This window comes from Kitasatospora sp. NPDC087314, assembly GCF_044744365.1.
In the GTDB taxonomy this organism is placed as follows: Bacteria; Actinomycetota; Actinomycetes; order Streptomycetales; family Streptomycetaceae; genus Kitasatospora.
Map to the genome: position 1 here is coordinate 111485 of NZ_JBIUYE010000013.1, position 55533 is coordinate 167017.

The 55533-nt window shown below is 73.8% G+C and carries 54 protein-coding genes and 1 riboswitch (1 of these 55 running past the window's edge); of the genes, 23 read left to right on the top strand and 31 right to left on the bottom strand.

Annotated elements, in window-relative coordinates; all coding sequences use genetic code 11:
• The 3 genes in view from ACIO5E_RS27270 to ACIO5E_RS27280 are tightly spaced (at most 48 nt apart) and all read right to left on the bottom strand, a layout consistent with a single transcriptional unit that may run on beyond the window.
• Positions 1-952, bottom strand: partial view of a serine hydrolase domain-containing protein gene (locus tag ACIO5E_RS27270; RefSeq protein WP_400672583.1) — the 5' portion only. It extends 122 nt beyond the left edge of the window; 952 of the gene's 1074 nt are visible here — the first part of the coding sequence; the start codon lies at positions 950-952; its stop codon lies beyond the left edge, outside the window.
• Positions 953-1000: 48 nt separating this feature from the next.
• Positions 1001-1513 carry a GNAT family N-acetyltransferase gene (locus ACIO5E_RS27275; protein WP_400672585.1) on the bottom strand — a complete coding sequence of 171 codons (513 nt, stop codon included), beginning with the start codon at positions 1511-1513 and terminating at the stop codon, positions 1001-1003.
• Positions 1514-1537: 24 nt separating this feature from the next.
• Positions 1538-1954 (bottom strand): ankyrin repeat domain-containing protein, encoded by a 417-nt coding sequence (locus tag ACIO5E_RS27280; RefSeq protein ID WP_400672588.1) that lies wholly within the window; start codon positions 1952-1954, stop codon positions 1538-1540.
• A 418-nt stretch (positions 1955-2372) separates the two neighbouring features.
• Here ACIO5E_RS27280 and ACIO5E_RS27285 point away from each other — a divergent pair, with 418 nt between their 5' ends.
• The 3 genes from ACIO5E_RS27285 to ACIO5E_RS27295 all read left to right on the top strand — a co-directional run bounded on the left by ACIO5E_RS27285 (position 2373) and on the right by ACIO5E_RS27295 (position 4947).
• Complete coding sequence (locus tag ACIO5E_RS27285) at positions 2373-2567, top strand: hypothetical protein (RefSeq protein WP_280685072.1); 195 nt, start codon at positions 2373-2375, stop codon at positions 2565-2567.
• Between the two features lie 114 nt (positions 2568-2681).
• Positions 2682-4298 carry a hypothetical protein gene (locus tag ACIO5E_RS27290; RefSeq protein ID WP_400672591.1) on the top strand — a complete coding sequence of 539 codons (1617 nt, stop codon included), beginning with the start codon at positions 2682-2684 and terminating at the stop codon, positions 4296-4298.
• 274 nt (positions 4299-4572) lie between these two features.
• On the top strand, positions 4573-4947 hold the full coding sequence (locus ACIO5E_RS27295) for an RNA polymerase-binding protein RbpA (protein WP_031071348.1): 375 nt from the start codon (positions 4573-4575) through the stop codon (positions 4945-4947).
• A gap of 191 nt (positions 4948-5138) precedes the next feature.
• On the opposite strand, the gene fxsA is transcribed toward ACIO5E_RS27295, so the two are convergent.
• The 5 genes from fxsA to ACIO5E_RS27320 all read right to left on the bottom strand — a co-directional run bounded on the left by fxsA (position 5139) and on the right by ACIO5E_RS27320 (position 10134).
• The gene (gene fxsA, locus ACIO5E_RS27300) at positions 5139-5717 is read right to left on the bottom strand and encodes an FxsA family membrane protein (RefSeq protein WP_400672593.1); all 579 of its coding nucleotides are present in this window, start codon (positions 5715-5717) and stop codon (positions 5139-5141) included.
• Positions 5718-5772: 55 nt separating this feature from the next.
• Positions 5773-7413, bottom strand: coding sequence for an apolipoprotein N-acyltransferase (lnt, locus tag ACIO5E_RS27305; RefSeq protein WP_400672595.1), 1641 nt, complete (start codon positions 7411-7413; stop codon positions 5773-5775).
• A 135-nt stretch (positions 7414-7548) separates the two neighbouring features.
• On the bottom strand, positions 7549-8007 hold the full coding sequence (locus ACIO5E_RS27310; protein WP_400672598.1) for a GNAT family N-acetyltransferase: 459 nt from the start codon (positions 8005-8007) through the stop codon (positions 7549-7551).
• Positions 8008-8048: 41 nt separating this feature from the next.
• Complete coding sequence (locus tag ACIO5E_RS27315; protein WP_400672600.1) at positions 8049-9662, bottom strand: amidohydrolase; 1614 nt, start codon at positions 9660-9662, stop codon at positions 8049-8051.
• 31 nt (positions 9663-9693) lie between these two features.
• Positions 9694-10134, bottom strand: a complete 441-nt coding sequence (locus tag ACIO5E_RS27320) for an Lrp/AsnC family transcriptional regulator (protein WP_400672603.1) — start codon at positions 10132-10134, stop codon at positions 9694-9696.
• 229 nt (positions 10135-10363) lie between these two features.
• Between ACIO5E_RS27320 and ACIO5E_RS27325 the strand changes: the two genes are divergently transcribed.
• A complete protein-coding gene (locus tag ACIO5E_RS27325) occupies positions 10364-10816 on the top strand; it encodes a hypothetical protein (protein ID WP_400672606.1) in 453 nt (150 codons plus the stop codon).
• Between the two features lie 171 nt (positions 10817-10987).
• Here ACIO5E_RS27325 and ACIO5E_RS27330 read toward each other — a convergent pair whose 3' ends face one another.
• Positions 10988-12151 (bottom strand): acyl-CoA dehydrogenase family protein, encoded by a 1164-nt coding sequence (locus ACIO5E_RS27330; RefSeq protein WP_400672609.1) that lies wholly within the window; start codon positions 12149-12151, stop codon positions 10988-10990.
• A 209-nt stretch (positions 12152-12360) separates the two neighbouring features.
• Here ACIO5E_RS27330 and ACIO5E_RS27335 point away from each other — a divergent pair, with 209 nt between their 5' ends.
• Positions 12361-12993 carry a uridine kinase gene (locus ACIO5E_RS27335; protein ID WP_400672612.1) on the top strand — a complete coding sequence of 211 codons (633 nt, stop codon included), beginning with the start codon at positions 12361-12363 and terminating at the stop codon, positions 12991-12993.
• Between the two features lie 409 nt (positions 12994-13402).
• Positions 13403-15415 (top strand): AAA family ATPase, encoded by a 2013-nt coding sequence (locus ACIO5E_RS27340; RefSeq protein WP_400672974.1) that lies wholly within the window; start codon positions 13403-13405, stop codon positions 15413-15415.
• A gap of 96 nt (positions 15416-15511) precedes the next feature.
• Here the strand turns inward: ACIO5E_RS27340 and ACIO5E_RS27345 are convergent, their stop codons facing one another.
• From ACIO5E_RS27345 to ACIO5E_RS27395, 11 genes are all read right to left on the bottom strand, one after another.
• The gene (locus ACIO5E_RS27345) at positions 15512-16498 is read right to left on the bottom strand and encodes an NAD-dependent epimerase/dehydratase family protein (protein ID WP_400672614.1); all 987 of its coding nucleotides are present in this window, start codon (positions 16496-16498) and stop codon (positions 15512-15514) included.
• Positions 16499-16596: 98 nt separating this feature from the next.
• Entirely contained in the window at positions 16597-17643 is a 1047-nt protein-coding gene (locus ACIO5E_RS27350) for a hemolysin family protein (RefSeq protein WP_400672617.1), read from the bottom strand.
• Positions 17640-18983, bottom strand: coding sequence for a hemolysin family protein (locus ACIO5E_RS27355; protein WP_400672620.1), 1344 nt, complete (start codon positions 18981-18983; stop codon positions 17640-17642). Before ACIO5E_RS27355 ends, ACIO5E_RS27350 begins: the two co-directional genes overlap by 4 nt.
• A 274-nt stretch (positions 18984-19257) precedes the next feature.
• Positions 19258-19698: a PH domain-containing protein gene (locus ACIO5E_RS27360; protein ID WP_400672622.1), complete on the bottom strand. Its 441-nt coding sequence runs from the start codon at positions 19696-19698 to the stop codon at positions 19258-19260.
• A 209-nt stretch (positions 19699-19907) separates the two neighbouring features.
• The gene (gene hisG / locus ACIO5E_RS27365) at positions 19908-20756 is read right to left on the bottom strand and encodes an ATP phosphoribosyltransferase (RefSeq protein WP_400672624.1); all 849 of its coding nucleotides are present in this window, start codon (positions 20754-20756) and stop codon (positions 19908-19910) included.
• 91 nt (positions 20757-20847) lie between these two features.
• Positions 20848-21120 (bottom strand): phosphoribosyl-ATP diphosphatase, encoded by a 273-nt coding sequence (locus ACIO5E_RS27370; RefSeq protein ID WP_280685086.1) that lies wholly within the window; start codon positions 21118-21120, stop codon positions 20848-20850.
• Positions 21121-21219: 99 nt separating this feature from the next.
• Positions 21220-21693, bottom strand: coding sequence for a 6,7-dimethyl-8-ribityllumazine synthase (ribH, locus tag ACIO5E_RS27375; RefSeq protein WP_400672628.1), 474 nt, complete (start codon positions 21691-21693; stop codon positions 21220-21222).
• Between the two features lie 68 nt (positions 21694-21761).
• Complete coding sequence (locus ACIO5E_RS27380) at positions 21762-23021, bottom strand: bifunctional 3,4-dihydroxy-2-butanone-4-phosphate synthase/GTP cyclohydrolase II (RefSeq protein ID WP_400672631.1); 1260 nt, start codon at positions 23019-23021, stop codon at positions 21762-21764.
• Positions 23018-23605 (bottom strand): nicotinamide riboside transporter PnuC, encoded by a 588-nt coding sequence (locus ACIO5E_RS27385; protein WP_400672977.1) that lies wholly within the window; start codon positions 23603-23605, stop codon positions 23018-23020. Before ACIO5E_RS27385 ends, ACIO5E_RS27380 begins: the two co-directional genes overlap by 4 nt.
• Before the next feature lie 56 nt (positions 23606-23661).
• Positions 23662-24324, bottom strand: coding sequence for a riboflavin synthase (locus ACIO5E_RS27390; RefSeq protein WP_400672633.1), 663 nt, complete (start codon positions 24322-24324; stop codon positions 23662-23664).
• Positions 24325-24531: 207 nt separating this feature from the next.
• Positions 24532-24659: riboswitch (FMN riboswitch) on the bottom strand.
• 147 nt (positions 24660-24806) lie between these two features.
• Positions 24807-25121, bottom strand: coding sequence for an antibiotic biosynthesis monooxygenase family protein (locus ACIO5E_RS27395; protein WP_400672635.1), 315 nt, complete (start codon positions 25119-25121; stop codon positions 24807-24809).
• A gap of 142 nt (positions 25122-25263) precedes the next feature.
• Here ACIO5E_RS27395 and ACIO5E_RS27400 point away from each other — a divergent pair, with 142 nt between their 5' ends.
• Complete coding sequence (locus tag ACIO5E_RS27400) at positions 25264-25959, top strand: MSMEG_1061 family FMN-dependent PPOX-type flavoprotein (RefSeq protein WP_400672638.1); 696 nt, start codon at positions 25264-25266, stop codon at positions 25957-25959.
• Positions 25960-26081: 122 nt separating this feature from the next.
• Here the strand turns inward: ACIO5E_RS27400 and ACIO5E_RS27405 are convergent, their stop codons facing one another.
• Positions 26082-26270 (bottom strand): YegP family protein, encoded by a 189-nt coding sequence (locus tag ACIO5E_RS27405; RefSeq protein ID WP_400672640.1) that lies wholly within the window; start codon positions 26268-26270, stop codon positions 26082-26084.
• Between the two features lie 169 nt (positions 26271-26439).
• Here ACIO5E_RS27405 and ACIO5E_RS27410 point away from each other — a divergent pair, with 169 nt between their 5' ends.
• From ACIO5E_RS27410 to ACIO5E_RS27435, 6 genes are all read left to right on the top strand, one after another.
• Positions 26440-26853: an HIT family protein gene (locus ACIO5E_RS27410; RefSeq protein ID WP_400672643.1), complete on the top strand. Its 414-nt coding sequence runs from the start codon at positions 26440-26442 to the stop codon at positions 26851-26853.
• Positions 26854-27173: 320 nt separating this feature from the next.
• Complete coding sequence (locus ACIO5E_RS27415) at positions 27174-28235, top strand: glycoside hydrolase family 19 protein (RefSeq protein ID WP_400672980.1); 1062 nt, start codon at positions 27174-27176, stop codon at positions 28233-28235.
• 201 nt (positions 28236-28436) lie between these two features.
• The gene (locus ACIO5E_RS27420; RefSeq protein WP_400672645.1) at positions 28437-29549 is read left to right on the top strand and encodes a serine hydrolase domain-containing protein; all 1113 of its coding nucleotides are present in this window, start codon (positions 28437-28439) and stop codon (positions 29547-29549) included.
• 203 nt (positions 29550-29752) lie between these two features.
• Complete coding sequence (locus tag ACIO5E_RS27425) at positions 29753-30547, top strand: hypothetical protein (RefSeq protein WP_400672647.1); 795 nt, start codon at positions 29753-29755, stop codon at positions 30545-30547.
• A 100-nt stretch (positions 30548-30647) separates the two neighbouring features.
• A complete protein-coding gene (locus tag ACIO5E_RS27430) occupies positions 30648-31835 on the top strand; it encodes a thiolase family protein (RefSeq protein WP_400672650.1) in 1188 nt (395 codons plus the stop codon).
• Between the two features lie 154 nt (positions 31836-31989).
• Positions 31990-33174, top strand: a complete 1185-nt coding sequence (locus tag ACIO5E_RS27435) for an alpha/beta hydrolase family protein (protein WP_400672653.1) — start codon at positions 31990-31992, stop codon at positions 33172-33174.
• A 128-nt stretch (positions 33175-33302) separates the two neighbouring features.
• Here the strand turns inward: ACIO5E_RS27435 and ACIO5E_RS27440 are convergent, their stop codons facing one another.
• Entirely contained in the window at positions 33303-33845 is a 543-nt protein-coding gene (locus tag ACIO5E_RS27440; RefSeq protein WP_400672655.1) for a winged helix-turn-helix transcriptional regulator, read from the bottom strand.
• Between the two features lie 121 nt (positions 33846-33966).
• Between ACIO5E_RS27440 and ACIO5E_RS27445 the strand changes: the two genes are divergently transcribed.
• From ACIO5E_RS27445 to ACIO5E_RS27460, 4 genes are all read left to right on the top strand, one after another.
• On the top strand, positions 33967-35451 hold the full coding sequence (locus ACIO5E_RS27445) for an MFS transporter (protein WP_400672657.1): 1485 nt from the start codon (positions 33967-33969) through the stop codon (positions 35449-35451).
• Positions 35448-35675: a hypothetical protein gene (locus tag ACIO5E_RS27450; protein ID WP_400672660.1), complete on the top strand. Its 228-nt coding sequence runs from the start codon at positions 35448-35450 to the stop codon at positions 35673-35675. Before ACIO5E_RS27445 ends, ACIO5E_RS27450 begins: the two co-directional genes overlap by 4 nt.
• A gap of 69 nt (positions 35676-35744) precedes the next feature.
• On the top strand, positions 35745-39425 hold the full coding sequence (locus ACIO5E_RS27455) for a SpoIIE family protein phosphatase (RefSeq protein WP_400672663.1): 3681 nt from the start codon (positions 35745-35747) through the stop codon (positions 39423-39425).
• A 167-nt stretch (positions 39426-39592) separates the two neighbouring features.
• A complete protein-coding gene (locus ACIO5E_RS27460) occupies positions 39593-39997 on the top strand; it encodes a nuclear transport factor 2 family protein (RefSeq protein ID WP_400672665.1) in 405 nt (134 codons plus the stop codon).
• Between the two features lie 15 nt (positions 39998-40012).
• On the opposite strand, the gene ACIO5E_RS27465 is transcribed toward ACIO5E_RS27460, so the two are convergent.
• From ACIO5E_RS27465 to ACIO5E_RS27475, 3 genes are all read right to left on the bottom strand, one after another.
• Positions 40013-41080 (bottom strand): S-adenosylmethionine:tRNA ribosyltransferase-isomerase, encoded by a 1068-nt coding sequence (locus ACIO5E_RS27465; protein WP_400672667.1) that lies wholly within the window; start codon positions 41078-41080, stop codon positions 40013-40015.
• Positions 41077-41844, bottom strand: coding sequence for an SDR family NAD(P)-dependent oxidoreductase (locus tag ACIO5E_RS27470; protein WP_400672669.1), 768 nt, complete (start codon positions 41842-41844; stop codon positions 41077-41079). The genes ACIO5E_RS27465 and ACIO5E_RS27470 overlap by 4 nt, the downstream gene beginning before the upstream one ends.
• Positions 41845-41938: 94 nt before the next feature.
• Complete coding sequence (locus tag ACIO5E_RS27475) at positions 41939-42886, bottom strand: pseudouridine synthase (RefSeq protein WP_400672671.1); 948 nt, start codon at positions 42884-42886, stop codon at positions 41939-41941.
• Positions 42887-43016: 130 nt separating this feature from the next.
• Here ACIO5E_RS27475 and ACIO5E_RS27480 point away from each other — a divergent pair, with 130 nt between their 5' ends.
• The 3 genes from ACIO5E_RS27480 (at position 43017) to ACIO5E_RS27490 (ending at position 45706) form a co-directional block, all read left to right on the top strand.
• Positions 43017-44105 (top strand): PP2C family protein-serine/threonine phosphatase, encoded by a 1089-nt coding sequence (locus ACIO5E_RS27480; protein WP_400672674.1) that lies wholly within the window; start codon positions 43017-43019, stop codon positions 44103-44105.
• Between the two features lie 125 nt (positions 44106-44230).
• Entirely contained in the window at positions 44231-44620 is a 390-nt protein-coding gene (locus tag ACIO5E_RS27485; RefSeq protein ID WP_400672677.1) for a DUF3224 domain-containing protein, read from the top strand.
• A gap of 156 nt (positions 44621-44776) precedes the next feature.
• Positions 44777-45706: a DUF5995 family protein gene (locus tag ACIO5E_RS27490; RefSeq protein ID WP_400672678.1), complete on the top strand. Its 930-nt coding sequence runs from the start codon at positions 44777-44779 to the stop codon at positions 45704-45706.
• Here ACIO5E_RS27490 and ACIO5E_RS27495 read toward each other — a convergent pair.
• Entirely contained in the window at positions 45667-47106 is a 1440-nt protein-coding gene (locus tag ACIO5E_RS27495) for a GuaB1 family IMP dehydrogenase-related protein (protein ID WP_400672681.1), read from the bottom strand. The genes ACIO5E_RS27490 and ACIO5E_RS27495 overlap by 40 nt on opposite strands.
• A 278-nt stretch (positions 47107-47384) precedes the next feature.
• On the opposite strand from ACIO5E_RS27495, the gene ACIO5E_RS27500 reads away from it, so the two are divergent.
• Together ACIO5E_RS27500 and ACIO5E_RS27505 are read left to right on the top strand one after the other, a co-directional pair.
• Positions 47385-48893: an SDR family NAD(P)-dependent oxidoreductase gene (locus tag ACIO5E_RS27500; protein WP_400672684.1), complete on the top strand. Its 1509-nt coding sequence runs from the start codon at positions 47385-47387 to the stop codon at positions 48891-48893.
• Between the two features lie 30 nt (positions 48894-48923).
• Positions 48924-49400, top strand: coding sequence for an NUDIX hydrolase (locus ACIO5E_RS27505; RefSeq protein WP_400672687.1), 477 nt, complete (start codon positions 48924-48926; stop codon positions 49398-49400).
• A 43-nt stretch (positions 49401-49443) separates the two neighbouring features.
• On the opposite strand, the gene ACIO5E_RS27510 is transcribed toward ACIO5E_RS27505, so the two are convergent.
• Genes ACIO5E_RS27510 through ACIO5E_RS27520 form a run of 3 tightly spaced genes read right to left on the bottom strand, consistent with a single transcriptional unit; the run spans position 49444 to position 52882 of the window.
• The gene (locus ACIO5E_RS27510) at positions 49444-51678 is read right to left on the bottom strand and encodes an FtsX-like permease family protein (protein ID WP_400672690.1); all 2235 of its coding nucleotides are present in this window, start codon (positions 51676-51678) and stop codon (positions 49444-49446) included.
• The gene (locus ACIO5E_RS27515) at positions 51675-52361 is read right to left on the bottom strand and encodes an ABC transporter ATP-binding protein (RefSeq protein WP_400672693.1); all 687 of its coding nucleotides are present in this window, start codon (positions 52359-52361) and stop codon (positions 51675-51677) included. Before ACIO5E_RS27515 ends, ACIO5E_RS27510 begins: the two co-directional genes overlap by 4 nt.
• Positions 52358-52882: a PadR family transcriptional regulator gene (locus ACIO5E_RS27520; protein WP_400672696.1), complete on the bottom strand. Its 525-nt coding sequence runs from the start codon at positions 52880-52882 to the stop codon at positions 52358-52360. Before ACIO5E_RS27520 ends, ACIO5E_RS27515 begins: the two co-directional genes overlap by 4 nt.
• Before the next feature lie 462 nt (positions 52883-53344).
• On the opposite strand from ACIO5E_RS27520, the gene ACIO5E_RS27525 reads away from it, so the two are divergent.
• The gene (locus ACIO5E_RS27525; protein WP_400672699.1) at positions 53345-53992 is read left to right on the top strand and encodes a hypothetical protein; all 648 of its coding nucleotides are present in this window, start codon (positions 53345-53347) and stop codon (positions 53990-53992) included.
• 69 nt (positions 53993-54061) lie between these two features.
• Here the strand turns inward: ACIO5E_RS27525 and ACIO5E_RS27530 are convergent, their stop codons facing one another.
• Both ACIO5E_RS27530 and ACIO5E_RS27535 read right to left on the bottom strand, forming a co-directional pair.
• Positions 54062-54742: a YoaK family protein gene (locus ACIO5E_RS27530; protein ID WP_400672701.1), complete on the bottom strand. Its 681-nt coding sequence runs from the start codon at positions 54740-54742 to the stop codon at positions 54062-54064.
• Between the two features lie 46 nt (positions 54743-54788).
• Positions 54789-55523, bottom strand: a complete 735-nt coding sequence (locus ACIO5E_RS27535) for an MgtC/SapB family protein (protein ID WP_400672704.1) — start codon at positions 55521-55523, stop codon at positions 54789-54791.
• Positions 55524-55533: the final 10 nt, after the last annotated feature.

Consider the following 55533-nt stretch of genomic DNA (forward strand, 5'->3'; position numbering starts at 1 on the left):
TGCCGGTGCCGGTGAAGCCGTAGTGGACGAAGGTGCCCTCGGCGGGGTCGGTGCCGGGGGCGTGCTGCCAGGACAGGCCGCGGGCGGGGGCGAGGCCGCCGGTCTGTTCGCGCAGTGACTCGGCGATCCAGTCCTCGCCCCAGGGCAGTCGGGGCGGCGGCGCGAGCAGCGCGGTGAGGAATCGGGCGAGGTCGCGGGCGGTGGAGAAGGCCCCGGCGTGGCCGGAGACGCCGCCGAGCAGCCGGGCCGAGGGGTCGTGGACGACGCCACGCAGGTGGCCACCGGCCCGCCGGTCGTACTCGGTGGGTGCGGTGCGGGCGGTGTCGGCGGGGCCGAGCGGTCCGTACCGGGTGTCGGTCATGGCGAGCGGCCGCCACGCCCAGCGGGCGGCGAGTTCGTCCAGCGGTGCGCCGCCGAGGTCCTCGACGAGGTAGCCGAGCAGGACGGCGGCGCGGTCGGTGTACTCGACGGCCGTCCCGGGGGTGCGGTGCAGCGGGGCGGAGATCACCCCGGCCCGGATCGCGCCGAGGTCGCGTCCGTAGAGCTTCTCGAAGCCGGTGTGCGGGAGCATTCCGGCGGTGTGGGTGAGGAGTTGACGGGCGGTCACCTCACCGGCCGGGTGCCCGCCGGCGGGCGGCCACCAGCGGCCGAGCGGTTCGTCGAGCGGCAGCCGACCGGCCTGCCGGAGCACCCCCGCGCAGGGCCAGAGCGCGACGATCTTGGTGAGGCTGGCGAGGTCGTACCGGGTGTCCGGCCCCGGGGCGAGCCGCGCGTACGGGCCCTGCCCGAGCACTCCGTGACAGCCTTCGCCGAGCGTCCCCCGGGCGTCGCCGACGGCCCAGACGGCGCCCGCCCCGACCGTGCGCACACCGCCCTGGACCAGCCGGTCCAGCTCCCCGCAGGGTGCGGCCAGGGCGGGGAGCCGATCAGCTCCTGGCGGTCGGTGGCTCATCCGTCCCCCCTCCGAGGCGTCGGCGAGCCTACCCGGCGGGCGGTCGGATCAGGCCGACGCCGACAGGTCCTTGCCGAGGCAGATGCTCTGCGGGTCATCGCGGTAGATGCCGAACTTCGGAATCGCGCCGTACCCCTCGGACCCGTACAACGCCACGGCCTCGGGCTGCTCGGTGCCGGTCTCGAGTATGACCCGGGTGCGCCCGGCCTCGGCGGCGCTCTGCTCCAGGCGGCGCAGCACCGCCCGGGCCAGACCGCGGCCGCGGGCGGCGGGGACCACGAACATCCGCTTCAGCTCGGCGTCACCGTCGCGCACCCCGTCGAACCCGGCCCGCTTGGCCCGCCAGCCCCCGCAGGCGACCGGCCGCTCGTCGAGGTAGGCGATCAGGAACAGGCCGGCCGGCGACTCGAAGTCGTCGGCGTGCAGCACGGTGTCGTCGGGGTCGCCGTAGCGGCGAACGTACTCCTGCTGCACTTCCGCCGACAGGGCCTGGGCATCGGGGTGGGCGTAGCCGGTGACGCGGAACTCGACGGTTCCGGCCACCGCGGTGGTGCTCTCCATGGTTGGAGAGCCTACGACCTGGATTCAGCGGGCCTCGAACCGGGCGACCAGGTCGTCCTTGCCGAACATCCGGGCGGTGTCGACGGCGTTCGGGGCGCCGGCGGCGGGGTCGGCGCCGCCGGACAGCAGGACGGCGAGTACGTCCTCGGCGCCCTTGAAGACAGCGCCGGCGAGCGGGGTCTGGCCGCGGTCGTTGGCCCGGTTCGGGTCGGCGCCGCGCGCCAGCAGGGCCTCGACGGTCGCGGCGTGGCCGTGGTAGGCGGCGAGCATGAGCAGGGTGTCGCCGCGGTCGTTGGTGAGGTCGGCGGGGGCGCCCGCGTCCACGTAGGCGGCCAGCGTGTCGGTCTCGCCGACCCGGGCGGCGTCGAAGAGCTTTCCGGCCAGGGCGATCACCTCCGCGTCGGGGGCGTCGGCGGGCTGCTGGTGGGCGGCGTCGGTCATGGCGGGCGGCCTTTCCGGTCTGCGGGTGGAGGGAGCTGCGCGTACCGCACCGTAGCGGCCGGGCGCCCGACCGGGCCAGCGCGCGTCCGGATGGCGGAAGGCGTCATTCGAGCGATCCGGCACCGGCGCGACGGGTGCGCCGACGGACAACACACGGGTGCGCGGGCTCCGGGGCCATTCGAGCGAACTTCCCCGGCCCCTCGGAAACCTCCCGCCCGTCCGACGGGAATGCCTCGCCACGCTGGAACTACGCGCTCCACGGCCCCACCCGGCCGGTTCGCATACCTCCGCCCCGACTCCAGGGCGGTATTGAACGGGAAAACCACCCATTTGCACCGTTCCATCATCTATTACTTTTTGTCACGATTAGTGCACTTTCCGTAACACCGTCCCCGTCCCCCTCCCCGAGGAGCAGAACGTGATCCTCTCGATTTCCGGCATCGTCCTGTTCGGCACCATCGCCTTTCTGTTCTTCCGCAGGGACGGGCTAAAGATCTCCCACGCCGTCGTCTGTGCCCTCCTCGGCTTCTACGTCGCCGGCTCCTCGATCGCGCCGAGCATCACCGCCGGCGGTGCCAGCCTGGCGAGCCTGCTCGGCGGCCTCAAGTTCTAGCGCTTCCACTCCCCCGCACGGGCCCGGGCGCGGATCCCACCGCCCCGGGCCCCGCCGTACCACGAGCCCCGCCCCCTTCACCCCACCCGTCCCACTCGCCCGGGGAGTCAAGGAATGCCGCTCAACCGCCATCTCAGCAAGGGCCGAGAGATCGCCCGAACCGCCGGGGACCACGCCTCCGACATGGTCGCCCCGCTCTCCGTGATCGGCCGTGGACTGCGCCACCACGCCGGCTGGGCCAGGGACCGCTGGAACGCCACCCCGAAGGACCGCCGCGGCCCGACCCTGTTCCTGACCGCCTCGATGCTGGTCGGCGTCTACCTGTTGCCGCACGGCCTGCTGTTCGCCCTGATCGCGCTGATGGCCAGTGCCGCCTGGGCCGGCCGGGCCCCCAAGGCACCGCCCGCACCGCCCGCACCGGACGTCGCCGACGTCAAGCTCGGCGCGCTCTACGCGGCGCTCACCCCGTACCTGTGCGGCCCCGAGGAGGCCAACCCGCTGTACCACTACGAGGGCAGCTACAAGAGCGCCTTCAGCTCCTGGGAGTTCGACGACGAGGGCCGGCTCTCCCGGCTGGAACTCGGCTACCCGCCGTACTTCACCGACACCGAGCCGGCCGCCCGGGCCCGGATCGAGCAGGTCGTCCAGGGCAAGGCCGGACGGGCCCGGGAGTATCGCTTCGACTGGGACGAGGAGTCCAACCGGCTGCGGATCACCGCGCTCGCCCCGCTGCCCACCGACATCGTCGCCCAGCGCTTCGTGGCCGCCCCCGGCGAGATCGTGCTCGGCTTCACCGACGAGGACGGCACCGCCCGGACCATCCCGGTCACCCAGGGCGGAGCGGTCACCCAGCAGCCGCCGGTGGTCTGGCGCACCGGCCCGCGCTCGGCCGAGCCGCACCTGCTGGCGTTCGGCGCCACCGGCTACGGCACCTCGAGTCTGATCCGCTCGATCGCGCTCCAGGCACTCCCGTACGGCGACCTGGTGGTGATCGACGGCGCGGGCACCGGGGAGCACGCCTGCCTGGTCAACCGGCCCGGCGTGCACACCGTGGAGACCAGCCTGCGCGGCGCGCTGGCCGCGCTGGAGTGGGCCGCCCAGGAGACCGACCGCCGGCTCGCCGCGCTGAACGCCGCCCGGCACGCCGGCACCGCCCCGCCCGAGGACGCGACCCGGCCGCTGTGGCTGCTGCTGGACCACCCGACCGAGCTGAGCGAGCTCGCCCACGCCGAGGGCCGCCCGGACCCGCAGGACCTGCTGGAGCTGCCCCTGCGGCACGGCCGCGCCGCCCGCGTCACCGTGGTGATCGCCGACGCCGTCGAGGCCGGGGAGCGGATCACCCCGACCGTGCGGGCCACCACCCGGGCCCGGGTCGTGCTCGGCCCCACCGGCCCCGCGGAGAGCCACGCCGCGCTCGGCGCGCCGCTGGACATCGCGCCCGCCGCGCACGCCCCCGTCGGCCGCGGCTACGCCCGGATCGGCAACGGCGCACCCGTCCGGCTGCAGGTGCCCGCCACCGTCGACCCGCTGGACGACGAGGCCCCGGCCCCACTGCGGGACGCGGTGATCGCCCTGCTGCCGCACCGCGACACCCGCACCGAGGCCGCGGCTGACCTGCCGCCCCGGCCGGAGCACCCGCCGGTCGCCCCACCGGCCGAGTCGGCCCCGCAGGCCCACCCGGTCGACCTCGCCAAGGGCGAGCCGATGATCCGTTCCCGTCCGATCTCCTGACGACAGCGGACGGGGCGCCGACGGGTTGCGAATCCCGTCCCGGTACGCTCGTCCCGGAAAGGCCGACCGATCACCGGATGTGAAATAGGTGACACCTGGGGTGATATCCGCGGCCAGATGTGACAAATCGGGCGCCGGTGGGTACAAACAGGGGCGGCACGACAGACGACGCATGTCCCGGGACGGGAATCTTCGTCGGAAGCCGAGCGTTGACCGAACGACGAAGAACAGCGACCACTAGTCCTGTGGGCCATAAGCCCGGGAGGCACGATTCATGAGCGAGCGAGCTCTCCGCGGCACGCGACTCGGGGCCACTAGCTACGAGACCGACCGTGGTATCGATCTGGCTCCCCGCCAGACCGTCGAGTATGCATGTCAGAACGGACACCGATTCGAGGTTCCTTTCTCGGTCGAGGCGGAGATCCCCGCGACCTGGGAATGCCGCTTCTGCGGCCAGGAGGCGGCACTCCTCGACGGTGACGAGCCGGAAGAGAAGAAGACCAAGCCCACGCGCACCCATTGGGACATGCTGATGGAGCGCCGGACCCGCGAGGAACTGGAGGAGGTACTGGCCGAGCGACTGGCCGTGCTCCGCTCGGGCGGAATGAACCTCGCGGTGCACCCGCGGGACACCCGCAAGAGCGCCTGACCTCGCTCCCGCTTCGGCGGGAGGACGCGAAAAGGGACCCTGGCCACCAGGGTCCCTTTCGCGTTCCCGCCGCCGGGGGGGGGGCGCCCCCGGGGGGGGCCCCCCCCGGGGGGGGGGGGCCCCCCCGGGCGGGGGGGGGGGGCCCGCGCCCCCCCCCCCCCCCCCCCCCCCCCCCCCCCCCGGGTGGGGGGTCAGCCCGCGATCGGCGGGCGGTAGCCGGTGTCCGGGCCCTGCGGACCGCGCGGGCCCGCGTCCGGCTCCACCACCTCGCCCTGGATCACCTTGCCGTCCGGGCGGTGGATGCGCAGGTGCTCCTGCAGCCGCATCGCGTCCGCGAACGGATCGGTGCCGGCGGCGACGGTGCCGCGCAGCGCCTTGTCGGCCACCCGGCGCCCGACGGCCCGCCAGAGCGCCCGGGTGGGCGGCAGCAGCAGGGTGAGCGCCACCACGTCCGACAGGAAGCCCGGGACGATCAACAGCAGGCCGGCCAGCACCGTCAGGCTGGTGCCGGTCTGGGGCTGCTCGGACTTCGGGTCCTTGCTCTGCTCGATCGCCGCGGACAGCGCCTTCAGTCCGGCCCGCTTGATCAGCGAACCGCCGATCAGCGCGCCCGCGATGAGCAGCATCACGACGACGAATCCGCCCAGCCACGAGCCCACTTGGACCAGCAGCCAGATCTCCAGCACCAGCCAGGCGGTGATCAGCAGCGGCAGCACCCGGCGGAGCTTGCCGCGCGGTGCCGGACGGGTGGGGGTAGCTTGCTGGGTCACGGTACGAATCCACTCCAAGCAGTGCTCTGCGCGCCGCACGGGAGGTCCGGGCCGGCTACGGCACCACCTGGTCCAACGATCCCTCGGCGGCCGGTGTTCCGGCGGCCTTCCGGTCGCGGCGGCCGACCAGCAGGCCCGCGGCGCAGGCCAGCAGGCCCGCGAGGGCCAGCGTCCACTCCGGGACGGCGCCGACCCGGTCGGCGAGCGTGGTGCCGTCGCGCAGCGGGACGACCGCCGACAGCTCGGCCGCGGTCAGCTCCCCGGTGCGCTGCACCACCGTGCCGTCCGGGGCGATCACCGCGCTGATGCCGCTGGTCGCGGCGATCAGCACGGCCCGGCCGTGCTCGACCGCGCGCAGCCGGCTCATCGCGAGCTGCTGCTCGGGCTGCCCGGTCTTGGCGTAGGTCGCGTTGTTGGTCTGGACCACCAGGACGCGGGCGCCGCTGTCCACGGTGTCGCGGACGATCTCGTCGTAGGCGACCTCGAAGCAGATCACGTCGCCGATCCGGGCCGGACCGAGCTGCATGACGCCGTTGTGGTCGCCGGGGTAGAAGTCCCGGGCGACCCGCTGGAGGCGGGTGATCACCTTCATCAGCTGGGCGCGGAACGGCACGTACTCGCCGAAGGGGACGGGGTGTTGCTTAGTGTAGGAGGCGCCGGGGCCGGTCTTCGGGTCCCAGACGATGCCCTCGTTCTGGACGTGCTGCGCGTCCGGGCCGTCCACCAGGGTGCCGACCAGGGTGGGCACGCCGATCGTCTTCACGGCCTGGTCGATGCGCTGGTAGGCGAGCGGGTCGCTGAACGGGTCCAGGTCGGAGGAGTTCTCCGGCCAGATCACGATGTCGGGGCGCTCGACCTTGCCGGCCGCGATGTCGGCGGAGAGGCGCTCGGTCGCCACCGCGTGGTTGTTGAGGACCATCATCGGGCGGCCCAGGAAGTCCATGCCCGGGTTGGGCACGTTGCCCTGGACGATGGCGACCTTCACGGTGTCGGCCGGCGCCGTCGGCACCGGGACGAGGTAGCCGGCCAGCAGCGCGGCCACCGCGCCCAGCGCCGCCAGCGCGGCGGCCTTCGGGGCCTTGAGCGGCCCGCGCAGGCGCAGCGCGGCCCAGGCCAGCAGCGCGCCCGAGAGGGCGACCGCGAAGGTCACCAGCGGTGCGCCGCCGAGCGCTGCCAGCGGGGTGAAGGGGGTCGCGGTGTTGGCGAAGGCGAGGCGGCCCCACGGGAAGCCGCCCAGCGGCAGCCGGTCGCGCGCCCACTCCTGGGTGATCCACAGACAGGCGGCCCAGAGCGGCCAGGCCGGCAGCCGGGAGGTGAGGGCCAGGCCGCTGCCGAGCACGGCGAGGAACAGTGCCTCGACGACCGACAGGCCGACCGTCGCGTCCCAGCCGACCACCCGCAGCCAGCTGAGCAGCATCAGGAAGAACGGCAGGCCGAAGGCGAAGCCCGTCCAGGCCGCCTGGCGGACGGTGCGGCCCCGGGTGAGCAGCGAGAGCGCGGCGACACCGAGCAGCGACAGCGGCCACAGGTCGAAGGGCGGGAAGGCGAGGGCGAGCAGCAGGCCCGCCAGAGCCGCGAGGCCGGTCCGGGGAAGACCGGCCCGGACCTTGGCCACGGCGCGGGCGGCCCGGCCGGGCCTGGGCGCCGACTCCGCCGGCTCGGGGGCGGCCCCGGACCGCTCCTGGGTGACGGGCATGGCCACCGGCGCACCATCTTCCTGGGTCTTGCTGTTCGGACGCTGTCCGAAGAAGGTACCCCGGAACGTCAGTGAAGCGTGAGGTCAGGGTGGTGGCGACGGCAGGCCCTCGGCGGGGTCGGTCCGGTGGCGGGGTCAGCGGCTCGCGTACCGGACCTCGTCCAGCGGCCACCGCTCGGAGAGCCAGGCGCGGACGGCCCGGTACAGCGGGGCGTCGAGTTCGGCGCGGTCGGCGCGGACCCAGGAACTGACGACCGCCACGGACGGGTCCTCGCGGTCGGGGTGGAGGTAGACGCAACCGATCACCTCGCCCCCGGCGGGGTCCAGGACGGTGTAGGTGAAGCCGGCGCGGTTCGCGAAGTCGGCGGCGTGCCCGCGCAGGTCGGCCAGGTTCTGCTCCGCCGTCATCCCGGCGACGGGCGGCCAGTTGCGGCCGACGAAGCCGGGGGTGGCGCGGATGTGCTCGATGCTGCTGGTCCAGGCGGCGAGGTCCGAGTCGTTGTGCTGCTCGCCCAGGGGCTCCAGGCGGAACTCCGGGGCGAGCAGCTCGCGGGGGACGGTGAAGTCGGCGGGCACCGGCGGGTGGGTCGTCATGGCGATCAACCTAGGGCCCTTCTCCGCACTCCCGCCTGGGTCTATTCGGCGGCCCGGTGCACGGTGCGGCCGCGGACGACGGTGCGCAGGCAGGCCGGCAGGGGGCGGCCGGGGGTGAGGTCGGGCAGGCCGGGGGTGCCGGAGCGCGGGTCGGTGGACCAGCCCGCCACCCGGGAGTCGGGGGCCTGGACGACCAGTTCGTCCGCGGCCCAGATCGCGTAGCTGGCGACCGCACCGGGCACCAGCACGCCGTCCTGGTCGCGGCCGATCGCGCGCCAGCCGCCGCGGGTGTGCGCGATGAAGGCGGCGCGTACGGAGATCCGGTGCTCCAGCGTCTGGTGGAAGGCGGCCGCGCGGACGGTGCCCCAGGGGTCGAGTGGGGTGACCGGGGCGTCCGAGCCGAAGGCCAGCGGGACGCCGGCGCGCAGCAGGGCGGCGAAGGGGTTGAGCGCCGCAGCCCGCTCGGCTCCGAGGCGCTGGACGTACATGCCGTCCGGGCCGCCCCAGGCGGCGTCGAAGGCAGGCTGGACCGAGGCGGTGAGGCCGAGTTCGGCGAAGGCGGCGATGGCCTTGTCGTCCAGCGCCTCGGCGTGCTCGACGCGGTGGCGCAGAGCCTTGACACGCCCGGCCCCGACCCGCTCCCCGGCGGCCCGGACGCCGTCGAGGACGGCGGTCACGGCCGCGTCGCCGATGGCGTGGAAGCCGGCCTGGAGCCCGGCCTCGGTGCAGGCGGCGACGTGGTCGGCGACCTGCTCGGCGGTCAGGTAGGCGGTGCCGGTGTGGGCGGCATCGGCGTACGGGGTGTGCAGGCAGGCGGTGTGCGAGCCCAGCGCGCCGTCCACGAAGAGGTCGCCACCGGCGCCCGCCGCGCCGAGCCGACGGGCCGTCTCGACGCCGCCCAACTCGCCCCAGTAGCCGAAGACTTCTGGCCCCTCGTGGTCGGCCGCGAGGGCCAGCAGGGCGGCCAGGTCGGCTTCGGAGGAGATCTCCGGGCCGGCGCACTCGTGCAGCGCGCCGATGCCGAGCTCGGCGGCCCGGGTGAGGGTCGCGCGCTGGGCGCGGCGGCGCTGCTCGGGGGTGAGGTGGGCGAGCGCGGTCTGCCGGACGGCGTGGTGGGCGTCCTTGGTGAGCGGGCCCTCGGCGGAGTGGCCGGGCCGCTCCGTCAGGCCGCCGGCCAGGGTGCGCAGCGCGGTGGTGGCGAGGGCGGAGTGCACGTCGGTGCGGGAGAGGTAGAGCGCGGCGCCGCGGGCGGCGGCGTCGAGTTCGGCGAGCGTGGGCGGGCGGCCCTCGGGCCAGCCGGTCTCGTCCCAGCCGTGGCCGATCAGCACCCCGCCGGGCTCGGGCTGGGCGTCGACGAAGTCCGCGACGGCGGCGAGGGCGGCGGTCAGCGAGGGGCTGCCGGTGAGGTCGAGGCCGGTGAGCGCCAGGCCGGTGGCGGTGGCGTGCACGTGGGCGTCGACGAAGGCGGGGGTGACCAGGGCGCCGTCCAGCTCGACGATCTCGTCGGCGGTGGCGGCGTACGCCTCGGCGGCACCGTCGCTGCCGACCCAGGCGATGTGCTCGCCCTCGACGAGCATCGCGGTGGCGAAGGGGTCGGCGGGGCTGTAGACGGCGCCGCCGCGCAGCAGGACGGTCCGGGAAGTGCGTTCGGTCATGCCGCTAAGTCTGCACCTGCGGGGTTCGTGCTCAGATCTTCGGGGGTCGGGCCTCGTACGGGGTGGAGAGGACGACGGTGGTGCGGGTGGAGACGCCGGCGGCGCTGCGGATGCGGGCGAGCAGGTCCTCCAGGTCGCCGGGGGCGCCGACGCGCACCTTGAGGATGTAGTTCTCGTCGCCGGCGACGCTGTGGCAGGCCTCGATCTCGGGCAGGCCGGCCAGCCGTTCGGGGGTGTCGTCCGGGGCGCTGGGGTCGAAGGGTTTGACCGAGATGAACGCGGTCAGCGCCAGATCGACGGCGTCGGGGTCGATGATCACGGTGTAGCCGCGGATCACCCCGCGCTGTTCGAGGCGGCGCACCCGCTGGTGCACCGCCGAGGTGGACAGGCCGGTGGCCTTGCCCAGGTCCGTGTAGCTCATCCGGCCGTCCTCTAGGAGCAGCTGGACGATGCGTTGGTCGAGATCCTCCACAGTGCGCAAACCTACCCGGTCGGGGGCACGGGGGGCGCACGCGGTGTCACAACGGGCGGCCACAGGTGTCATCCGGGCAAATGCCGGGCGAATGTGGCGGTGGATGTGGCCAAGGACACACCCGGTGCATCACGGTGCACCGGACCGCAGGGTTATGAGCCCGAATCGCAGGGAAGTGCTGGTCTTGGCCCCGGGCGACCACGCCGGGCCCGATCCGAGGGGGATCCTCATGCCGACTGACCAGCGTGCCCTGGGCGCCGACGAGACCGACGATACGACCGGCCGCGACGACCTCGCGGTCGATCACGGCCACGGCCCGGGCGTCGATCCGGGCGAGGCCGAGACCTGGGACATCTTCCGGGTCCACTGCCCCGAGTGCCGCCGCCCGATCGCCCTGGTGGCCGACGAGGAGCGGCTGCCGCAGCACGCGCTGCTGCCGACCGCCTGGAACCCCTTCGCCCCCGCGCTCTGCCCGGGCTCGGGCACGCCGACCGACGACCTCGACGAGGTGGAGAGCCCCGCGGACGCCCGACCCGCCGGGCTCGACGCGCTGTTCCGGCTCCCCACCGAACTCGACTGGCGCACCCAGCCGTTCTCGCACGCGGTGGCGCACCGGCCGGTGCGCACCGCCGCCGTCACCCCGACCATCCCGGAGCAGCGCCGCCACCTCGTCCGGCGCTGATCCGGCCGCCCGCACGGGCGGGTCGACGCAGCGCCGAAGACGCCTCCGGCCGTCACTCCGCACCCTGGAGTGACGGCCGGAGGCCGTTCGTGGAGGGCCTCGGCCCTCGGTTCGGTTCCTGCTTCAGCCCGCAGCGCGGCCCTCGGTTCAGACCGTGGTGCGGCCCCCGGCTCAGCCCTTGGTGAGGTGGCGGCCGATCACCAGGCGCTGGATCTGGTTGGTGCCCTCGACGATCTGCAGCACCTTCGCCTCGCGCATGTAGCGCTCGGCCGGGAAGTCCTGGGTGTAGCCGTAGCCGCCGAGCACCTGGACGGCGTCGGTGGTCACCCGCATCACGGCATCGGTGCAGAACAGCTTGGCCATCGCCGCCTCCTTGGAGAACGGCCGGCCCGCGTCCCGCAGCCGGGCGGCGGACAGGTAGAGCGCCCGTCCGGCCTCGATCTGGGTGGCCATGTCGGCCAGCATGAAGGACAGCCCCTGGAAGTCGGCGATCGGGCGGCCGAACTGGCGGCGGGTGCGCGCGTAGTCGACCGCGAGGTCGAGCGCGGCCTGCGCGACGCCGACCGCGCAGGCCGCGATGCCGAGCCGGCCGGAGTCCAGGGCGGCGAGCGCGATCTGGAAGCCCTGGCCCTCCTCGCCGATCAGCCGGCCGCGGGGGATCCGGGCGCCGTCGAAGTGCAGCTGCGCGGTCGGCGAGGAGCGCATGCCCATCTTGTGCTCCGGCGGGGCGGCCGACAGGCCCTGGGCGTCGCCCGGGACGAGCAGGCAGCTGATGCCCTTGGCGCCCTCGCCGCCGGTGCGCACCAGGGCGCTGTAGAAGTCCGCCCAGCCGCCGTGGGTGATCCACGCCTTGGTGCCGTTCACCACGTACGCGTCGCCGTCGAGGTCGGCCCGGGTGCGCAGCGCGGCCGCGTCCGAGCCGGACTGCGGCTCGGAGAGGCAGTAGGCGCCGAGCTGCTCGCCGGAGAGCATCCCGGGCAGCCACTGGGCCCGCTGCTCCTCGGTGCCGAAGGTGGCCAGCGCGTGGCAGGAGAGGGTGTGCACGCTGACGCCGAGGCCGATGGCCAGCCAGCCGGCCGCCAGCTCCTCCAGCACCTGCAGGTACACCTCGTAGGGCTGGTCGCCGCCGCCGTACTTCTCGTCGTAGGGCAGGGAGAGCAGGCCGGCCTCGCCGAGGGTGCGGAAGACCTCCCGCGGGAAGCGGCCGGCGGCCTCGTCCTCGGCCGCGCGGGGCTGCAGCTCGCGCTGGACCAGATCCCGGGTGAGGCTCAGCAGCTCGTGGGCCTCCTCGCTGGGCAGCTGGCGCTCCACGGCTTTCACAGGGGACGGGGTCATGGCGGCGGTCGCCTCCTCGTTCGGGCGCCGAACCGTGGTGTGGCTGGTCCGGCGCGGGTGTGGCAGGTCGGCCCGACCGGCACCGGATTACGGTGAACGGCCGTTCACAGGCATGGCGATGCGAGTATGCCGGAAACCCGCGTCGCCGTCACGATCACCCTGGAGGAACTGGCCGGAGTGGTGGGCTACGGCACCGTAGGGTTGACGTTGTGGCTGCATCCGGAACCCTCTCCCCCGTCCTTCCGCCCGCTACCGGCGACGCGTTGGCCTCGCTCGCGGCGGAACTGTGCGCGCTGCCGCCGTCCTGCGGACCGGTGCGGCTGGTCGCGGTGGACGGGCACGCGGGCTCGGGCAAGACGACCTTCGCCGGGCGGCTGGCGGCGGCGCTCGGCGGGGCGCCGGTGGTCCACCTCGACGATCTGGCCACCCACACCGAGCCCTTCGCCTGGGCCGGGCGGCTGCGTGCGCAGGTGCTGGAGCCGCTGGCGGCCGGCCGGGACGGCGCGCACGAGGTGTACGACTGGACGCTGCGCCGCTTCGCGGGCACGGCCGCGGTGCCGGCCGCCCCGGTGGTGCTGGTGGAGGGTGTCGGCGCCGGGCGGCGGGCGGTGCGGCCCTGGCTGGCCCGGGTGATCTGGATGGAGTTGGACGCCGCCGCGGCCCGGCGGCGCGGCGAGGAGCGCGACGGGCCGGAACTGGCCGAGTTCTGGGCCGGCTGGGCCCGGGCCGAATCGGCGCATTTCGCCGCCGATCCGAGCCGCCCGTTCGCCGGGACGAGGGTCGACGGGGTGACCGGGCGAATCACGCCGGACACCGTGGGTGAACCTTCAACAAGCCCTTGACCTGCGGCATCGCCAGGTTCTAGGTTCTCATCAGCCGCCGGAACGGGATGTTCCGGCCGCCTCGGACCCGGCGTCCCCGACTTGTTCCCCCGTGAGCCGGGGGCGCCGTCCGGTCCCTTTCCGAATGACGCTCCCCCACCGCCGATCCGGGCCGCCACCCGCTCAACGACCGCTCGCACGATCGTATTTGACTCCGTGCGGCACCCTTCCGGATCAGCGCCACGCCGGTACGATTCCTCGCAGGCGCATATGCGCCCGGGGGCTTCCGACCACCGGCCCGGCTGCACGCAGGCAACCCGCCACCGAGCCCCGGGCCAAGCCGCGGGGGGCGTGAGTGACGACGGTGGACAGTTCCGACAGCAACGCGGGCGGCCCGGACCGGCTCGCCGACCGCGCGTGGCAACGTGCCATGGACGCCTACACGGCGGGCGCGTACGCCCGCGCCGAGGAGGAGTTCCGCGCGGCCGTCCGCCTGGACCCGGGCATGGCCGACGCCTGGCTCGGCCTGCACGCGCTGCGCAGCGACACCTCGGCGGCGCTGCTGGCCATGTACCGCAACCAGAAACGGTTCGGTGAGCAACGGCACCGGCACCGACGGCCGCTCAGCTCCTGGTACTGGCTGGGCTGGTGGGTGCAGCCCGTCCTGGAGGACGCCCGCGACCTCGCGCTGGCGCACGCCTCGCACTGGCTGGACGGCCGCCACCTGGCCGAGTTGGACCGGGCGCTGGAACAGTGCCCGGCGCCCAGCGAGGACCCGTCCGCCCAGTTCCTGTACGCCTGCCGGTCCTATCTGCTCAAGGACTGGGAGCAGTTGGTCCGGGACACCGACCGGCTACTGGACGACCCGCTGCTGGGCATCGAGGCCGGGCTGTTCGCCGGCATGGCACGCGTCCGGCTGGACATGTGCGCCCAGGCGCAGGCGCCGCTGGCCGCCTCGCTGGCCCGCTGCCGCTCCGAGCAGCCGCAGCGCAAGGAACTGCGGTACTGGCTGGCCCGGGCGTACGAGGGAGCCGGGCGCAGTGCGGCCGCGCTGCCGCTCTACCGGGCGGTGCACCGGGCCGATCCGGTGTTCATGGACACCGCGGCGCGGCTGGCCGCGATCACGGCGGAGGACGCCCTGGCGGACGACCTGCCCGACGGCCTGTCGGACGCCTTGCCGGGCGGCCTGTCGAGCGGTCTGTCGAGCGGCGGTTCGTCGGTGGGCGGGCGGTCGGCCGGGATCGAGGACGTCGAGCCGGACGAGGCCGACCTTCAGGACGAGGCCGGGTACCCCGCGACGGGCGGGTTCGGCGACGGGGCGTCCGGGTTCACCGGCGGGCCCGGGTACACCGAGGAGGCCGGGTTCACCGAGGGACCGGGATTCTCGGACGGGCCCGGGTACGCGGACGGGCCCCGGTTCGCCTCGGGGCCGGGCCAGGGCGTCCCCCCGGCTCCGGACCTCGCACCGCAGGCGGCCGGCGAGCGATCGGGTGCACCGGGCGGCTCCGCCGCACCGGCGCCGCTGCCCGTCCGTGCCGAGGCCCAGCCCCGTACCGTCCCCGTGCCGGCCGCCCAACCGGTCGACGACGAGCGCGAGTTGGACGCCGCGCTGGCGGAACTCTCGCTGATGGTGGGCCTGGAGCCGGTCAAGCGCCAGGTGCGGGCGCTGTCGGCGCAGCTGCGGATGTCCAGGCTCCGGGCCGCGCAGGGCTTGCCCGTCCAGCCCCCCAAGCGCCACTTCGTCTTCTCCGGCCCCTCCGGCACCGGGAAGACCACCGTGGCACGGATCCTCGGCCGCGTCTTCCACGCCCTCGGACTACTCTCCGGAGACCACCTGGTCGAGGCCCAACGAGCCGACCTGGTGGGCGAGTTCCTCGGCCAGACCGCGGTCAAGGCGAACGAGTTGATCGACTCCGCGCTGGACGGCGTGCTGTTCATCGACGAGGCCTACAGCCTCTCCAACTCCGGCTACACCAAGGGCGACGCCTACGGCGACGAGGCGCTCCAGGTGCTGCTGAAGCGCGCCGAGGACAACCGCGACCGCCTGGTGGTGATCCTGGCCGGCTACCCCGAGGGCATGAACCGGCTGCTCGCCACCAACCCCGGCCTCAACTCCCGCTTCACCACCCGGGTCGACTTCCCCAGCTACCGCCCGAACGAGCTGACCGCGATCGGCGCCGCGCTGGCCGGCCGGGACGGCGACGGCTGGGACGAGGACGCGGCCGAGGAGCTGGCCAGCATCTGCACCCACGTGGTCCGCGAGGGCTGGATCGACGAGCTGGGGAACGGCCGGTTCATCCGCACCCTGTACGAGAAGTCCTGCGCCTACCGGGACCTGCGGCTCTCCCTGCTGCGCGAGCCGCCGGGCCGGGAGGACCTGGCGACCCTGCGCCTGCCCGACCTCGTCCAGGCCTACGGGGAACTGATCGACGGCCGCGGCTGAGACCGGCTCCCCCGGGCGTGTCCGGCCGTTTCCGCCCGGCGCGCGACGCCGGGGCACGCTGATCCGACGCGGATCGTCGGACACGCCCTCGCGCGCTCACCCCCGGAGCAGCTTCGCCTCGCGCTCGGGGTCGAGCCCGACGTTCGGCCGGTCGGCGCGCTGCGGGGCGCCGCCGCCGATCGACCGCAGCCAGGCCCAGGTGTCCCCGACCGTCTCGGCCACCGGCCGGCAGCGCAGCCCGGCGCCGACCGCCCGGGCCACGGACGCGCCGTGCAGGAAGTCGTACAGCTCGCCGGGCGCCAGCCAGATCGGCAGCTCCGTCCACGGCTCGACGCCGGCCGCCAGGATGCGCTCGGGGTCGGTCCAGCGCAGCTCGGCGTCCGAGCCGGTGACCCGCACACAGTCCTCCAGCAGCTCGCCCATCGTGGTGTGGCCCGCCGGGCTGACCACGTTGTACGGGCCGCCGAGCCGCGCCGCCACCGCGTCCAGGGTCCAGATCGCCAGGTCGCGGGCGTCGATGTACTGCAGCGGCAGGTCACGCGGGCCGGGGGCGAGCACCGGGCCGCCGCGGGCGATCCGGTTCAGCCACCAGGGCAGCCGGCCGATGTTCTCGTACGGGCCGAGGATCAGCCCGGCCCGTACGAGCAGGGCGCGCCCGCCGAACTCCGCCTCCAGCGCCAGCTCGGCACCGCGCTTGGCCTCCGCGTAGGGCACCTCGCCCTCGGCGTCCGGGGACGACGCGACCACCGGCGCCGACTCGTCCGCCCCGCCGACCGGCGGGTAGTCGTACACCGACCGGCTGGAGACGTACGCGTAGTGGCCGACCCGGCCGTTGAGCAGCCGGGCGCTGTCGCGCACCGACGCCGGGGCCCAGGACCAGGTGTCCACCACCGCGTCCCACTCCCCCGTCGCCAGCGCCGCGAGCCCGCCCTCGGCGGTGCGGTCGCCCGACAGCACGGTCACGCCCTCGGGCGCGGGCTGCGTGCCTCGGTTGAGGGCCGTCACCTCCCATCCCCTGGCCAGCGCCTCCTCGGCGACGGTCCGTCCGACGAAATTCGTTCCACCCAGCAGGAGAAGCCTCATGCCGACCACCCTGCGCCCGGGGTGGCCGGCATGGGAACAGCTGAACGCTCAGGGCGGAATCGCCCGCAGCGGACACGCCGTCAGCGAAACGGGGAACCTCAGCCGGCGGACCGGTGGTCGGGGTCGTGCATCTCGCCGACCAGCTCCTCCAGCACGTCCTCCAGCATGACCACGCCGAGCGTGCGCCCGTCCTGGTCCAGCACGGCGGCCAGGTGGCAGGTCGCGCGACGCATCGCGCCGAGCGCGTCGTCCAGCGGGAGGCTGCCGCGCAGCACCGTGATCGGGCGCCACAGCCGGGCCGGGACGGGCGCGGACGGGTCCTCCACGTCGAGGATGTCCTTGAGGTGCAGGTACCCCAGGTAGCCGTGGCCGGCCGGGTCGCCGTCGGTGACCGGGAAGCGCGAGAAGCCGGTGCGCAGGGCGAGCTCCTCGACCTCCGCGGCGGTCACCTTGGTGTCCACGGTGACCAGTTGCTCGGGCTTGAGCAGCACCTCGGTGACCGGTCGGTGGCCCAGCTCCAGGGCGTCCTCCAGGCGTTCCTGGCGGCCCTCGTCGAGCAGGCCGGCGTCCCGGGAGTCGACCAGCAGGTACATCAGCTGCTCGGTGGTGAACACCGACTCGACCTCGTCCTTGGGCTCGACCCGGAAGAGCTTCAGCACACCGTTGGCGAACGCGTTCAGCACCCGGATCACCGGGGCCAGCCAGCGGGCCAGCCGGTCCAGCGGCGGGCCGAGCCAGAGCGCGGCCTTCTCCGGGCCGGCCATGGCCATGTTCTTCGGCACCATCTCGCCCATCACCATGTGCAGGAAGACCACGACGGCCAGCGAGATCCCGTACGAGAGCGGGTGCATCAGACCGGACGGGACGCCGATCGCGTGGAACGGGCCCTCCAGCAGGCTCGCGATGGTCGGCTCGGCGAGGGCGCCGAGGCCCAGCGAGCAGACGGTGATGCCGAGCTGGGCGGCGGCCAGCATCGCGGAGACGTTCGACAGCGCGTGCAGCACGGTGCGGGCGCGCTTGTGGCCGGCCTCGGCGAGCGGTTCGATCTGGCTGCGGCGCACCGAGACGACGGCGAACTCGGCGCCGACGAAGAAGGCGTTCCCGAGCAGCAGCAGGACGGCGACGGCCAGTTGGAGCGCGGTCATCGGGCGTCCTCCTGGCTCTCACCGAAGGAGGCCGGTGCGCTGGTGCGCTCGACCCGGACCTGGCTGGTGCGGTGCCGGTCGACACCCGTGACGGTGAGGCGCCAACCGGGCAGCTCGGCCTGTTCGCCGACCTCGGGCAGCTTGCCGAGCAGGTCGGAGACCAGGCCGGCCAGCGTCTCGTACGGGCCGTCCGGGGCGTTCAGGCCGATGGCCTCCAGCTGGTCGATCCGGGCGCGGCCGTCGGCCTCCCAGGCCGGCAGGCCGTTCAGCGGGGGCAGCGACAGCAGCTCGGGGCGGTCGGCGGGGTCGTGCTCGTCCTGCACCTCGCCGACGATCTCCTCGACGATGTCCTCGACCGTGACGACGCCGGCGGTGCCGCCGTACTCGTCGACCACGATGGCCATCGGCTGGAGACGCCGCAGCTGGTCGAGCAGCCGCTCGGCGGGCAGGGTCTCGGGCACCAGCAGCGGCGGCGACGAGAGCCCGCCCACCCGGACCAGGCCGCGGCGGGCGGCCGGGACGGCGAGGGCGTCCTTGAGGGTCACGATGCCGGTGACCTCGTCCAGGCTGTCGGTGTAGACCGGGAAGCGGGACAGGCCGGTGGCCCGGGTCAGGTTGACCACGTCGGAGGCGGTGGCGTCGCGCTGGAGGGCGGCCACGTCGATCCGCGGGGTCATCACGGACTCGGCGGTCAGCTCGCCCAGGCCCAGGGTGCGGACGAACAGGGTCGCCGACTCCTCGTCTATCGCGCCGGCCTTGGCCGAGTGGCGGGCCAGCGCGACCAGCTCGGCCGGGGTGCGGGCGTGTCCCAGCTCCTCCTGCGGCTCGACGCCGAAGGCGCGGACCGTCCGGTCGGCAGCCCCGTTCAGGAAGCTGATCAGCGGGCGGCAGACGAAGGAGAAGGCCATGTGCGGGGCGGCGACCGCGCGGGCCACCTGGAGCGGGCGGGAGATCGCCCAGTTCTTCGGGACCAGCTCGCCGATCACCATCTGCACCACGGTGGCGAGCACCATGCCGACCACCACGGCGACGCCGCGGGCGGCCGGGGCGGGCACGCCGATACCGGTCATGACGGGGCTGAGCAGGGTGGACAGGGCCGGCTGGGCGAGCATGCCGACCACCAGCGAGGTGACGGTGATGCCGAGCTGGGCGCCGGACAGTTCGAACGAGAGGTGCCGCAGGGCGCGGGCGACGCGGCCGGACTTGGCGTCGCCGGTCGCGGCGGAACGTTCCACCGCCCCGCGGTCCGCGGTCACGAAGGCGAACTCGGCGGCCACGAACAGGCCGTTGGCGAGGATCAGCAGGAGGGCTGCGAGCAACAGCAGCCAGGCGGTGATCACAGTGCCGCCTGCCTTCCGCTGACAGGAAGGTGGGCGGCGCAGGTACTACCGGACGGATCGTCCATCGAGGGGGAGTGTCACTCCTCAGGTCGCTTTCGGGCAGGGCGGAAGCTTTGCCCTGCTTTTACCAGCGTAGACCATACCGGGACGATGGTAGGAGGAGTGTTCGGACCCGCCGGACCGAGGATTCCCAGGTCCGGGCGGGTCCGGGCGGCCCTGGATGGGCGTGGGCGGGCCCGGATGGGCCCGGATGGCGTTGTGGCGGTCCCGGGGTTCAGACCTGGGCGTGGTGCTCGACCAGATCGCGCAGGGCGCGGGCGTCCGCGATCGCCTGGGCCTTGCCGACGCCGGACTGGATGCCGACCGCGGCGAGCGAGGTGCCGTCGGCCAGGTCGAGGGTGGCCCACGGGTCGCCCTGGCGGAAGTTGACCCGGACGATCTCGGCCCAGGAGAGCCGGCGGCTGCGGACGAAGTTGACCACCGTCACGCCCTGCGCGTCGGCGCTCACCCGGGGCCGGGCCAGCATCAGGCCCACGCACGCGAACAGCACACCGCTGGCCGCCATCATGATCCGGTCGTTGAGCTGCCAGTTCTCCGGGAGCAGCACGGCCATCACGGCGAACAGCGCCACCAGCAGCACGCAGACCGGCAGCAGCACGGCGCGGGTGCGGCGCGGCGCCCAGGTGACGGGGAACTCGACGGGCGGCGTGGACACGTGGGATCTCCGGTGGGGTGGTTCAGGGGAACGGTCGTTCCCGGGAAGGCTCGTTCCGGGAACGGCGGTCGTCGCGGACGGCGGTTCGGGGCGGGGAGCGGATCCGAGCGGGCGGATCCAGGCAAAGGGCGGGGACGCCGACCGGCGTCCCCGCCCCATTCAACCGTTCCTTACCCGCATCGCGGCGGGCGCGGTCGCCGCCGCGCCGCTCAGAGGCGGCAGGCGTGGATGTTGGTGACCAGGATGGCCCGGGCGCCGATGCTCCACAGGTCGTCCATGATCCGCTGGGCCTCCTTGCGGAGCACCATCGAACGCACCGCCACCCAGCCCTCGGTGTGCAGCGGGGAGACGGTCGGCGACTCCAGGCCGGGGGTGAGCGCCACGGCGGCGCCGACCTTCTCGGCCCGGATGTCGTAGTCCATCAGCACGTAGCGGCGGGCCACCAGCACGCCCTGGAGGCGGCGCAGGAACTGCTCCACGCGGCTGTCCTCGCCCGCGCCCTTGGGGCGGATCACCACGGCGTCCGAGATCAGGATCGGCTCGCCGAACACCTCCAGGCCGGCGTTGCGCAGGCTGGTGCCGGTCTCCACCACGTCGGCGATCACGTCGGCGACGCCCAGCTGCACCGCGGTCTCCACCGCGCCGTCCAGCTTGGTGACGGTCGCCTTCACGCCGTGGTCGGCGAGGTGCTGCTCGACCAGCCCGGTGTAGGAGGTGGCGATCCGCAGGCCCTCCAGGCCCTTGACGTCCTCGACGGCCACGCCTTCGGGGCGGGCGAAGCGGAAGGTCGACCCGGCGAAGCCGAGGGCGAGCACCTCCTCGGCGTTGGAGTGCGAGTCCAGCAGCAGGTCGCGACCGGTGATGCCGACGTCCAGGCGGCCGGAACCGACGTAGACGGCGATGTCGCGCGGGCGCAGGAAGAAGAACTCGACCTCGTTGTTCGGGTCGACGAGAACGAGCTCCTTGGGGTCCTTCCGTTGGCGGTAGCCGGCCTCATGGAGCATCTCCGCCGCGGGACCCGAGAGCGAACCCTTGTTGGGAACGGCGATGCGCAGCATGGGAGGTTGGTTCCTTACCTGTTGGGAGGGGTGTGCAGTTCGAACCGGGTGTCGGAGGTGCTTTTTCGGACCGGGTCTCTCCGGACCGGGTCTAGAGGTACTTGTAGACGTCGTCGAGTGTCAGCCCACGGGCGATCATCATCACCTGAACGTGGTACAGGAGCTGCGAGACCTCCTCGGCCGTCTGCTCGTCCGACTGGAACTCGGCGGCCATCCAGACCTCGGCGGCCTCCTCGACGACCTTCTTGCCGATCGCATGGACGCCCTGCTGGACGAGCTGCGCGGTACGGGAGGACGAGGGGTCGCCGGTGGCGGCCTTCTGCTGGAGCTCGGCGAAGAGCTCCTCGAATGTCTTCGAAGCCATGATGGACTCACCTTACGGCGTGCTGGGTCACGGGCGGTAAACGGTCCCGGACCGTGGACGGTCCGATGGACGTCCACGGTCCGGGTCCGGACGGTCCGCTCAGAGCGCGGCGCGCAGCACCGCGGCGGTCGCGACGGCGGCGGTGACGGCCTCGTGGCCCTTGTCCTCGGCGGAGCCGGGCAGGCCGGCCCGGTCGATCGCCTGCTCCTCGTTGTCGCAGGTCAGCACACCGAAGCCGACCGGGACGCCGGTGTCGACGGTGACCTGGGTGAGGCCGGCGGTGGCCGCCTGGCAGACGTAGTCGAAGTGCGGGGTGCCGCCGCGGATCACCACGCCGAGGGCGACCACCGCGTCGTAGCCGCGGTCGGCGAGTCGCTTGGCGGCGACCGGCAGCTCGAAGGTGCCGGGGACGCGCAGCACGGTCGGCTCCGCGACGCCCAGTTCCTTGAGCGCGCGGAGGGCGCCGTCCAGCAGGCCGTTCATCACCTTGTCGTGCCACTGGGCGGCGACGACGGCGACCTTGAGGTCGGCGGCGCCGTCGATGGTCAGCTCAGGGGCTCCGTGTCCGCTCATGTTCGTACTTCCTGTCCGTCGTGATGGGGGCGGGCGTGTTCAGGGGCCCGTGGAGGAGGGCGGTGTGGTCAGGAGCCGAGGCCGGGCAGGTCGTGGCCCATCCGGTCGCGCTTGGTGCGCAGGTAGCGCAGGTTGTGCTCACCGGGCGCGATCTCGACCGCTTCGCGCCCCTTGACCTTGAGGCCGTGCTCGGTGAGCGCGGAGAGCTTCTCCGGGTTGTTGGTGAGCAGGGTGAGCGAGCGGACGCCGAGGTCCACCAGCATCTGCGCCGCGATGCTGTAGTCCCGGGCGTCGGCCGGCAGGCCGAGGTCGAGGTTGGCGTCGACGGTGTCGCGCCCCTGCTCCTGGAGTTCGTAGGCGCGCAGCTTGTGCGCCAGGCCGATCCCCCGGCCCTCGTGGCCGCGCAGGTAGAGCACCACGCCGCGGCCGGACTCGGCGACCCGGTGCAGCGAAGCCTCCAGCTGCGGGCCGCAGTCGCAGCGCAGCGAGCCGAAGACGTCGCCGGTCAGGCACTCGGAGTGGACCCGGACCAGGACGTCCTCGCCCTCGGGCAGCCGGCCGTCGGCGCCGAGACCGCCGGCCACCAGCGCGATGTGCTCGACACCGTCGATGGTGCCCTTGTAGCCGACGGCGGTGAACTCGCCGTGGACGGTGGGCAGGGCGGTGACGGCGGCCCGGTCGACGTGCAGCTCGGTGCGGCGACGGTAGGCGATCAGGTCCTCGATGGAGATGATCGCGAGGCCGTGTTCGCGGGCGAAGGCGACCAGTTCGGGCAGCCGGGCCATGGTGCCGTCGTCGTTGACCACCTCGGCGATCGCGCCGGCCGGCGGCAGTCCGGCCAGCCGGGCCAGGTCGACGGCCGCCTCGGTGTGGCCGGGGCGGACCAGCACCCCGCCCTCGACCGCGCGCAGCGGGAAGACGTGCCCGGGGCGGGTGAGGTCGCCGGGCTCGGTGCCGGGCGAGGACAGCAGCCGGACGGTGCGGGCGCGGTCGGCGGCGGAGATGCCGGTGTCGACCCCCTCGCGGGCGTCCACCGAGACGGTGTACGCGGTGCCCTTGCGGTCCTCGTTGACCTGGGTCATCGGCGGGAGCTTGAGGCGGTCCAGCTCCTCGCCGGTCATCGGGGCGCAGATCACGCCGGAGCTGTAGCGGATGGTGAAGGCCATCAGCTCGGCGGTGGCGGCGGAGGCCGCGAAGACGATGTCGCCCTCGTTCTCGCGGTCCTCGTCGTCGACCACGACCACGGCACGGCCGAGGGCGATGTCCGCGATCGCCCGCTCGACCGGGTCGAGGACGAGTTCGAGGTCGAGGGTGTGGTTCTCGGTCATACCGTGGCTCCCTGCGGGACGGTGGCGGAGTTGACGCGCGGCTCACGGGTGCTCAGCCACCACGAGCGCAGGCCGAGCAGCACCAGGACGAAGTAGAGCGAGTAGGTGAGGCCGGAGAAGGAGTAGCCGCTGTTGAAGGCGAACGGGACGCCGACCGCGTCGACGGCGATCCAGGCGAACCAGAACTCCACCCAGCCGCGGGCCTGGGCGACCATCGCCGCCAGCGTGCCGACGAAGATGTAGGCGTCCGACCAGGGGCTCCAGGACAGGCTGGGGTAGGACGTGAACAGCCAGGCCAGCGCGACGGTGCCGGCCGCGGTGCCCGCGGCCAGCGCGGCCCGCTCGGGCCAGGTGGCGAACCGGACGGCGATCGTGCCGCTGTCCCGGCGGCCCCGCCGCCACTGGCTCCAGCCCCAGGCGGCGGTGACGATCACGATCAGCTGCTTGCCGATCAGACCGGGGACGTGGCCCCCGAGGTAGGCGGCGATCAGCACGACGCCCGACAGGAGCTGGACCGGCCAGCTCCAGACCGAGCGGCGCCAGCCGAGCGCGAGGGCGGACATGCCGAGCAGGTTGCCGAACATGTCGGCCCACTTCACGTGTTCGCCGAGGACGGTGAACGCTTCTCCGCTGAGCCAGCTCACTTGGACTCTCCGGCGGTCGTCGGGGGGAGGGCACGGGAGTCGAGCAGCCGCTCGACGTACTTGGCGAGCACGTCCACCTCGAGGTTGACGCTCTCTCCGACGGCCTTGGCGCCGAGCGTGGTCAGCGCGAGGGTGGCGGGGATGAGGCTGACGGTGAAGCTGTCGCGCGCGGCCTCCACCACGGTGAGGCTGACGCCGTCGACCGTGATCGAGCCCTTCTCCACCAGGTAGCGGGAGATGGTGTCGGGCAGCGAGAAGCGCAGCACCTCCCAGCGCAGGGCGCCGGCCGCGTCGCGCTCGCCGGGCTCGCGGCTCAGCAACGTGCCGGTGGCGTCGACGTGGCCCTGGACGAGGTGTCCGCCGAGCCGGGCGCCGAGCGCCATGGCGCGCTCCAGGTTGACCCGGGAGCCGGGCTTCAACTCGCCCAGGCTGGACCGGTGCAGCGTCTCGGCCATCACGTCGGCGCTGAACTCACCGGTGCCGGAGGCCAGTTGGTCGGGGGTGTCGACGACGGTCAGGCAGACGCCGTTGACCGCGATGGAGTCGCCGTGCCGCGCATCCGTACAGACCACCGGGCCGCGCAGACGGATTCGCGAGGAGTCGCCGATCTCCTCGATCGACACGACCTCGCCGAGCTCTTCGATGATGCCGGTGAACACCCGGGTTCTCCTCGCGCTTGGGGCGCGGACTCCGGGGCGGCATGGGGAGATGACACGGACGGGCAACGGTGCGCAGGCCGACGGCACGACCCGTCGCCGGGATGCCGAGGCCGCCGGGAGATCGCTCGCCCGGCCCGGGAGACACTGCTCCCGCCGTTCACCTGGCCGTGGCCCACCGGGGGCCACGGATATCGCTGTTCGTCCGCCCGCGCACGCCTCCCATCCGGACTTTAACCGTCGGTCCAGGAATTTCACCTGGTCAACCGGCCGCTGGCTGCGGACGGGTCGCGGACTGTAACCGCCGGTTCGGATTTTCACCGACCCCGGAGTGCGCTGAACGTCACTGCTGTTGTGGTCATTCTGCCACGGCCCGCGCAAGCCCAGGGAGAGCCTTCCGCTGTGGGCTGTTTCACGCCGTTGCGGGGAATGCGCGGCGGGGTGGCTCGGGGCCGCGGGCAGGGCTACGGCGTTGCCGTGGTGACTCAGAGCGTGGCCGGCGCGGCGATCGGCATGAAGTGGGTGACCACGGGTGGGTGTGCGAGGTAGCACAGCTCGCCCTCCGAGCAGACCGGTCGGATCCGCCACATCGGACCCGCGTACCCGCGCAGGGCCTCCTCGTCGCGCCAGCGGCTCAGCACGAGCACCCGGTGCCCGTCCTCGGTCACCGAGCGCAACAGCTCGCCGCCCAGACAACCGTCGGTCCGCCCGAGCTGCGGGATCACCTGCGTGGTCAGCAGCACACAGAACTCCTCGATGCGACCGGCCAAGACCTGTCCGGTCCAGATCCTCACGATCACGACCACCACCTCCGAGGGGGGAGCCCTTGGCCCCATTATCAGGGTAAAACCGCTGGTGGGGAGGGGTAGGACGAAGCTTTACCGACGGCTTGGGCCGTCCTGCGGCCCGGGATCCGGAAAGGGGCTCGGTTAGATTTCCGGTATGACCACCACACCGGAATCTGTCAGCCCGTCAACCATCGCTCCGGATGCGCCGGGCAGCCTGTTCGCCGCCCTCCGCGCGGGGGCGCTGACCGACCCGGCCCAGCTGCGCGAGATCTACGAGCAGCCCGGCGACCACGCGCGCCGCAAGCAGGTCGACCACCTGCACGAGGTCGCGCGACGGCTGATCGCCTGTTCCTCGCTGGTGTTCGTGGCCAGCTCCGACGCCGCCGGGCGCTGCGACGTCTCCCCGCGCGGCGGGCCGGCCGGGCTGGTCTCCGTCCTCGACGAGTACACCCTGGCCATCCCGGACGCCACCGGCAACAAGCGGTTGGACACCCTGCACAACGTCCTGGAGAACGGCCGGGTCGGGCTGATCTTCGTCGTCCCGGGCCGGGACACCACGCTGCGGGTCAACGGGCGGGCCTGCGTCTCCACCGACCCGGAGCTGCTGCGGCAGCTGACCGCCGTCGGCAAGCCCCCGCGCAGCGCGGTCGTGGTGGCCGTCGAGGAGGTGTACGCGCACTGCCCCAAGGCCTTCCTGCGCGGTTCGGCCTGGAAGCCGGAGAACTGGCTGGCCAAGGACGCCCAGCCGACCTCCGCGGAGATCACCCTCTCGCACCTGCGGGACGACTCGCTGACCATCGAGATGATCGAGCAGAACGAGCGGGAGGCGCTGCTCCACCGCTACGAGTGACGCGGTGCTCCCGTGATGCGGTGCTGCTCCCCGCTATCGCCGCACTCCCCGGCGACGCGGTGCCGCGCGGCGGCCGGCCCGGGTGGACCGGCCGGCGCGCGTCCGGCGCGCGTCCGGCGCGCTCAGGCGGCCTTGGGCAGGTCCACCACCGGTGCGCCGTCGGCCGCGCGCTGGACGGCCTCGACGCCCTTGTGGGCGGCCTCCTTGCTGGAGTACCCCTGGCCGGTGGCGACGATCTCGCCGTTGCCCGCCTTGAGCCGGAACCGGTACTTGCCGCCGGCGTCCTCGTAGATCTCGAACCTGCCCGCCATCCGGGCCACCTCCTCGTGGGACGCGCGGGGCGCCCCTGTGGTCAGCCCCCTCCAGCACGGTGCGCCCGCCGACCGAGCGGCCGCACCCGGTCGGGGGCCGGACGGGTGATGCCGGTCCATCACGGGTTTTCGGGGTGCCGGGGCGGGTGCCGGTGGCTTGAATGGACGGATGGACTGCGTCTTCTGCGCGGTGGTGGCCGGGACGGAGCCCGCGCACCGGGTGCTGGACGACGAGGCGGCGGTGGCGTTCCTGGACCGGCGGCCGCTGTTCCCCGGCCACGTGCTGGTGGTACCCCGCGCCCACCACCGCACGCTGGCGGACCTGCCGGCCGCCGAGGTGGGGCCGTTCTTCCTCCGGGTGCAGCGGGTGGCGGCCGCGGTGGAGCGCGGGATGGGCGCGGCGGGGAGCTTCGTGGCGGCGAACAACCGGATCAGCCAGTCGGTGCCGCATCTGCACGTCCACGTGGTGCCGCGCAATCCGAAGGACGGGCTGCGCGGGTTCTTCTGGCCGCGGGGGAAGTACCCGGACGAGGCGGGAGCCGCGGGCGTCGCGGCGAGGCTGCGGGCGGCGCTCGGGGACTGAGGGGCTGGTGGGGTTTCCGGTGGTTCGGGGGCGCCCAGGGGAGTCGGGGACCGAGGGGACCGAGGGGGCTGAGGGGGCCGGGGGCGTTTCGTGTGCGGCCCGCCGACGGCCACTTTCCCGCGTTTGTAAGCCAGTTTCACCAACCCTCTTGACAGGTATAGACCATTCCGCTTGAGTCGATGTCGGCCCCGCACCGGCCCGCACCCCGGTCGGCCGTCCCCCCGCGACGCGCCCCCGCGCGGGCCCGGTTCCCCGGCCCCGCCCAGGTCCCTGTCTCGACGACGTGCGGCCCTCACCGCACAAGGGGTGATGACGTGTCATTGAAACGCCTGCTCGCGCTGCTCTCCGCCCTGATCACGGCGTTGGCGGTCGCGGTGCTCCTCCCCGCCTCCGCCAGTGCCGCCGCCTGCGGCACGCCGTGGAACGCGGCCACCGCCTACACCGGCGGCGCGGCCGTCTCGTACAACGGGCACAACTGGACCGCCAAGTGGTGGACCCAGAACGAGGCCCCGAGCACCGGCGGCACCGGTGTCTGGGCCGACCAGGGCTCCTGCGACGGGTCCACCGGCCCCACGCCCGGCACCTGCGACTACCCCGCCTGGGTCGCCGGCCGCACCTACACCGCCGGCGACATCGTCCGGTACACCAACGGCGGCTACTACCGCGCCACCCACGACAACCCGGGCTACGACCCGGTCATCAGCACCTGGTACTGGGAGCCGTACAGCTGCGGCTCGACGCCCACGCAGCCGCCCGGCACGGGCGGATTCCCGGTCAGCCAGGCCCAGTTCGACCAGATGTTCCCGGGCCGGAACTCCTTCTACACCTACCAGGGCCTGATCGACGCGCTCGGCGCCTACCCGGGCTTCGCGACCACCGGCAGCGACACCGTCCGCCGCCAGGAGGCGGCCGCGTTCCTCGCCAACGTCAGCCACGAGACCGGCGGGCTGGTGTACGTGGTCGAGCAGAACACCGCCAACTACCCGCACTACTGCGACACCTCGCAGCCGTACGGGTGCCCGGCCGGGCAGGCCGCGTACTACGGGCGCGGGCCGATCCAGCTGAGCTGGAACTTCAACTACAAGGCCGCCGGCGACGCGCTCGGCATCGACCTGCTGAACAACCCGAACCTGGTGCAGACCGACCCGGCGGTGGCCTGGAAGACCGGCCTCTGGTACTGGAACACCCAGAACGGGCCCGGCACCATGACCGCGCACAACGCCATGGTCAACGGGTACGGCTTCGGTGAGACGATCCGCAGCATCAACGGCTCGCTGGAGTGCAACGGCAACAACACCGCGCAGATGCAGCACCGGATCAGCCTGTACCAGAGCTTCGTCCAGATCCTCGGCACCGTCCCCGGGGGCAACCTGAGCTGCTGACGGCTCTTCGCGCGATGACGTCCCTCCGGGTCTGACCTCCGGACCGTCAGACGCCCCGCCACGCTCGGCCGGTCGACACACGTCGGTGTCGGTACGTTGCCGAGCGTAGCGGGGCGTACTCCTGTGGGAGCAGCGGGGAGCGGGTGAAATCGTCGTTCCGGCGGACGATTTCGCAGGTCACGACGACCTAGGCTCACAGCCATGAACGAACTCGCCCGCCTTGTACAACAGACCGCCGACCGGCTCGCCGGCCAACACGTCGGCGCGGTGGTCGCCGGGCTGGCCGGCGGCGACGTGGAGATCCGCGGCGCCGGGCGAACCGGCCCGGGCGGCGCCGTGCCCGGGGCGCACACCCTGTTCGAAATCGGTTCCGTCACCAAGGTGTTCACCTCGCTCGTCCTCGCACGGCTGGTGCTCGCCGGCTCCGCCGGATCATCTGTCGGATCAGCCACCGGGTTCGACGCCGGACCGGGCGTCGGACTCGACGAACCGCTCGCCGAAGTACTCGCGGGCATCCGGCCCGGCGGTGTCACCGTCCCGGCCAGGGGCGGGCGGCCGATCACCCTGCGGCACCTCGCCACCCACACCTCGGGGCTCCCCCGCCTGCCCCGGGGGCTGCTGGCGACGGCGCTGCTCAAGCCCAACAAGCCCGATCCGTACGCCCATTGCGATACCGCGTACGTACTCGCCGGGCTCGCCCGGACGAGGCTGCGGGCCGCACCCGGGCGCAGCTTCCGCTACTCCAACCTCGGCGCCGGGCTGCTCGGCCTGGCTCTCGCCCACCGGGCCGGAACCGGCTACGAGGAGTTGGTGGCGCGCGAGGTCTGCCAACCGTTGGGGCTGGTGGACACCTGTGTGCGCGGGGGCCGGGAGCAGGCCGATCGGCTGGCGCAGGGGCACACGGCCGGCGGGCGGCCGGTCCCGCACTGGGAGCTCGCGGACATACCCGGCATGGGCGGGCTCCGGTCGACCGCCGCCGACCTGGCGATATTCCTGCGGGCCCAGCTGGCCGCCGACCGCGAGCCGGACGCGCCGCTGGCGCCCGCGATCACGCTCACCCGGGAGACCCGGCACCGGGTCAACCCGTTCGCCTGGATGCATCTGGGGTGGCTCGCCCACCGCCTGCACACCCAGCAGGGCGGTCACCTACAGATCTGGCACAACGGCGGCACGGGCGGGTTCCGCTCCTTCGTGGCCTTCGATCCGGAGAAGCAGGTGGGGGTGGTGGTCCTGGTCAACACCCGCCGCTCCGCCGATCCGGCCGGCACGGCCCTGCTGCGCACGCTGCAGAACGAGTTCGCGACGACGAGGTGACGAGGTGCGGTGGAGGATCTTCCGACGGGGAGGGTGGGCTGACGAGGAGCACGCGAGGTCGGACAGAGGGCGGGGTGAGGCCGTGAGCAGGGTGAGGTGGAGGATGGGGTAAGTCCATTTCGGGGCCAAGAGGTACCAATTGGCCCTGTTCGGGGGTCCGGCGGTCGGTCGATGCTCAGGGTCCGACAGCTGCGGTTCCGGTTGTGGTGTTCGCTCAGCGGGAGGTGACCGAGGTGGGGGTGGTGTGGCCCTTGGCCCGGGCGCGGTCGATCGCGGGTGGCGGCGGGCGGCTCGGGCGGGTGGTGCGGGTGCACCGTCGGTTCCGGCCGATGCCCTGGCGCGCCCGGGCGTGGGTGGACGCCGCCGCGGCCGCCGTCGCCGCAGCGGCCTGGCCGGCGACCGGGGAGTGGTGGCCCGTGCCCGTGGTGGCGGCCGTCGCGCTCACGGCCACGAGCGGCTACGGGTGGCTGCGGCCCGCGCCGGGCCTGCGGGCCGTCCGCGTGCACGACGGCGGGCTGGTGCTGGTCGGGGCGGACGGCAGCGAGCGGCCGCTGCCGTGGGACGCGGTGGAGGCCACCGAGTACTCCCCCGGCGGGCGGCGCGGGGTGGGCGAGCAGGGCCGGATTTGGCTGGTCGGCGTGGACGAGCCGCTGCCGGTGGCGCAGCTACGGCGGCTGGACGGGCTCTTCCGGGAGCTCGACGAGCGGCTCTCCCCCGGGCTCCGGGGTGCACTGCACGAGGCGCTGCGCACGGAGGGGGCCGTCCGGTTCGCCCGGGGGCGGCTGTCCGTGACGGCCGGCGGGCTGGTGCACCGGCCGCCGCACCCGCTCGCCGCGACGGAGGCGTTCCGGTGGGCGGAGGTGCGGTCTGCGCAGGCCTCCGACCTCGGAGAACTGGAGATCCGTACGTACTCGGCCGGCCTGCCGCTCACCTTCCCGGTCCCGAACGCCGGCGCGGCGGCGGCGTTCATCGAGGAGGTCCGGGACCGGAGCCTCTGACCGGCCGGCGACCAAAGGGTTGGATTACCGAACTCACCGCTCTACAGTGGGTTCGGTAATCCAACCGATCCCGCACGCCCTCACAGGAAAGGCGGCCGCCATGCGCGACGCCGTGATCGTCGAAGCCGTCCGTACCCCCGTCGGGAAGGGCAAGCCGGGAGGGGCTCTCTCGGGCGTCCACCCGGTGGAGTTGCTCGCCCACACCCTCCAGGCGCTCATCGGGCGCAGCGGCGTCGACCCGGCCCTGGTGGACGACGTCATCGGCGGCTGCGTCGACCAGGTCTCCGAGCAGGCCATGAACACCACCCGCCACGCCTGGCTCGCCGCCGGGTTCCCGGAGTCCGTCCCGGCGACCACCGTCGACCGGCAGTGCGGCTCCTCCCAGCAGGCCGTCCACTTCGCCGCGCAGGGCGTCATCGCGGGGGCCTACGACCTGGTGGTGGCCTGCGGGATCGAGTCGATGAGCCGGGTGCCGATGTGGTCCAACGTGCCACCGGGAGCGGACCCGTTCGGCGCCGCGGTCGCCGCCCGCTACCCGGGCGGGCTGATCCCGCAGGGCGTCAGCGCCGAGTTGATCGCCGCCAAGTGGTCGATCTCGCGCGAGGCGATGGACGAGTTCGCCACCGCCTCGCACACCAAGGCGGCGCGGGCCCACGCGGACGGCCGGTTCGAGGCCGAGCTGGCCCCGGTGCCGACGGGTGACGGCCGGCTGGTGGCGGCGGACGAGTCGGTGCGCCCGAGCACCACGTCCGAGGTGCTGGCCGGCCTGCGGCCGTCCTTCGCCGATCCGGCCTTCGCCGAGCGCTTCCCGCAGATCACCTGGTCGGTGACGGCGGGCAACAGCAGCCCGATCAACGACGGCGCCTCCGCCGTGCTGATCGCCAGCAGTGAGACCGCCGCCCGGCTCGGCCTGCGCCCGCTCGCCCGCTTGCACTCCTTCGCGGTCACCGGCTCCGATCCGCTGCTGATGCTCACCGGCGTGCTGCCCGCCACCGAGCAGGTTCTGCGGCGCTCCGGGCTCTCGCTCGCCGACATCGACCTGTTCGAGGTGAACGAGGCCTTCGCCAGCGTCGTCCTGGCCTGGCTCCAGGAGACCGGCGCCGATCCGACGAAGGTCAACGTCAACGGCGGCGCGATCGCCCTCGGCCACCCGCTCGGCGCCAGCGGCACCCGGCTGATGACCACCCTGGTGCACGAGATGCGCCGACGCGGCGCCCGGTACGGGCTGCAGACCATGTGCGAGGCGGGCGGTCTGGCCAACGCGACGATCCTGGAGGCGCTCGACTGAGCCCGCCCGGCCGAGGCGTCCCTCGGCCGGCCCGCGCGGCCCCTAAGGGTCCTCACGGGTTCGCCCCGGAGCGGGAGCCGACGTCCCCTCAGGAGGAACCCCTACTCCGCTGAGTGGACGTCAACTCCCGTGCCTGCGGCCTACCGTCCATGGCATGAGCCGACTTCGACGCACCGCCGCCGCGGCAGCCCTGCTGCTCGCCCTGCCGCTCTCCGTCGCCGCCGCAGCGCCCGCCCTGGCCGCGCCCTCGCCGGACACGTCCGCCACGGCGCCCACCGTCCCGGCCGACCTCCGGACCGAGCTCCCGCGCCCGACCGGCCCGTACGCGGTCGGGCGGGAGATCCTGCACCTGGTGGACCAGGACCGGCCGGACCCGTGGGTCCCGTCCGCGGGTCCGCGCCAGCTGATGGTGTCGATGTACTACCCCGCGCACGCCGGGACGGGCGGTCCGACCCCGTACATGACGCCCGAGGCCGCCCGGATGATGCTGGACGGCAAGCTCCCGGGCAACACCATCCCCACCGAGGCGGTCACCGGCGCACGGACCTGGGCGGAGTCCGACGCACGCCCGCAGCACGGGCGGTTCCCGCTGATCGTGCTGTCGCCCGGTTTCACCATGCCGCGCTCCGAGCTCACCGCCCTCGCCGAGGACCTGGCCAGCCGCGGGTACGTCGTCGCGTCGGTCGACCACACCTACGAGAACACCGGGACCACGTTCCCCGACGGAACGACGCTCCCCTGCACCCTCTGCGACGGCCACGTCCCCGACGACGACTGGGCGGCGGTGTCCGAGAGCCGGGCGAAGGACGTCTCCTTCGTCATCGACCAGCTCACCGCGCACCCCCACCCGGCCTGGCGCTACGCCCGCATGATCGACGGCGACCGGATCGGCATGGCCGGGCACTCGCTCGGCGGCGCGGCGGCCGTCCCCTCCATGCTCACCGACGACCGGATCCGGGCCGGGGTCGATCTGGACGGCACCATGGACTACCGAGTGCCCGCGAGCGGGCTGGGCGGCAAGCCGTTCCTGATGATCGGCCACCCGCTGGGCGGCGACAACGAGGACGCGACCTGGACGGAGAGCTGGGCCCACCTCGACGGCTGGAAGCGCTGGCTCACCTTCGGCGGCTCCAACCACGGCACCTTCACCGACAATCCGCTGTTCTTCGAGAAGCTCGGTCTCCCCCAGCCCCCCGGTACCACCATGTCCGCCCACCGGGGCGTGGACCTCACCCGCGCGTACGTGGCGGCCTTCTTCGACCTGCAGCTGAAGGGTGTGCCGCAGCCGCTCCTCGACGGGCCGACCGCCGCCAACCCGGAGGTGCTCTTCCACCCCTGAGCACCCCCCGAGCGCCCCCTAAGCGCCCCCTGAGCGCCCCCTGGGCGTGCTTCCCCGAAGACGGTCCGCTCCCTGAACGCGGCCGCCGGCAGCCCGCCGGCGGCCGCGTCGGCGTGCGTCGCCCGTCGCTACGCGGGCACCGCCGCCGAGGCGATCGGTTCGAGCAGCCGGTGCGGGCGGAGCAGGGCCCGGGAGACCGGATCGTCCCGGCGGCCGCCGGTGCGGGCGGGGTTGGGGCGCATCACGACCTCGGCCGGCGGCACGGGCCCGCCGCCGCAGCGCGGGCAGGAGCCGACGACGTCCAGGTCGGCGCCGCAGACGGCGTGCGCGAACAGGTGGTGCGCGCCGCCCGCAGTCGCGTGCCGACCACCCCAGCGGCTCAGCTGGTAGAGCGGCCCCCACAGTTCGAGGCCGACCTCGGTGAGCAGGTAGCCGTGGCGCAGCGGTGCCTGCTGGTACGGCTCCTTGCGCAGCACACCGGCCGCGACCAGGGCGTTGAGGCGGGCAGTGAGGACGGCGCGGGGGATGCCGAGATGGGCGAGGAAGTCGTTGAAGCGCTGCACACCGTAGAAGGCGTCGCGGACGATCAGCAGGCTCCAGCGTTCGCCGACCACCTCCAGGGCGCGGGCCAGTGCGCAGTCCTGCTGTTCGTAGTCGGTTCCCAGCGCCATGCGGGCCAGCCTAGTCCACTCGCCCAATAGGTTCAATGAACAGACCAATGATGATAGCGTACCGATCGAGACAAAGGTTCATTCACCAGACCTATAGGTCCGCGCCCCGGAGGGGACACCCATGCCTCCCGCACCGCCCGGCTCCTCCCCCGCCACCGCCGCCGCGCCCGCCCGGCCCGGTGCCACCCTGGCCGCGACCGCGACCGCGCTGGTCACCGTCGCCTACACCGCCCCCACCGCCTCGCTCGCCGCCACCGCCCAGGCCGCCCATGTGGGAACCGCCGGGCGGACCTGGATCCTCACCGGCACCCTGATCGGCATCTCCGCGCTGCTGCTCACTGCGGGGAGCGCCGCCGACGACCACGGCCGCAAACGGGTCTTCACCTTCGGCGTGCTGCTGTTCGCCGCCGCCGAGGCGCTGGCCGCGCTGGCCCCCGGCGGCGCCGTCTACCTGGCCGCCCGGGTGCTCCTCGGCGTCGCCTCGGCCGCCGTCCTGGCGCCCGCGCTCGGCCTGATCAGCCACGCCCACCCGCCCGGACCGGGCCGGATCCGGGCGCTCGGGGTCTGGGGCGCCGCCGTCGGCCTCGGCATCGCGGTCGGCCCGGTGTACGGCGCGCTGGTCGAGCAGCACGCCGGTTGGCGCACGGTGAGCGGCGGGATCGCGGTCGTCTCGGCGGCCGTGGCGGCCTACTCGGCCGCCGTCCTCACCGAGTCGCGGGCCGATCGACCGCGCGCCCTCGACCCGTACGGGGTGCTGACACTGGCCGCCGGGACGTCCTGCCTGATCGCCGGGCTGGCCGAGGGGCGTGGCGGCTGGGGGCGGCCGATGGTCGTCACCCTGCTGGTGCTCGGGGTGCTGCTGCTGGCGCTGTTCGGACTGGTCGAGGCGAAGGTCCGGGAGCCGATGCTGGACCTCGCGCTGTTCCGCAGCCCCGGCTTCGTCGCCGCCACCGGCGGGGCTCTGTTCACCGGGCTCTCGCTGGTCGGCTTCATGAGCTACCTGCCGACCCTCCTCCAGGGCGTGCTGGGCCTGTCCGGCCTGGCGGCGGGCGGGGTGCTGGCGCTCTGGTCGGGACTGTCGGTGCTGTCCGCGCTGCAGGCCCGGCGACTGGCGGCGCACCTGTCGGCCACCGCACAGGTCGCCGTCGGTCTCGCGGTCTGCGGCCTGGGCCAGGCGGGCCTGTACGGGCTGACGCCGGGCTCCACCTGGCTGCGGCTCGCCCCGGGGCTCGCGGTGGCGGGTATCGGCAGTGGGGTGCTCAACGCGGCGCTCGCCCGGCTGGCGGTCGGCAGCGTCCCGGCGCACCGGGCGGCCATGGGATCGGGTGCCAACAACACCTCCCGGTACATGGGTTCGGCGCTCGGTGTGGCGGTCACGGTGGCCGTCGTCGGCTCGGCCCCGCCTGGAGGCCCCGGCCGCGAGGCCGCGGCGCGCGCCCTGGCGGCGGGCGCGGACCGGGCCGTACTGGTCGCCGCCGGCCTCTGCCTGGTCGGCGCACTGCTCGCCCTGGCCGCCCGCGCCGCCGAGGCCCGGGACGCCGGCCGGGCCCGCGACGGCGGCGCCCCCGGGGCGACCCCGACCCGGGAACGGGTCGCGGCACCGTGAGACGCCGCACCCGCGGGACAGGACCGGCCGACCTCCTGTCTGCGCGGGCCCGTTGCCGGCTGTCCGCACCCCCCACGTCCCGGTCCGAGAGTGAGCGGATCGTCACGAGCGGCGACTACCTCACCGTCGACGTCCCGCCCGGCCGCTACCGCGTGCGCTCCTCGCGCGGCGAGCCCGACCGGTCGGCGGACTACTACCTGGAGCACCCGCTGCCGCTACGGTGAGCGGTCCGCCGGGGCCGCGTGCGAAGATGGCAGGGCTGGTTGAAACGATCTCCGGACGGTTCTCTGGCCATGGTGAACGACAACGAGCAGCACCGGGGCGAGCCGCAGCAGGACGCCCTGCTGATGATGCCGATCGCGACGGCGCTGGTCGAGGCCGACGGGCGGATCCTGCACTGGAGCAGCGACGCGGAGGCGCTGCTCGGCTACTCCCCGGAGCAGGCCGTCGGCGCGAAGGCCGCCAAGCTGGTGGTCGCCGACGAGCACCGGCCCGCGGTGCTGGAGCTGTTCCAGAAGATCCTGAACGGCCGGGCCTGGTCCGGCGTGTTTCCGGTCCGGCACCGGGACGGGCACTTGGTGAACCTGGAGTTCCGCACCTACCCGATCACCGGGCCCGACGGCCGTCTGCTGGTGCTGGCCGTCGCCTCCGAGGTGACCACGCTGCGCCGGATCCAGGCGGATCTGGCCGTGCTCGACGGCTTCTTCAGCCAGTCCCCGGTCGGCATGGGCGTGTTCGACACCCAGCTGCGCTTCGTCCGGCTGAACGAGGCGTTGGCCCGGGCCAACGGCCTGCCCGCCGGGGAGCACCTGGGCCACCGGCTCACCGAGGTGCTCCCCGGAATCAACGGCGTCGAGGCCGAGGCGGTGATGCGGCGGGTGCTGGAGAACGGCAGGCCGGTCGTGGACACCCGCTCGCACGGCCGTACCCCGGGCGACCCACAGCACGACCACGCGTGGTCCGCCTCGTACTTCCGGCTGGAAGAGCCCGGTGGGCGGGTGCTCGGCGTCAGTACCACCGTCATCGACATCACCGAGCGGTTCCGCGCCGACGCCCGGGCGGCGCGGGCCCAGGAGCGGCTGGCCCTGCTGGTCGACGCGACCGCCTCCATCGGCACCACGCTCGACCTGCGGCAGACCGCCCGGGAGCTGGCCGAGGCGATGGTGCCCAGGGTGGCCGACATCAGCGGGGTGTTCGCCCTGGAGGCGCTGGTCGCCGGGCGGCACGTCGACCCGCCCGACCCCGCCACGCCGCAGCTGGTCCGCCGCCTGGCCCTGTCCAGCACCGACCCGCTGTACCCGGCCGAGATGCTGCCCGTGGACTCGCTGTACGAGCTGCCGCCGGGCTCCCCGTACACCCGGGCGCTGGCCACCGGGCGGACGGTGGTGGTGCCGTCCTGGGAGCTGCCGCTACTCAGCGACAGCATCACCGAGCGCCGCCTCCAGGCCTACCGCGGCGACCGGCCGCGCTCGGTGCGGATCACCCCGCTGCGGGCGCGCGGCACCACGCTCGGCATGGTGGTGTACTCGCGGCGCGGCGATCGGGAGTCCTTCGCGGAGGCCGACATCACCCTCGGCGACGAGCTGGCCTCGCGGGCCGCCGTCGCGATCGACAACGCCCGGCTGTACCTGCGCCAGCACCAGACCGTGCTGGCCCGGCAGCAGGCGCTGCGCGAGGCGAAGGCCGCCCAGGAGCGGCTGGCGCTGGTCAACGCGGCGTCCGCCCGGATCGGCACCACTCTCGATCTCGCCCAGACCGCGAAGGAGTTGGCCGAGGTGGCGACGCCCCGGTTGGCCGACGCCGTGGTGGTGGAGGTGCTGGAGGACCTCGTCCGCGGCGAGCGCGAGGCCCGCGCCCCGGAGGACGGCTCGGCGCTGCTGCGACGGATGGCCTTCCACGCGGCGCCGGGCTCCACCCTGCGGCCGATCGCCCGGACCGGCGGCGTGCACCGCTTCCTGCCCGGCTCGCCGTACGCGTGGTGCCTGGCGCACCGCAAGCCGGTGCTGGTACCGCGGATGGACGCGGAGGGGATGGCCTGGTTCGCCAACGACCCGGTGCGCGCCGCGGCGATACGGGACCAGAACGTGCACTCCATCCTGGTCGTGCCGCTGATCGCGCGCGGTTCCGCGGTCGGCGTCGCCGGCTTCTACCGCACCGTGGTGGACCGCCCCTACGAGGACGACGACGTGTCGCTGGCCGGGGAGTTGGCGGTGCGGGCCGCCGTGTCGATCGACAACGCGCTGCTGTTCACCCGCGAGCGCGACGCGGCCGCCGCCCGGAAGCGGGCGCTGGACGAGGCCAGGGCCGCGCAGCAGCGGCTGTCACTGCTCAACGAGGCCAGCACCCGGATCGGCACCACCCTCGATCTGCACCGCACCGCCCGGGAGTTGGTGGAGATGGTGATCCCGCGCTTCGCCGACTTCGTCACCGTCGACCTGCGCGACGCGGTGCTCGGCGGCGAGGAGCCCGACGCCGTCCCGGAGAACGGTACGGTGCTGATGCGGGCGGTGGCCGCCGGGGAGTACGCCCCGGACGGCACCATGACCGAGGCCTCCGACCAGGTCGGCGAGACCTCGCAGTCCGCCCAGCTGTACGCGCAGAGCCTGCGCAGCCGGCGCTCGATCCTGGTCTCCGAGGTGACCGAGGAGGATCTGCGCCGGATCGTCGCCTCGCCCGACCGGGTCGAACCGGGGCTGACCGCCGGCCTCCACTCGTACCTGATGGTGCCGCTGGTGGCACGCGGACTCGTGCTCGGCGGCGCCGAGTTCGTCCGCACCCACAACCCCGAGCCGTTCGACCAGGCGGACCGTTCGCTGGCCGAGGAGCTCGCCGCGCGCACCGCCCTCGCGATCGACAACGGCCGGCTCTACCGACGCGAGCGGGACACCGCGCTCACCCTCCAACGCAGCCTGCTGCCACAGGAGATCCACCGCACCCTCGGCCTGGAGATCGCCTACCGCTACCTGCCCAGCAGCGTGGTCAGCGAGGTCGGCGGCGACTGGTTCGACGTCGTCCCGCTGTCCTCCGGCCGGGTCGCCCTGATCGTCGGCGACGTGATGGGCCACGGCATCCGGGCCGCCGCCACCATGGGCCAACTCCGCACCGTCGCCCGTACGTTGATCACCCTCGACCTGGACCCGAACCGCGTCCTGCACCGGCTGGACGAGGCCACCGCCGCACTCGGCGAGGGCCAGTTCGCCACCTGCGTCTGCGTGGTGTACGACCCGGTGGACCGCCACTGCATCGCCGCCTGCGCAGGCCACCTGCCGCCCGTCGTCGCCGACCGGCAGGGGCAGGCACACCTGGTCGAACTCCCGCCCGGCGTGCCGCTCGGAGTCGGCGGAGTCCCGTTCGAGAGCGTGGAGTTCACCCTCCCCGAGGAGGCCATCCTGGCCCTCTACACCGACGGGCTGGTCGAGCGCCGGGGCCGCGACATCGACGCGGGCCTGGAGCTGCTCTGCCGGACGATCGCCGACCGCCGCCGCTCACTGGAGCAGACCTGCGACGCCGTACTGACCGAACTCACCGGACGCACCAGCGAGGACGACATCGCCATCATCATGGCGCAGGTCCGGCCGGCCGACGCGGACCGGATCGCCAGCCTGCCGCTCACCGGCGACCGCTCGATGGTCGCCCACTCGCGCCGCTTCACCCGCGAGACGCTGGCCGCCTGGGGCCTCGAACCGCTCACCGACTGGGCCGAGCTGCTCACCAGCGAGCTGATCACCAACGCCCTGGTGCACGCCGGATCCCCCACCCAGCTGCGGCTGTTCTGCAACCGGACGCTCACCGTCGAGGTCGCCGACCAGGAGAGCGAGGCACCCCGGATCCGCCGCGCCCGCGCCGACGACGAGGGCGGGCGCGGCATCCACCTCGTCAACGAGCTCGCGCACCGCTGGGGCACCCGCCGCACCAAGGACGGCAAGGTGGTCTGGTTCGAGCTGGAACTGCCCCCGGGCAGCTCGGCCGATTAGCGCGGCCTGCGACCTGCGACCTGCGACCTGCGACCAAGGATCCCGGCCTGCGATCACAACGGCTGGTTGTCGCTCGCGCGGTGCGGTTGTTGGCCGGCCCGGGCACCGAACGGATTTCCTGGTGCCACGGCGGGACAGTCCCGACCGGTCGCACCGGAGGAGTCATCATGCAGCAGAGCGACGCCCGCACCGTCGTCACCGACTACGTCACCTTCCTCGCCGCGGGCGAGCGCGAGGCCGCCATCGCCCTGTTCGCCGAGGACGCCACCTGGGCCTACCCGGGCGGCCTCGAGCTGTCCCGCACCTGGCGGGGCAAGCAGGAGATCTTCGGCGACTTCCTCGGCCGGGTCGGCACCCTCTTCGCCCCCGACGGCCTGCCCGAGATCACCCTCACCCAGGTGCTCGCCGACGGCCCGCAGGCCGTCGCCGAGTGGACCACCAAGGGCACCGCCGCCAACGGCGCCGCGTACGAGAACCACTGCCTGGGCGTCTTCACCGTGGAGGACGGCCGGATCACCGCCGTCCGCGAGTACCTGGACACCGACCACGTCGCGCGGACCCTGCTGGCCTGAACGATGCCCGCGCGGTCAGTCCGGCAGCAGCAGGTTCACGTCGCCGAACTCGTGCCAGAGGTAGCGGTGTCGGACGGCCGCCCGGTAGCAGGCGGTCAGCAGCGGGCGCCCGGCCACGGCGGCCAGCATCAGCAGGTGCGAGGCCCGGGGCTCGTGCCAGCCGGTGAGCAGGCCGTCGACCGCGCGCACCCCGCGCTCCGGCGTGATCACCAACTCCGTCCAGCCGCCGGCCTCCTGGACGGTGCCGTCCGGCGCGGCGGCCGACTCCAGGGCGCGCACCACCGTGGTGCCGACGGCGATCACCCGGCCGCCGCCCGCCCGGACGTGCCCGACCAGCCGGGCGGTGGCCGCCGGGACCTGGAACCACTCGGCGTACGGCGCCTCGTGCGCCTCCGGCGAGGCCACCCCGGTGTGCAGGGTGACCGGCGCGACCAGCACCCCGCGGCCCGCCAGCCGGGCCACCACCTCGGCGCTGAACGGCCGCCCCGCACTGGGCATTTCACTGCTGCCGGGGACGGTGGCGAAGACCGTCTGGTAGGCCTCGATCGGCCAGTCCCGGTCCACGTAGCCGTACCTGATCACCTTGCCGTGCAGCTCCAGATAGGGCAACAGCGGTGCGGGTAGGGTGAGTTGGGCGTACCAGAGACGGGCGGTGAACGGCGCCACCAGCTCGGCCGCACCGCCGGCGGGCAGCGCGACCCGCAGGCCCGGGCCGGCCGGGGACTCGGCCGGCGGGTAGTACGCGGCCGCCTGCCCCGGCACCACCCGCCGCACCTCGACCAGATGGGCGCCGCGCTGGTCGGGCTGAGCGGACGACAGGTGCAGCGCGACCGGCGTGCCGTCGGGCAACCGGCCGGGCAGCGCGGCCGGGAGGGTGGCCGAGTTGTTGACCACGAGCAGGTCGCCCGCGCGCAGCACCTCGGGCAGGTCGGCGAAGCGGTGGTGCTCCGCGCTCCCCCGATCGCGCCGTCCGACCATCATCCGGACGCCGTCCCGCGCCCCGCCGCGCGCCTCCGCCGGTGCCCGGGCGGAGAGTTCGGGCGGGACGGTGACGTCGAGACCGAGCTCCGTGAGCGTGGTCATCGCCCACCCCGCGCCGCGGCCGCCAGCTCCTCCGCGCGGTAGCGACCGGAGGGGGCGCGGTCGTGGAGCAGACCGAGCAACACCGGCGCCACCTCCTCGGGCAGCGGCTCGCCGGAGATGTCCTCGCCGGGGCCGGCCTCCTGCAGCATCCGGGTGCGCATGCTGCCCGGATCCACCGCCCACACGCTCAACTCCGGCTCCTCTCGGGCGAGTACGGCGGTGGCGAGGTCCAGCGCCGCCTTGCTGGCGCCGTACCCGCCCCAGCCGAGGTAGGGCACCACGGCGGCATCCGAACTGATGTTGAGCACGGCGCCGGCGCGGGCGCGCAGCTGCGGCAGGACGAGCTGGGTGAGCGCGATCGGCGCCAGCGCGTTGACCTCGAAGGTCTCCAGCAGGTCCGGCAGCGGGAAGTCCGCCAGCCGGGGCAGCGGTTCGGCCCCGGGGGCGGCGGCGCCGTTGAGCGTACCGGCGTTGTTCACCAGCAGGCTCGCGCCGCCGAGCCCGTCGGCGGCCTCGGCCAGATGGGCGCGGTGGTCGTCGTCGACGATCGACCCGGACAGGGCGACGACCTCGGTCACGGTGGCCAGATCCGCCTCGGCGGCCGCGAGTTCGGCCGCGCCACGAGCGGTGATCACCAGCCGCCAACCGTCGCCGGCCAACGCCCGGGCGAGCGCCAGACCAAGCCCCCGGGAGGCCCCGGTCACCACGGCGACGGGAGCGACGGGAGCGACGGACGCGGATGCAGTGTGCTGTGCTGCGTTCATGCCCCCACCCTCACCCCGCAGAGCCCACCCACGGATCGGCCCCCGGACCCGGGACCGGGTCGTCCGTTGGGCCTAGATCGTCGGGCGCCGAGCCCTACTCCCCGGCTGCCCAGGCGGTGGGGTCGGTCCAGGCGGTGAGGGTGCGGCGGGTGGTGAAGTGGTGGGGGTGGCCGGTGAGGGGGTCGGTGAAGTCGATGGAGGAGGCGAGGAGTTGGAGGGGGCGGCGGAAGTCGTCCGGGGCGGTTTCGGGGAGGACCAGGGGGTAGACCGGGTCGCCGAGGATCGGGATGCCGAGGCCGCTCATGTGCAGGCGCAGTTGGTGGGTGCGGCCGGTGAGGGGGCGGAGGCGGTAGTGGGCGAGGCCGTCGCGGTGGTCCAGGAGGTCGATCCGGCTCTCGCTGTTCGGCGGCGCGTCGATCTCCCGGGCCGCGATCACCCCGCGCTCCTTGATGATGTGGCTGCGCACGGTGCGCGGCAGGTCCAGTGCCGGGTCGTGCGGGGCGACCGCCCGGTACTCCTTGCGCACCAGGTGGTCGCGGAAGAGGGTTTGGTAGGCGCCGCGGTCCTGGGGGCGCACCACGAACATGGCCAGGCCGGCGGTGAGCCGGTCGAGCCGGTGCGCGGGGCTGAGCGCGGGCAGGTCGAGGGTGTGCCGCAGCCGGGAGAGCGCCGTCTCGATGACGTGTCTGCCGCGCGGGGTGGTGGCCAGGAAGTGCGGCTTGTCGACGACGACCAGGTGCTCGTCGCGGTGCAGCACCTCCAGCTCGAAGGGGACCCGGACCTCCTCGGGGAGGTCCCGGTAGAACCACAGGTGCGCGCCGGGCCGGAACGGCTCGTCCGGGGCGACCGGGCCGTGCTCGCCGACGATCTCCCGGCCGCTCAGTGCCGCGTCGATCCGCCCGGCCGCCACGGTCGGCAGGCGCTCGACCAGGTAGGCGTGGACGGTCGGCCAGGGGCCCTCGGGCGGCAGCCGCAGGTGCACCGGGTCCACGCCGTGGCGCTGCGGGAGGGGGGAGGTCGGGCGGCGGCTCTTGCGTCTCATCTCCCGGCCCAGCCTAGTGCGCCTGCCCACGGCGGCTTCGCCCCAGGTGCCACCCGAGGTGCCGCCCGAGGCGAGCGCGGAGGACAGTGGACGGTAGGTCGCCTATCCGCCGGAGCGGCCGGGAGGACATGTGAGCGCAGACGGCCCGGACGGTGTGCCGCCGCTGCACCTGCCGCGGCGTACCCGACTGCTGCTGGTCTGCGCCTTCGTACTGCTGGTCGCCGCCGTGGTGGCCGACCTGGTGACCGGGCCCGGGACGACCCTGTCCCCCGTGCTGGCGGTGGCGCCGGTGCTGGCCGGGGCGACCACCCGTTCCGCCCGGGTGCCGCTGGCCGCCGGCGGCATCGCCGTGCTGGCGGTCGGGCTGCTGGAGTCGACCAACAGCGATCTGCCGAACGAGGTGCACGTCACCGCGCTGATCACGGTGCTCGCGGCGACCCTGGCCAGCGCGGCCAACGTCGTCCTGGTCGCGGCCCGGGAGCGGGAGCTCTTCCAGGTCCGGACGGTGGCCGAGGCGGCTCAGCGGGCCCTGCTGCGGCCGCCGCCGGAGCGGATCGGCGGGCTGCGCACCGCCGTGCGCTATGTCGCGGCGGCCGCCGAGGCGCGCATCGGCGGGGACCTGTACGCCGTGGTGGAGACCGGCTACGGCGTGCGGGTCCTGCTCGGCGACGTGCAGGGACACGGGCTGCCCGCCGTGGAGAGCGCGGCCGACGTCCTGGGGGTGTTCCGCGAGGCGGCCCGGACCGAGCCCGACCTCGGACGGCTGGCCGAGCGGTTGGACGAGGCGCTCGCCGCCCGCCCGGGCGAGGGGCGCTTCGCCACCGCGCTGCTGCTGACCGTGCCGCCGGGGAACGGGCCGGTCCGCTTCGTCAACTGCGGCCACCCGGAGCCGCTGCTGCGCCGCGGCGGCCGGGTGCGCGAGCTGGCGCCGCCGCACGCCGCGCCGCCGCTCGGGTTGCTGGGGTTGACCGGCGGCGGGTATCCGACGGGTCGCTTCGAGCCGCTGCCGGGGGACCTGCTCCTCCTCTACACCGACGGGGTCACCGAGGCCCGGGACGCGCAGGGGCGGTTCTACCCGCTGGAGGAGCGGCTGCCGGGGCTGCCCGCGGCGAGTCCGGCGGACCTGCTGGACGGGCTGCTCGCGGACGTCGACGGCTGGATCGGCAACGCCGGGCTGACGGACGACGCGGCGCTGCTGGCGATCCGCTGGGAGCACTGAGCCCCCGGCGGGGCGGCGACGCCCGGGTGACTGTCGGTGTCGTATGCAAGGCTCGGTGCCACGGTCGGCGGGGTACCGGCCGGCCGCGGATGGATCGTGGAACGGATCGTCGAGGGGACAGCGCCATGGGGACCAGGGCCAGCGGGGCGTTCGAGGTGACCACGTTCGAGCCGGTGGAGACGGAGCAGCGGGAGGGCGCCGGCTTCGGCCGGATCCGGCTCGCCAAGACCTTCACGGGCGGGCTGTCGGGCACCAGCGAGGTGCGCATGCTCTCCGTCGCGGGGCCCTCCGGAAGCCCGGCCTCGTACGTCGCGGTGGAGCACGTGACCGGCGAGCTGGACGGACGGGAGGGCTCGTTCGTGCTCCAGCACGCGGCGTGGGACACCAGCGGCACGACCATACGCGTGGTGCCGGGCACCGGGGCGGGCGAGCTGGCCGGGCTCACCGGCGAGTTCCACCTGACCGTCGACGAGGGCGGCGCGCACACCTACGTCCTGGAGTACGAGCTGGGCTGATCACCCGGTCTCCCCCGCACGCCGCGTGCCGCACGCACCGGGCGGTCGTCCGCGCTGTCACGATGATGCGATCAGTGCACGATCGACATCGGAGGGTGGCGCATGCCCGGTACGGCGATGGCGTCGGACGGCAGGCCGGTCACGGTGACGGCAACGGTGACAGCCTCGGCAACGGCCTCCGTCACGGAGGTGGTCGACCGGCTGCGGGAGATCGGGGCGGCGCTGCCCGCGACGGACGGGGTGGCGGTCTTCAACCGGCTCTACCTCACCGTCACCGAGGCCGTCCGTGACCGGCTCGGCGGCTCGTACTTCGCCGATCCGGCGGCGATGGCCGAGCTGGACGCGGTGTTCGCCGGGCGCTACCTGCTGGCCGTGGCCGCCGACGCGGCCGGGCAGGAGCCCCCCGCCTGCTGGCGGCCGCTGTTCGCGCTGCGCGCCCACCCGGGTGTGCACCCGCTGCAGTTCGCCCTGGCCGGCATGAACGCCCACATCCAGCACGACCTGCCGCTCGCCGTCGTGGACACCTGCCTCCGCCGGGGCTGCGAGCCGGACGGGCTGGCGGAGGACTACCACCGGATCAACGGACTGCTGGCGGAGGTGGAGACGGCCGTCCGGGAGCAGCTGATGCCCGGCCCGGACCTGCTGGAGCGCGCCGAGCCGCTCACCCACCTGCTCGGTGCCTGGTCCGTGGAGGCCGCCCGCGAGGGGGCGTGGGCCGCCGTCCAGGCGCTCTGGGAGCTGCGTGCGGTGCCGGGCGCCGCGCGGGCCTTCGCCGCCGCGCTGGACGGCTCGGTCGGGCTGCTCGGCCACGCCCTGCTGCTCCCGCTCGGGCTGCATCCGGCGACGGACACACTGGGCGAGGACACCCCGGGCAGGGACGCACCGGCCACGGCGGACGCACCGGGCCGGGACACACCGGGCACGACGGACGCCCCGGGCAAGGCGGCCACGCCGAACACGCCGGCCGGCCGGCTCCCCGAGGCGAGGAACCGGCCGGCCGGTGAACGATCGACTGGCGAAGGAGCGGGCGCTCAGGCCCGGCCCGATCAGGCCCAGCTGGAGTGCAGCGGCTTGCCCTCGGCGTAGCCGGCCGCGCTCTGGACGCCCACGATCGCCTTCTCGTGGAACTCCTCCAGGGTGTTGGCGCCCGCGTAGGTGCAGGAGCTGCGCACGCCGGCCACGATCGAGTCGATCAGGTCCTCGACGCCCGGACGCGCCGCGTCGAGGAACATCCGGGAGTGCGAGATGCCCTCCTCGAACAGCGCCTTGCGGGCCCGGTCGTACGAGGAGTCCTGGGCGGTGCGGTTGCTGACGGCACGGGCCGAGGCCATGCCGAAGCTCTCCTTGTACTGGCGGCCGTCGGCGGCGGTCTGCAGGTCGCCCGGGGACTCGTAGGTGCCGGCGAACCAGGAGCCGATCATCACGTTGGAGGCGCCGGCGGCCAGCGCCATCGCGACGTCGCGCGGGTGGCGGACGCCGCCGTCGGCCCACACGTGCTTGCCGAGCCGGCGCGCCTCGGCGGCGCACTCCAGCACGGCGGAGAACTGCGGGCGGCCGACGCCGGTCATCATCCGGGTGGTGCACATGGCGCCCGGGCCGACACCGACCTTGAGGATGTCGGCGCCCGCCTCGACCAGGTCGCGGACACCGGCGGCGGAGACCACGTTGCCGGCCACGATCGGGATCTGCGGGTCCAGGCCGCGCACCGCGCGCAGCGCGCTGATCATCGACTCCTGGTGGCCGTGCGCGGTGTCCACCACCAGCACGTCGGCGCCGGCCTCGATCAGGGCCGCGGCCTTGCCGGCGACGTCGCCGTTGATGCCGACGGTGGCGGCGATCCGCAGCTTGCCGTCGCCGTCCACGGCCGGGGTGTACAGGGTGGCGCGCAGCGCACCCTTGCGGGTGAGGATGCCGACCAGTCGGCCCTCGCCGTCGACCACCGGGGCGAGCTTGCGGTGCGCCTCGGTGAGCTTGTCGAAGGCGGTGCGCGGGTCGATGCCCTCGTCCAGCAGCAGCAGGTCGCGGGACATCACGTCGGCGAGGCTGGTGAAGCGGTCCACGCCCTGGCAGTCGGAGTCGGTGACCACGCCGACCGGCTTGCCGTCCTCGACGACCACGAGGGCGCCGTGCGCGCGCTTGGGCAGCAGCGACAGCGCCTCGGCGACGGTGGCGCCCGGGGCGAGGGTGATCGGGGTGTCGTGCACCAGGTGGCGCTGCTTGACCCAGGAGACGACCTCGGCGATGACCTCGGTCGGGATGTCCTGCGGGATGGCGACCAGGCCGCCGCGGCGGGCGACGGTCTCGGCCATCCGGCGGCCCGCGATGGCGGTCATGTTGGCGACGACCAGCGGGATGGTGGTGCCGGTGCCGTCGTGGGAGGAGAGGTCTACGGCCTGCCGGGAGCCCACGGCGGAACGGCTGGGGACCATGAAGACGTCGTCGTACGTGAGGTCGTACGAGGGCTTGAGGTCGTTCAGGAAGCGCATGAAGGGGGCTCTCTGGCTGGGAGAAATTACACCTCGGGTGCGGTTGCGGCTCTGCCGCCGGGCGCACTCGGGCGCCCGGCACCCAGCATTCGATTCTCCGGGACGGTGGGACCAAAAGCCAGTTCGAGGCCCATTGCTGGCACTGTACACAAACCATGATCAATGCTCCGCGCGTAGACTTGGATGATCATCCAAAAGGCTCGGCTTTCGCGGTGGCCGGCGCCGCTCCCGTAGCATTCACGCGGTAACGGCGAGGCGAGCGGGAAGCGGCGACAGGCATGACGGCGGGCGTGGACATCAAGCAGGACCAGGGCGGCACGGACACCGAGGAGGAGATCGACTACGGTCCCGGCCTCGACCCCGAGCGGCTGAAGCTCTGCCTGGACGTGCTCGCCGAGCTCGACCAGCTGCACGTCGACCACCCGGACGCGATCACCGTCCGCCAGGCCGTCGGCGGCATATTCCGCACCCTCAAGCAGCGCCGCCGCCAGGAGACCCGCGCCCGCAAGACCGCGAACGACCGCGAGGTCACCGCCCGCACCGCCACCGGCGCACCCACCCGGATCGACGACGAGACCGCCGGCGCCTTCGGCCTCACCACCATCACCACCACCGAGATCGCCGGCATCCTGGAGCGGCCCCGCTCCTGCTACACCTGCAAGCAGCGGTACGTCGAGGTCGACGCCTTCTACCACAACCTGTGCCAGGCCTGCGCGGCCAAGAACCGGGCCCGCCGCGACGCCCGGGCCGACCTCACCGGCAAGCGCGCGCTGCTCACCGGCGGCCGGGCCAAGATCGGCATGTACATCGCGCTGATGCTGCTGCGCGACGGCGCCCACACCACCATCACCACGCGCTTCCCCAACGACGCGATCCGCCGCTTCACGGCGATGCCGGACAGCGCCGACTGGATCCACCGCCTCAAGGTCATCGGCATCGACCTGCGCGACCCGGCCCAGGTCATGGCGCTCGCCGACGAGGTCGCCGCCGACGGCCCGCTGGACATCCTGATCAACAACGCCGCGCAGACCGTGCGCCGCCCGCCGGAGTCCTACCGCGAGCTGATCGCCGCCGAGTCCGCGCCGCTGCCGGCCGGCGCGCTGCCGCAGGCCACCACCATCGGCCGCTTCGGCAGCGGCAGCGTCGACCTGCCCGCCCTCCCCCACCAGGCGGGCGGCGACACCCAGCGGATGGCCGCCGAGGACGTCACCTCCCTCGCGCTCGTCACCGGCTCCGCGACGCCCGCCCGGATCGAGGCCGGCACCGCGATCGACGCCGGCGGCCTGGTGCCCGACCTCGCGCCCACCAACAGCTGGGTGCAGACCGTCAACGAGGTCGGCCCGGTCGAGCTGCTGGAGGTCCAACTCTGCAACTCCACCGCGCCGTTCATCCTGATCAGCCGGCTGCGCCCGGCGATGGCCGCCTCCGCGTCCCGCCGCAAGTACGTGGTCAACGTCTCCGCGATGGAGGGCGTTTTCCAACGCGGCTACAAGGGCGCCGGCCACCCGCACACCAACATGGCCAAGGCCGCGCTCAACATGCTCACCCGCACCAGCGCGCACGAGATGTTCGAGTCCGACGGCATCCTGATGACCGCCGTCGACACCGGCTGGATCACCGACGAGCGGCCGCACCCGGACAAGATGCGGCTGGCCGACGAGGGCTTCCACGCCCCGCTCGACCTGGTCGACGGCGCGGCCCGGGTGTACGACCCGATCGTCCGCGGCGAGCTCGGCGAGGACCTGTACGGCTGCTTCCTGAAGGACTACGAGCGCTCCAACTGGTAGTCCCCTGATCCCCGCGAAGGAGATGGCGAATTGACGACCGCACCGCTGCTCGGCGCCGGAATCATCGTGCCCACCGGGGACGGCCGGGTGCTGATCGGCCGGCGGACCACCGCCGGTGAGCCGCCCACCTGGAGCCTGCCCGGTGGGAAGGTCGACCCCGGCGAGTCCTTCGAGCGGACCGCGGCCCGCGAACTCGCCGAGGAGACCGGCATCGTGCTGCCCGCCGAGCGGATGCGGGTGCTCGCCCTCCTGCTCGACCACGAGCTCGGCCGTCCCCGGCTCACCGCCGCCGTGCTGGCGCCGCCGAGCCTGGCCGAGGCCGTCGTCACCGAGCCGCACGCCTGTGGAGGTTGGGAGCGCTTCGCGCTGGACGCGTTGCCCGAGCCGATGTTCTACCCGTCCGCGCTGGTGCTCGGCAGCTGGCTTCCCCAGCTGTCCCCGGTCCTGTCCCCGGCTCTGCCCCCGGTCGTTCGGGCCGGGACGAACGTGTACCCCGTCGCCCACTGAGGACGACGGGGTACGCGGGGCATACGGGGCAGCCTGCGGCGGATCAGCCGTTGCGGGCGGCCTCCGGCCCGGTGATCCGCTTCAGCAGCGGCAGCGTCGAGGCGATGATGCCCAGCGAGGCGACCAGCCCGAAGGCCGTCAGCCCGTAGTACGGCGCACCCGGCGACACCAGGTCGTACTGCATCTGCGCCTTGAGGAACATCGCCGCCGCCGCGAAGCCGGTCCCGATCGCGATCGCCGACACCACCAGCAGTGGCAGCGCGCTCTCCAGCCCGATCACCCGTTGCAGCAGCCGCAGCGGCGCCCCGGTGAGCCGCAGCATCGCGAACGGGCGGCGGCGGTCGGAGAGTCCGGCCACCACGCTCACCGCGAGGCTGCACCCGGCGATCGGCAGGGTGGTCAGCAGGACCACGTTCGCGAGCTGGCGCCAGCCCTGGAGCTTCTTCTGCCCCTCGGAGCTCCAGTCCTCGGCCATCCGGGCCTCGTAGCGGGGGAGTTCGCTGTTGAAGAGCGTCCGCAACTGCTCCGTGGCCGACGCGGAGCCGTCGGTGGTCGCATAGATCATCCGCACCGGGAGGGTGGCGACCTCCTCGGCAGAGACCGCTGCCGTCGGCCACTCCCTACCGGCGTTCGCTTGCAGGTCGAGGAACTGGTTGCGGTCGACGGCCGCGACGGCGGCCCCCGGCGCGCAGTGGCCGACCACGGGAATCTGCGCGAGCTCCGAGCAGCGCACCAGGGGAGGCACGATCCGTTCCCGGCCGTACTGGTACGCGCCGATCCCGGCCGGGTTGTCGTGCACCAGCGCCATCCCCGCGAAGCCGGGGACGGCCCGGGCCCGCGCCACCATGCCATCGGGCACCGCCTGGAGCACCATCGGGCTCTCCGAACCGCCCATCGGGGTGGTCACGACGGCCTTGCGGACCTCCGGAGCGCCGTTGAGCGTGCCCTGGTTCGCGTTGATGGTGCCCATGATGCTCAGGGTCGCGGTCGTCACGAACAGGGCCAGCACCAGGCCGGCCACCGAACGGAAGCCCGCCCTCGGGTCGTCCCCCAGTCGACGCATGGCGATCAGCGAGGCCGGACGGCTGGTCCGCCGGGCCACTCCCCGGGAGACCGCCATGGTGAGCCACGGCCCGGAGATCACCAGACCGAGCATCACCAGGACGAAGCCGGTGAGGTAGGCCGCCGACTGCCCGTTGGTGGTCGCCGGGCGGTTGCCGACGAAGTAGCCGAGCTCGCCGAGACCGGCCAGCAGCGGGGCCAGCCGCCAGGCGCTCGGCGGCTTCGGGGTGGCCCGCCGGGAGACCCCGAGCGGCGAGATGGTGACCCGGCGCAGCGCGAACCGGGCGGCGAGCGCGGCCACCACCGGCACGCCCAGCACCACCCCGGCCGCGTGCACCGGACTCAGGCTCAGGTCCCCGACGAAGAAACGGTCGCCGGTGAAGGGCGCGCCGGCCATCACCGGCCGCAGCGCGAAGTACACGCCGAAGCCGAGGACGGTACCGGCCACGGCGGCGACCGTGGACTCCACCGCCGAGATCACCGACACCTGGCCCGGCGTCGCGCCCACCAGGCGCATCGCGGCGTAGCGCTGCTCACGGGTGGCTGCGGACAACCGGGTCGCGGTGCCGATGAAGATCAGCACCGGGAAGATCAGCGCCCCGGCCACCACGGTGAGCACCAGGACCATCGCGTCGCCGTGCACGCCCGCGCCGTAGCAGTCGTTGTCGCACTCGGCGGGCAGCGCGGCGGCGATGGTCGTGACGGTGGTGGCCCTCGGCAGGGCCTTGACCTCGTCCACGGTGCGGCCCACGACCACCGCCAGGGTGTCCGGGGAGGGCAGCGCGTCGTCGCCGAGGGTGCCGGCCGGCCGGCCCGGGAAGCGGTCGCCCAGCTCGACGGCCGGGACCTCGCTCAGCAGCTTCTCCAGGGCGGGCGAGGCGTAGTACTCGCCGGCGGCCGGCAGCCTGCTCAGGCCGGGCGGCACCGGCGAGGTGGGCCCGGTGGGGGCGACCTGGGCCAGGAAGACCCTCTTCCCCTGGAAGTAGTCCATCCGGGCGCCCCACCAGAGCGGGTCCGCCGGGGCGGTGGCGGTCCCGCCCTTGACCCCGGTGTTCATCCAGAACTGCCGCTCGTTGGCCCGGTCGATCGCGTTGACACCGGCGAGGGTCGACAGCAGCAGCCCGACCCCGATCGCGACCGCCGCCGCGATCATCAGCAGCCGGGCCACGGCCTCCCGGCCGCCGCTGACGGCCAGACGGAGCGAGAAGCGGATCACGAGGCCACCGATCCGGTGGAGAGCGCACGGGCCTGGCCGTCGCGGACGATCGCCTCGCGGTCGGCGTAGGCGGCGACCCGCGGCTCGTGGGTGACCAGGATGACGGTGGTGCCCTGTTCGCGGGCCGAGTCGACCATCAGCTCCATGACCTGCTCGCCGGTCAGCGAGTCCAGCGCGCCGGTCGGCTCGTCGGCGAACAGCACCTGCGGACGGGCCACCAGGCCGCGGGCCAGCGCGACCCGCTGTGCCTGACCGCCGGACAGCTCGCCGGAGCGGCGGTTCTCCATGCCGTCCAGGCCGAGCCGGGCGAACCACGGCCGGGCCTCGGCCAGCGCGGCGGTCCGGCGCACGCCGTTCAGCAGCAGCGGCAGGGCGACGTTCTCCTCGGCCGTCAACTCCGGGACCAGCTGGCCGAACTGGAAGACGAAGCCGAACTTGTCCCGGCGCAGGGCGCTGCGCTGCGCCTCCGGCATCGCGTCCAGGCGCTGCCCGTTGAACAGCACCTCGCCCGCGTCGGGCACCAGGATGCCGGCCAGGCAGTGGAGTAAGGTCGACTTCCCCGAGCCGCTCGGGCCCATGATGGCGAGCACCTCGCCGGCCTCGACGGACAGGTTCGCCCCACGCAGGGCGGGGGTCTCGCCGAAGGCGAGGGCGACGTCGCGGGCCTCGATCACCGTGGTCATGAGCGCACCGCCTCGGCCAGCGCGTCCAGGCGTGCGGCGGTGAGGTCGATCCAGCGCAGGTCGGCGTCCAGGTGGAACAGCCCGTGGTCGGCGAGCAGGGCGTCCACCAGCGCGCCGGTGCGGCGCAGTTCGGTGAGCTCGCGCATCCGGCGCAGGTGGGCGGCGCGCTGGGTGTCCAGGTACTCCTGGGCGTCCCGGCCCAGCATCAGGGCCAGCACGACCTTGGTGAACAGCACGCTCTGCAGGTTGGGTTCGGGCGCGACCGGGTCCTTGAGCCAGGTCTCGAACTCCGTCACCCCCGCCTCGGTGATCACGTACCGCTTGCGCTCGGGGCCGTCACCGGGCTCGGCCTCGCCCGCGACCACCTTGCCGTCGCGGGCCAGCCGGCCGAGCGTCGCGTACACCTGGCCGTACGGGAGGGGCTTGCCGCGGCCGAAGAGGGAGTCGTAGTCGCGCTTGAGGTCGTAGCCATGACTCGGCTCCCGCTCCAGCAGCCCCAACAGGGTCAAAGGAACACTCATGGGAGAGACCATACCCCACGAGTATACTTCGAGTGTATAGCTGGCGAGAATACGGCCCCTGCCTGCGAAAACACCGTCAGAAAGGTGCGGGCGGGCAGGAGGTAGCCCCACGCTCACCCCCTGCACCGCACCACGGCCCGGCACCCCCACGGTCAACCGGGCCCGGCCACGACCCGGCACGAGGGGGGCGGCCGGACCCAAGCCTGCCCCGGACGGGCCACGGCTGCCGAGGGCCGAACGTCCCGGGTCCGGTTGACCGTGGGGGTGCCACCCGGTTGCCGCACGGCTGCCGAAGGGGTCTACGACGGCACGCGGGCAGCGCGCGGCGGCGCGGCCCGGTGGTCCCGGTGGTACGAGTCCGCACGACTCTTGTGCGCGGGCGGCCGCCGGGTGGAAATTGGGTGACGCAGCTCTGTCGACCCCACCGCCACGCCGCCCCAACGCCCCTGAGGAGCCCTCAACGTGTCCAGCACACCCCGGCCCGCGTCGCGACCGCCGCGAACCGGCCGCCGGCTGCGGCGGGCCTTCGGTGCCCGGCACGAACCGCTGGTCCGGCCGGTCGACCGGGCCCGCGCCCGCGCCTGGCTGCTGGCCACCGTCGGGGCGCTGCTCGCCCTCGCACTCGGCACCGCCGCCGCCCTGCTCAGCTACCACGCCACCGCACCCCAGGCCGACAGCGACCGGCTGCGCCTCCACCGGGTCGACGCCGTGGTGCTCACCCTCCCCGACCACGACTCCGCCACCGGCGGCCGCTTCGGCGGCGGCTACGGCAACCGCGTCGACGTCGAGGCCTCCTGGACCTACCCCGACGGCCACCCGCACACCGGCACCGTCCAGGCTCCCCGCTCGTCCGTCGCCGGAAGCGTCGTCCCCGTCTGGGTCGATCCCGCGGGCGCCGTCTCCGATCCCCCGACCAACCGCGCGACCCTCGCCGTCTCCGCCGCCTGCACCGGTGCCGGCGGCCTCCTCGCCCTGCTCGCCCTCCTCACCCTCGCCCTACGGCTGCGCCTGCACACCCTCGACCGCCGCTCCGACGAGGACTGGAGCCGCGACTGGGCCCGCCTGGAACCCCTCTGGAGCGGCCGCGCCGGGCACCGCCAGGACGACTGACGCCCGCCGACGGACGGCCCGGACGGCCGGATCGCGCAGGACCGAACAGGCCCGAACCGGAAGCCCGCCTCAGACCGGCTGGGTCCAGCCGGGGATGTCGGGGCGGGGCCTGGCCGCGCGATGGGTGAGCGCCGCGACCGCGACGAGCAGCGCGAGGGCCAGGGCCAGGGCGGTGGGGACGTTGACGTGGAGGACCAGGAGGGCCCCGACGAGGGCGCCGGTGAACATCCAGACGGCGGAGGCGAGGCGGCGCGGACCGGCGCGGTCGGCGGCGAGGGCGGTGATGGTCATGGTGAGCACGGTGGTGGTCAGGTCGGGCACCTTGAGGGAGCGGACCACCGCGTTCTGGCCGCCCATGGCGAAGCCGAGCAGCCCGATCAGGGTGTAGCGGGCCGGGTCCGAGGTGTGGCCGACCACGGCCGCCAGGACGGTGCTCGCGGCGACGAGCACCGCCTGGACGGCGACCGCGGCGGTCAGCAGGTGCCCCCGGTGGCCGGGGAGCCGCTCGGTCAGGTGGCCGCCTGCCATCGCGCCGAGCACGAACGCGCCGAGGGCGGTCAGCGAGGCGGTGGCGGAGAGTCCGGCCGCGCCGGCCAGCGCGAAGCCGAGGAAGACCACGTTGCCGGTCATGTTGGCGACGAAGACGTGGCCGAGTTCGAGGTAGCTGACCGCGTCCACCAGGCCGGTGACGACGGTGAGCACCAGCAGCATCGGCACGAGCGGCCCGTGCCGGGGATCGGGTGTGAGCATCGGGGCCTCCCGGTCGGTCGTGTGACGGTGCTTCCGTTCTACTCCCTCAGGCGAGCGCGGGTCGGCCGGGATCGTCGGAGTCGTCGTCGAGGTGCCAGTGCAGGTCCCGGACGCCGGGTTCGAGGGAGAGCCGGCTGACGACCTGTTCGAGGGCGGGGGCGACCTGCCCGGCGATGGCCACGGTGGCGCGCAGGCTGGTGGCGTCGCCCTGGTCGGTGCGGCGGGCGCGCAGGCCGGTGGGGGCGAGGCCGGAGGCGGACAGCGCCTGGAGCAGCAGGGCCCGGATGTGGGTCTCGGCCTTGCGCTCGCACTCCAGGTGGACGGTGGCGCGGACGGTGGAGTCCGGGTCGCTGCCGGACTGCGGGGTCCGGTCGAGCAGCCGTCCGGCCGGGCGCAGGACCAGGTGGACGGCGAGGACCGCGAGCGTGCCGAGGGCCGCCAGTTCGAGCTTGCCGGAGGCGGCGAGCACCCCGACCGCAGCCGAACACCACAGCGTGGCGGCGGTGTTGAGGCCGCGCACGCCGGCGCCGTCGCGCAGGATGACGCCACCGCCGAGGAAGCCGATGCCGGAGACGACGTACGAGGCGACCCGGGTGGGGCTGCCGGTGTCGCCGACGGCCTCGCTGTACAGCACGAACAGGGTGGCGCCGGCGGCGACCAGGGCGTTGGTGCGCAGGCCGGCCATCCGGGCCCGCCACTGGCGCTCGACGCCGATCAGCGCGCCGCAGGCGACGCCGGTGGCCAGGCGGACCAGGAAGTCGATGGTGGTCAGGGTGTGCACGACGGCACCT

Coding starts and splice junctions, on each gene's coding strand:
- ACIO5E_RS27275 (WP_400672585.1), bottom strand. CDS start 1,513: ATGGAGAGCACCACCGCGGTGGCCGGAACCGTCGAGTTCCGCGTCACC.
- ACIO5E_RS27280 (WP_400672588.1), bottom strand. CDS start 1,954: ATGACCGACGCCGCCCACCAGCAGCCCGCCGACGCCCCCGACGCGGAG.
- ACIO5E_RS27290 (WP_400672591.1), top strand. CDS start 2,682: ATGCCGCTCAACCGCCATCTCAGCAAGGGCCGAGAGATCGCCCGAACC.
- ACIO5E_RS27295 (WP_031071348.1), top strand. CDS start 4,573: ATGAGCGAGCGAGCTCTCCGCGGCACGCGACTCGGGGCCACTAGCTAC.
- lnt (WP_400672595.1), bottom strand. CDS start 7,413: ATGCCCGTCACCCAGGAGCGGTCCGGGGCCGCCCCCGAGCCGGCGGAG.
- ACIO5E_RS27310 (WP_400672598.1), bottom strand. CDS start 8,007: ATGACGACCCACCCGCCGGTGCCCGCCGACTTCACCGTCCCCCGCGAG.
- ACIO5E_RS27315 (WP_400672600.1), bottom strand. CDS start 9,662: ATGACCGAACGCACTTCCCGGACCGTCCTGCTGCGCGGCGGCGCCGTC.
- ACIO5E_RS27325 (WP_400672606.1), top strand. CDS start 10,364: ATGCCGACTGACCAGCGTGCCCTGGGCGCCGACGAGACCGACGATACG.
- ACIO5E_RS27330 (WP_400672609.1), bottom strand. CDS start 12,151: ATGACCCCGTCCCCTGTGAAAGCCGTGGAGCGCCAGCTGCCCAGCGAG.
- ACIO5E_RS27340 (WP_400672974.1), top strand. CDS start 13,403: ATGGACGCCTACACGGCGGGCGCGTACGCCCGCGCCGAGGAGGAGTTC.
- ACIO5E_RS27345 (WP_400672614.1), bottom strand. CDS start 16,498: ATGAGGCTTCTCCTGCTGGGTGGAACGAATTTCGTCGGACGGACCGTC.
- ACIO5E_RS27350 (WP_400672617.1), bottom strand. CDS start 17,643: ATGACCGCGCTCCAACTGGCCGTCGCCGTCCTGCTGCTGCTCGGGAAC.
- hisG (WP_400672624.1), bottom strand. CDS start 20,756: ATGCTGCGCATCGCCGTTCCCAACAAGGGTTCGCTCTCGGGTCCCGCG.
- ACIO5E_RS27370 (WP_280685086.1), bottom strand. CDS start 21,120: ATGGCTTCGAAGACATTCGAGGAGCTCTTCGCCGAGCTCCAGCAGAAG.
- ribH (WP_400672628.1), bottom strand. CDS start 21,693: ATGAGCGGACACGGAGCCCCTGAGCTGACCATCGACGGCGCCGCCGAC.
- ACIO5E_RS27380 (WP_400672631.1), bottom strand. CDS start 23,021: ATGACCGAGAACCACACCCTCGACCTCGAACTCGTCCTCGACCCGGTC.
- ACIO5E_RS27385 (WP_400672977.1), bottom strand. CDS start 23,605: ATGTTCGGCAACCTGCTCGGCATGTCCGCCCTCGCGCTCGGCTGGCGC.
- ACIO5E_RS27400 (WP_400672638.1), top strand. CDS start 25,264: ATGACCACCACACCGGAATCTGTCAGCCCGTCAACCATCGCTCCGGAT.
- ACIO5E_RS27405 (WP_400672640.1), bottom strand. CDS start 26,270: ATGGCGGGCAGGTTCGAGATCTACGAGGACGCCGGCGGCAAGTACCGG.
- ACIO5E_RS27410 (WP_400672643.1), top strand. CDS start 26,440: ATGGACTGCGTCTTCTGCGCGGTGGTGGCCGGGACGGAGCCCGCGCAC.
- ACIO5E_RS27420 (WP_400672645.1), top strand. CDS start 28,437: ATGAACGAACTCGCCCGCCTTGTACAACAGACCGCCGACCGGCTCGCC.
- ACIO5E_RS27430 (WP_400672650.1), top strand. CDS start 30,648: ATGCGCGACGCCGTGATCGTCGAAGCCGTCCGTACCCCCGTCGGGAAG.
- ACIO5E_RS27435 (WP_400672653.1), top strand. CDS start 31,990: ATGAGCCGACTTCGACGCACCGCCGCCGCGGCAGCCCTGCTGCTCGCC.
- ACIO5E_RS27440 (WP_400672655.1), bottom strand. CDS start 33,845: ATGGCGCTGGGAACCGACTACGAACAGCAGGACTGCGCACTGGCCCGC.
- ACIO5E_RS27445 (WP_400672657.1), top strand. CDS start 33,967: ATGCCTCCCGCACCGCCCGGCTCCTCCCCCGCCACCGCCGCCGCGCCC.
- ACIO5E_RS27455 (WP_400672663.1), top strand. CDS start 35,745: ATGGTGAACGACAACGAGCAGCACCGGGGCGAGCCGCAGCAGGACGCC.
- ACIO5E_RS27460 (WP_400672665.1), top strand. CDS start 39,593: ATGCAGCAGAGCGACGCCCGCACCGTCGTCACCGACTACGTCACCTTC.
- ACIO5E_RS27465 (WP_400672667.1), bottom strand. CDS start 41,080: ATGACCACGCTCACGGAGCTCGGTCTCGACGTCACCGTCCCGCCCGAA.
- ACIO5E_RS27470 (WP_400672669.1), bottom strand. CDS start 41,844: ATGAACGCAGCACAGCACACTGCATCCGCGTCCGTCGCTCCCGTCGCT.
- ACIO5E_RS27475 (WP_400672671.1), bottom strand. CDS start 42,886: ATGAGACGCAAGAGCCGCCGCCCGACCTCCCCCCTCCCGCAGCGCCAC.
- ACIO5E_RS27485 (WP_400672677.1), top strand. CDS start 44,231: ATGGGGACCAGGGCCAGCGGGGCGTTCGAGGTGACCACGTTCGAGCCG.
- ACIO5E_RS27495 (WP_400672681.1), bottom strand. CDS start 47,106: ATGCGCTTCCTGAACGACCTCAAGCCCTCGTACGACCTCACGTACGAC.
- ACIO5E_RS27500 (WP_400672684.1), top strand. CDS start 47,385: ATGACGGCGGGCGTGGACATCAAGCAGGACCAGGGCGGCACGGACACC.
- ACIO5E_RS27515 (WP_400672693.1), bottom strand. CDS start 52,361: ATGACCACGGTGATCGAGGCCCGCGACGTCGCCCTCGCCTTCGGCGAG.
- ACIO5E_RS27520 (WP_400672696.1), bottom strand. CDS start 52,882: ATGAGTGTTCCTTTGACCCTGTTGGGGCTGCTGGAGCGGGAGCCGAGT.
- ACIO5E_RS27530 (WP_400672701.1), bottom strand. CDS start 54,742: ATGCTCACACCCGATCCCCGGCACGGGCCGCTCGTGCCGATGCTGCTG.